This window comes from Ruegeria sp. CH8 (assembly GCF_056536985.1).
The window spans coordinates 1-54,922 of sequence record NZ_JBQFQR010000024.1 but is presented as its reverse complement, the minus strand read 5'-3'; the positions used below and the strand labels follow the sequence as shown (position 1 = coordinate 54,922).

The 54,922-nt window shown below is 52.2% G+C and carries 65 protein-coding genes and 1 tRNA gene (1 of these 66 cut by a window edge); 34 read left to right on the top strand and 32 right to left on the bottom strand.

The window, feature by feature from the left end:
• From ACR0ER_RS21090 to ACR0ER_RS21065, 6 genes are all read right to left on the bottom strand, one after another.
• Positions 1–135, bottom strand: partial view of a hypothetical protein gene (locus ACR0ER_RS21090; protein ID WP_170603678.1) — the 5' portion only. 177 nt of this gene lie to the left of the window's left edge; only the first 135 of its 312 coding nucleotides appear in the window; it begins with the start codon at positions 133–135; the stop codon falls past the left edge of the window.
• Positions 132–287 (bottom strand): hypothetical protein, encoded by a 156-nt coding sequence (locus ACR0ER_RS21085; RefSeq protein WP_170668432.1) that lies wholly within the window; start codon positions 285–287, stop codon positions 132–134. Before ACR0ER_RS21085 ends, ACR0ER_RS21090 begins: the two co-directional genes overlap by 4 nt.
• Positions 280–444 carry a hypothetical protein gene (locus ACR0ER_RS21080; protein ID WP_480770622.1) on the bottom strand — a complete coding sequence of 55 codons (165 nt, stop codon included), beginning with the start codon at positions 442–444 and terminating at the stop codon, positions 280–282. Before ACR0ER_RS21080 ends, ACR0ER_RS21085 begins: the two co-directional genes overlap by 8 nt.
• A complete protein-coding gene (locus tag ACR0ER_RS21075; RefSeq protein ID WP_480770621.1) occupies positions 437–1,495 on the bottom strand; it encodes a hypothetical protein in 1,059 nt (352 codons plus the stop codon). The genes ACR0ER_RS21080 and ACR0ER_RS21075 overlap by 8 nt, the downstream gene beginning before the upstream one ends.
• Positions 1,488–1,649 carry a hypothetical protein gene (locus ACR0ER_RS21070; RefSeq protein ID WP_170517544.1) on the bottom strand — a complete coding sequence of 54 codons (162 nt, stop codon included), beginning with the start codon at positions 1,647–1,649 and terminating at the stop codon, positions 1,488–1,490. The genes ACR0ER_RS21075 and ACR0ER_RS21070 overlap by 8 nt, the downstream gene beginning before the upstream one ends.
• Positions 1,650–1,668: 19 nt before the next feature.
• Positions 1,669–1,762 (bottom strand) — tRNA-OTHER (locus tag ACR0ER_RS21065).
• Between the two features lie 465 nt (positions 1,763–2,227).
• Between ACR0ER_RS21065 and ACR0ER_RS21060 the strand changes: the two genes are divergently transcribed.
• The 3 genes from ACR0ER_RS21060 to ACR0ER_RS21050 all read left to right on the top strand — a co-directional run bounded on the left by ACR0ER_RS21060 (position 2,228) and on the right by ACR0ER_RS21050 (position 5,589).
• Positions 2,228–3,202 carry an adenylate/guanylate cyclase domain-containing protein gene (locus ACR0ER_RS21060; RefSeq protein WP_480770620.1) on the top strand — a complete coding sequence of 325 codons (975 nt, stop codon included), beginning with the start codon at positions 2,228–2,230 and terminating at the stop codon, positions 3,200–3,202.
• Between the two features lie 264 nt (positions 3,203–3,466).
• Positions 3,467–4,702, top strand: coding sequence for an adenylate/guanylate cyclase domain-containing protein (locus ACR0ER_RS21055; RefSeq protein WP_480770619.1), 1,236 nt, complete (start codon positions 3,467–3,469; stop codon positions 4,700–4,702).
• 437 nt (positions 4,703–5,139) lie between these two features.
• Positions 5,140–5,589 (top strand): DUF411 domain-containing protein, encoded by a 450-nt coding sequence (locus ACR0ER_RS21050; RefSeq protein ID WP_170380027.1) that lies wholly within the window; start codon positions 5,140–5,142, stop codon positions 5,587–5,589.
• 72 nt (positions 5,590–5,661) lie between these two features.
• Here ACR0ER_RS21050 and ACR0ER_RS21045 read toward each other — a convergent pair whose 3' ends face one another.
• The 3 genes from ACR0ER_RS21045 to ACR0ER_RS21035 all read right to left on the bottom strand — a co-directional run bounded on the left by ACR0ER_RS21045 (position 5,662) and on the right by ACR0ER_RS21035 (position 7,339).
• A complete protein-coding gene (locus tag ACR0ER_RS21045; RefSeq protein ID WP_480770618.1) occupies positions 5,662–6,309 on the bottom strand; it encodes a Spy/CpxP family protein refolding chaperone in 648 nt (215 codons plus the stop codon).
• A gap of 74 nt (positions 6,310–6,383) precedes the next feature.
• On the bottom strand, positions 6,384–6,872 hold the full coding sequence (locus ACR0ER_RS21040; protein ID WP_170791780.1) for a RidA family protein: 489 nt from the start codon (positions 6,870–6,872) through the stop codon (positions 6,384–6,386).
• Positions 6,869–7,339: a MerR family transcriptional regulator gene (locus ACR0ER_RS21035; protein WP_480770617.1), complete on the bottom strand. Its 471-nt coding sequence runs from the start codon at positions 7,337–7,339 to the stop codon at positions 6,869–6,871. The genes ACR0ER_RS21040 and ACR0ER_RS21035 overlap by 4 nt, the downstream gene beginning before the upstream one ends.
• 74 nt (positions 7,340–7,413) lie before the next feature.
• Between ACR0ER_RS21035 and ACR0ER_RS21030 the strand changes: the two genes are divergently transcribed.
• On the top strand, positions 7,414–8,058 hold the full coding sequence (locus ACR0ER_RS21030) for a cation diffusion facilitator family transporter (RefSeq protein WP_170710104.1): 645 nt from the start codon (positions 7,414–7,416) through the stop codon (positions 8,056–8,058).
• A gap of 237 nt (positions 8,059–8,295) precedes the next feature.
• Here ACR0ER_RS21030 and ACR0ER_RS21025 read toward each other — a convergent pair whose 3' ends face one another.
• From ACR0ER_RS21025 to ACR0ER_RS21000, 6 genes are all read right to left on the bottom strand, one after another.
• Positions 8,296–9,072, bottom strand: coding sequence for a 2-keto-4-pentenoate hydratase (locus ACR0ER_RS21025; RefSeq protein ID WP_480770616.1), 777 nt, complete (start codon positions 9,070–9,072; stop codon positions 8,296–8,298).
• Positions 9,073–9,280: 208 nt separating this feature from the next.
• Positions 9,281–9,901 (bottom strand): cysteine hydrolase family protein, encoded by a 621-nt coding sequence (locus tag ACR0ER_RS21020; protein WP_480770615.1) that lies wholly within the window; start codon positions 9,899–9,901, stop codon positions 9,281–9,283.
• 276 nt (positions 9,902–10,177) lie between these two features.
• Entirely contained in the window at positions 10,178–11,035 is an 858-nt protein-coding gene (locus tag ACR0ER_RS21015) for a DUF302 domain-containing protein (RefSeq protein ID WP_480770614.1), read from the bottom strand.
• A gap of 16 nt (positions 11,036–11,051) precedes the next feature.
• Positions 11,052–11,426: a DUF4345 domain-containing protein gene (locus ACR0ER_RS21010; protein ID WP_480770613.1), complete on the bottom strand. Its 375-nt coding sequence runs from the start codon at positions 11,424–11,426 to the stop codon at positions 11,052–11,054.
• A 1,454-nt stretch (positions 11,427–12,880) separates the two neighbouring features.
• Positions 12,881–14,425 (bottom strand): ShlB/FhaC/HecB family hemolysin secretion/activation protein, encoded by a 1,545-nt coding sequence (locus tag ACR0ER_RS21005; protein ID WP_480770612.1) that lies wholly within the window; start codon positions 14,423–14,425, stop codon positions 12,881–12,883.
• Positions 14,426–14,644: 219 nt separating this feature from the next.
• Entirely contained in the window at positions 14,645–15,574 is a 930-nt protein-coding gene (locus ACR0ER_RS21000; RefSeq protein ID WP_480770611.1) for an SdiA-regulated domain-containing protein, read from the bottom strand.
• Positions 15,575–15,743: 169 nt separating this feature from the next.
• On the opposite strand from ACR0ER_RS21000, the gene ACR0ER_RS20995 reads away from it, so the two are divergent.
• The gene (locus ACR0ER_RS20995) at positions 15,744–16,502 is read left to right on the top strand and encodes a hypothetical protein (RefSeq protein ID WP_480770610.1); all 759 of its coding nucleotides are present in this window, start codon (positions 15,744–15,746) and stop codon (positions 16,500–16,502) included.
• Here the strand turns inward: ACR0ER_RS20995 and ACR0ER_RS20990 are convergent, their stop codons facing one another.
• The 8 genes from ACR0ER_RS20990 to ACR0ER_RS20955 all read right to left on the bottom strand — a co-directional run bounded on the left by ACR0ER_RS20990 (position 16,503) and on the right by ACR0ER_RS20955 (position 21,859).
• Positions 16,503–17,444, bottom strand: coding sequence for a metallophosphoesterase family protein (locus ACR0ER_RS20990; RefSeq protein WP_480770609.1), 942 nt, complete (start codon positions 17,442–17,444; stop codon positions 16,503–16,505). It lies immediately after the preceding gene.
• Positions 17,434–18,867: a hypothetical protein gene (locus ACR0ER_RS20985; RefSeq protein ID WP_480770608.1), complete on the bottom strand. Its 1,434-nt coding sequence runs from the start codon at positions 18,865–18,867 to the stop codon at positions 17,434–17,436. The genes ACR0ER_RS20990 and ACR0ER_RS20985 overlap by 11 nt, the downstream gene beginning before the upstream one ends.
• A gap of 19 nt (positions 18,868–18,886) precedes the next feature.
• Positions 18,887–19,531, bottom strand: coding sequence for a protein-tyrosine phosphatase family protein (locus ACR0ER_RS20980; RefSeq protein WP_170418739.1), 645 nt, complete (start codon positions 19,529–19,531; stop codon positions 18,887–18,889).
• Between the two features lie 120 nt (positions 19,532–19,651).
• Complete coding sequence (locus ACR0ER_RS20975; protein WP_157054209.1) at positions 19,652–19,825, bottom strand: hypothetical protein; 174 nt, start codon at positions 19,823–19,825, stop codon at positions 19,652–19,654.
• A 42-nt stretch (positions 19,826–19,867) separates the two neighbouring features.
• Positions 19,868–20,173, bottom strand: coding sequence for a hypothetical protein (locus tag ACR0ER_RS20970; protein ID WP_170515823.1), 306 nt, complete (start codon positions 20,171–20,173; stop codon positions 19,868–19,870).
• A gap of 53 nt (positions 20,174–20,226) precedes the next feature.
• On the bottom strand, positions 20,227–20,841 hold the full coding sequence (locus ACR0ER_RS20965) for a hypothetical protein (RefSeq protein ID WP_480770607.1): 615 nt from the start codon (positions 20,839–20,841) through the stop codon (positions 20,227–20,229).
• A 55-nt stretch (positions 20,842–20,896) separates the two neighbouring features.
• Positions 20,897–21,259 carry a hypothetical protein gene (locus tag ACR0ER_RS20960; protein ID WP_170470484.1) on the bottom strand — a complete coding sequence of 121 codons (363 nt, stop codon included), beginning with the start codon at positions 21,257–21,259 and terminating at the stop codon, positions 20,897–20,899.
• Between the two features lie 300 nt (positions 21,260–21,559).
• Entirely contained in the window at positions 21,560–21,859 is a 300-nt protein-coding gene (locus tag ACR0ER_RS20955) for a hypothetical protein (protein ID WP_058282225.1), read from the bottom strand.
• Between the two features lie 560 nt (positions 21,860–22,419).
• Here ACR0ER_RS20955 and ACR0ER_RS20950 point away from each other — a divergent pair.
• From ACR0ER_RS20950 to ACR0ER_RS20940, 3 genes are all read left to right on the top strand, one after another.
• Positions 22,420–22,935 carry a DUF805 domain-containing protein gene (locus tag ACR0ER_RS20950; protein WP_170547684.1) on the top strand — a complete coding sequence of 172 codons (516 nt, stop codon included), beginning with the start codon at positions 22,420–22,422 and terminating at the stop codon, positions 22,933–22,935.
• 73 nt (positions 22,936–23,008) lie between these two features.
• The gene (locus tag ACR0ER_RS20945; protein WP_480770606.1) at positions 23,009–23,779 is read left to right on the top strand and encodes a hypothetical protein; all 771 of its coding nucleotides are present in this window, start codon (positions 23,009–23,011) and stop codon (positions 23,777–23,779) included.
• A complete protein-coding gene (locus tag ACR0ER_RS20940) occupies positions 23,763–24,299 on the top strand; it encodes a hypothetical protein (RefSeq protein WP_480770605.1) in 537 nt (178 codons plus the stop codon). Before ACR0ER_RS20945 ends, ACR0ER_RS20940 begins: the two co-directional genes overlap by 17 nt.
• Positions 24,300–24,408: 109 nt before the next feature.
• On the opposite strand, the gene ACR0ER_RS20935 is transcribed toward ACR0ER_RS20940, so the two are convergent.
• Together ACR0ER_RS20935 and ACR0ER_RS20930 are read right to left on the bottom strand one after the other, a co-directional pair.
• The gene (locus tag ACR0ER_RS20935) at positions 24,409–24,801 is read right to left on the bottom strand and encodes a methylglyoxal synthase (protein ID WP_480770604.1); all 393 of its coding nucleotides are present in this window, start codon (positions 24,799–24,801) and stop codon (positions 24,409–24,411) included.
• A complete protein-coding gene (locus ACR0ER_RS20930; RefSeq protein WP_170825490.1) occupies positions 24,798–25,718 on the bottom strand; it encodes a GntR family transcriptional regulator in 921 nt (306 codons plus the stop codon). Before ACR0ER_RS20930 ends, ACR0ER_RS20935 begins: the two co-directional genes overlap by 4 nt.
• Positions 25,719–26,108: 390 nt before the next feature.
• Here ACR0ER_RS20930 and ACR0ER_RS20925 point away from each other — a divergent pair, with 390 nt between their 5' ends.
• The 11 genes from ACR0ER_RS20925 (at position 26,109) to ACR0ER_RS20875 (ending at position 37,816) form a co-directional block, all read left to right on the top strand.
• Positions 26,109–27,089, top strand: a complete 981-nt coding sequence (locus ACR0ER_RS20925) for a Bug family tripartite tricarboxylate transporter substrate binding protein (protein ID WP_480770634.1) — start codon at positions 26,109–26,111, stop codon at positions 27,087–27,089.
• Positions 27,090–27,161: 72 nt separating this feature from the next.
• Positions 27,162–27,593, top strand: coding sequence for a tripartite tricarboxylate transporter TctB family protein (locus ACR0ER_RS20920; protein ID WP_039522583.1), 432 nt, complete (start codon positions 27,162–27,164; stop codon positions 27,591–27,593).
• A 9-nt stretch (positions 27,594–27,602) separates the two neighbouring features.
• Positions 27,603–29,147 carry a tripartite tricarboxylate transporter permease gene (locus tag ACR0ER_RS20915; RefSeq protein ID WP_480770603.1) on the top strand — a complete coding sequence of 515 codons (1,545 nt, stop codon included), beginning with the start codon at positions 27,603–27,605 and terminating at the stop codon, positions 29,145–29,147.
• 50 nt (positions 29,148–29,197) lie between these two features.
• Complete coding sequence (locus tag ACR0ER_RS20910) at positions 29,198–30,283, top strand: isocitrate/isopropylmalate dehydrogenase family protein (RefSeq protein ID WP_480770602.1); 1,086 nt, start codon at positions 29,198–29,200, stop codon at positions 30,281–30,283.
• Between the two features lie 105 nt (positions 30,284–30,388).
• Positions 30,389–31,033 (top strand): aspartate/glutamate racemase family protein, encoded by a 645-nt coding sequence (locus ACR0ER_RS20905; protein ID WP_480770601.1) that lies wholly within the window; start codon positions 30,389–30,391, stop codon positions 31,031–31,033.
• 10 nt (positions 31,034–31,043) lie between these two features.
• The gene (gene otnK, locus ACR0ER_RS20900; protein WP_480770600.1) at positions 31,044–32,321 is read left to right on the top strand and encodes a 3-oxo-tetronate kinase; all 1,278 of its coding nucleotides are present in this window, start codon (positions 31,044–31,046) and stop codon (positions 32,319–32,321) included.
• On the top strand, positions 32,318–32,959 hold the full coding sequence (gene otnC, locus ACR0ER_RS20895) for a 3-oxo-tetronate 4-phosphate decarboxylase (protein WP_480770599.1): 642 nt from the start codon (positions 32,318–32,320) through the stop codon (positions 32,957–32,959). The genes otnK and otnC overlap by 4 nt, the downstream gene beginning before the upstream one ends.
• Positions 32,960–32,965: 6 nt before the next feature.
• Positions 32,966–33,439 (top strand): ribonuclease E activity regulator RraA, encoded by a 474-nt coding sequence (gene rraA / locus ACR0ER_RS20890; RefSeq protein ID WP_170594435.1) that lies wholly within the window; start codon positions 32,966–32,968, stop codon positions 33,437–33,439.
• A complete protein-coding gene (locus ACR0ER_RS20885; RefSeq protein WP_480770598.1) occupies positions 33,385–34,494 on the top strand; it encodes an AbrB family transcriptional regulator in 1,110 nt (369 codons plus the stop codon). The genes rraA and ACR0ER_RS20885 overlap by 55 nt, the downstream gene beginning before the upstream one ends.
• Positions 34,495–34,766: 272 nt before the next feature.
• A complete protein-coding gene (locus tag ACR0ER_RS20880) occupies positions 34,767–36,656 on the top strand; it encodes an SLC13 family permease (RefSeq protein WP_480770597.1) in 1,890 nt (629 codons plus the stop codon).
• Between the two features lie 254 nt (positions 36,657–36,910).
• Positions 36,911–37,816: a haloalkane dehalogenase gene (locus ACR0ER_RS20875; protein WP_480770633.1), complete on the top strand. Its 906-nt coding sequence runs from the start codon at positions 36,911–36,913 to the stop codon at positions 37,814–37,816.
• A gap of 206 nt (positions 37,817–38,022) precedes the next feature.
• Here the strand turns inward: ACR0ER_RS20875 and ACR0ER_RS20870 are convergent, their stop codons facing one another.
• Positions 38,023–38,910: a LysR family transcriptional regulator gene (locus ACR0ER_RS20870; RefSeq protein ID WP_480770596.1), complete on the bottom strand. Its 888-nt coding sequence runs from the start codon at positions 38,908–38,910 to the stop codon at positions 38,023–38,025.
• 104 nt (positions 38,911–39,014) lie between these two features.
• On the opposite strand from ACR0ER_RS20870, the gene ACR0ER_RS20865 reads away from it, so the two are divergent.
• The 9 genes from ACR0ER_RS20865 (at position 39,015) to ACR0ER_RS20825 (ending at position 45,041) form a co-directional block, all read left to right on the top strand.
• Positions 39,015–39,305, top strand: coding sequence for a putative quinol monooxygenase (locus ACR0ER_RS20865; RefSeq protein ID WP_480770595.1), 291 nt, complete (start codon positions 39,015–39,017; stop codon positions 39,303–39,305).
• A complete protein-coding gene (locus tag ACR0ER_RS20860) occupies positions 39,302–40,345 on the top strand; it encodes a zinc-binding alcohol dehydrogenase family protein (RefSeq protein WP_480770594.1) in 1,044 nt (347 codons plus the stop codon). The genes ACR0ER_RS20865 and ACR0ER_RS20860 overlap by 4 nt, the downstream gene beginning before the upstream one ends.
• Positions 40,346–40,726 carry a VOC family protein gene (locus tag ACR0ER_RS20855; RefSeq protein ID WP_480770593.1) on the top strand — a complete coding sequence of 127 codons (381 nt, stop codon included), beginning with the start codon at positions 40,346–40,348 and terminating at the stop codon, positions 40,724–40,726.
• A gap of 145 nt (positions 40,727–40,871) precedes the next feature.
• Positions 40,872–41,255: a nuclear transport factor 2 family protein gene (locus tag ACR0ER_RS20850; protein ID WP_480770632.1), complete on the top strand. Its 384-nt coding sequence runs from the start codon at positions 40,872–40,874 to the stop codon at positions 41,253–41,255.
• 136 nt (positions 41,256–41,391) lie between these two features.
• Positions 41,392–41,895: an aggregation factor core gene (locus ACR0ER_RS20845; protein WP_480770592.1), complete on the top strand. Its 504-nt coding sequence runs from the start codon at positions 41,392–41,394 to the stop codon at positions 41,893–41,895.
• A 13-nt stretch (positions 41,896–41,908) separates the two neighbouring features.
• Positions 41,909–42,361 carry a TspO/MBR family protein gene (locus ACR0ER_RS20840; RefSeq protein WP_480770591.1) on the top strand — a complete coding sequence of 151 codons (453 nt, stop codon included), beginning with the start codon at positions 41,909–41,911 and terminating at the stop codon, positions 42,359–42,361.
• Positions 42,362–42,372: 11 nt separating this feature from the next.
• Positions 42,373–42,927 carry a CIA30 family protein gene (locus tag ACR0ER_RS20835; protein ID WP_480770590.1) on the top strand — a complete coding sequence of 185 codons (555 nt, stop codon included), beginning with the start codon at positions 42,373–42,375 and terminating at the stop codon, positions 42,925–42,927.
• A gap of 126 nt (positions 42,928–43,053) precedes the next feature.
• Complete coding sequence (locus ACR0ER_RS20830; RefSeq protein ID WP_480770589.1) at positions 43,054–44,226, top strand: adenylate/guanylate cyclase domain-containing protein; 1,173 nt, start codon at positions 43,054–43,056, stop codon at positions 44,224–44,226.
• Positions 44,227–44,273: 47 nt separating this feature from the next.
• Positions 44,274–45,041: an SdiA-regulated/phytase-like domain-containing protein gene (locus ACR0ER_RS20825; RefSeq protein WP_480770588.1), complete on the top strand. Its 768-nt coding sequence runs from the start codon at positions 44,274–44,276 to the stop codon at positions 45,039–45,041.
• A gap of 37 nt (positions 45,042–45,078) precedes the next feature.
• On the opposite strand, the gene ACR0ER_RS20820 is transcribed toward ACR0ER_RS20825, so the two are convergent.
• The 4 genes from ACR0ER_RS20820 to ACR0ER_RS20805 all read right to left on the bottom strand — a co-directional run bounded on the left by ACR0ER_RS20820 (position 45,079) and on the right by ACR0ER_RS20805 (position 48,506).
• Positions 45,079–45,528 (bottom strand): MarR family winged helix-turn-helix transcriptional regulator, encoded by a 450-nt coding sequence (locus tag ACR0ER_RS20820; RefSeq protein ID WP_480770587.1) that lies wholly within the window; start codon positions 45,526–45,528, stop codon positions 45,079–45,081.
• Positions 45,518–46,618 (bottom strand): Acg family FMN-binding oxidoreductase, encoded by a 1,101-nt coding sequence (locus ACR0ER_RS20815; protein ID WP_480770586.1) that lies wholly within the window; start codon positions 46,616–46,618, stop codon positions 45,518–45,520. Before ACR0ER_RS20815 ends, ACR0ER_RS20820 begins: the two co-directional genes overlap by 11 nt.
• 215 nt (positions 46,619–46,833) lie before the next feature.
• Entirely contained in the window at positions 46,834–47,511 is a 678-nt protein-coding gene (locus ACR0ER_RS20810) for a GntR family transcriptional regulator (protein ID WP_480770585.1), read from the bottom strand.
• On the bottom strand, positions 47,508–48,506 hold the full coding sequence (locus tag ACR0ER_RS20805) for a Gfo/Idh/MocA family protein (protein ID WP_480770631.1): 999 nt from the start codon (positions 48,504–48,506) through the stop codon (positions 47,508–47,510). Before ACR0ER_RS20805 ends, ACR0ER_RS20810 begins: the two co-directional genes overlap by 4 nt.
• A gap of 50 nt (positions 48,507–48,556) precedes the next feature.
• Between ACR0ER_RS20805 and ACR0ER_RS20800 the strand changes: the two genes are divergently transcribed.
• Entirely contained in the window at positions 48,557–48,946 is a 390-nt protein-coding gene (locus ACR0ER_RS20800; protein WP_480770584.1) for a TetR-like C-terminal domain-containing protein, read from the top strand.
• Positions 48,947–49,021: 75 nt separating this feature from the next.
• Here ACR0ER_RS20800 and ACR0ER_RS20795 read toward each other — a convergent pair whose 3' ends face one another.
• Positions 49,022–50,392: an aminotransferase-like domain-containing protein gene (locus ACR0ER_RS20795; RefSeq protein WP_480770583.1), complete on the bottom strand. Its 1,371-nt coding sequence runs from the start codon at positions 50,390–50,392 to the stop codon at positions 49,022–49,024.
• A 159-nt stretch (positions 50,393–50,551) separates the two neighbouring features.
• Between ACR0ER_RS20795 and ACR0ER_RS20790 the strand changes: the two genes are divergently transcribed.
• From ACR0ER_RS20790 to ACR0ER_RS20780, 3 genes are all read left to right on the top strand, one after another.
• Positions 50,552–50,941 (top strand): DUF983 domain-containing protein, encoded by a 390-nt coding sequence (locus tag ACR0ER_RS20790; protein WP_480770582.1) that lies wholly within the window; start codon positions 50,552–50,554, stop codon positions 50,939–50,941.
• 51 nt (positions 50,942–50,992) lie between these two features.
• A complete protein-coding gene (locus ACR0ER_RS20785) occupies positions 50,993–51,835 on the top strand; it encodes a methylenetetrahydrofolate reductase (RefSeq protein ID WP_480770581.1) in 843 nt (280 codons plus the stop codon).
• Positions 51,836–51,980: 145 nt separating this feature from the next.
• Positions 51,981–52,247, top strand: a complete 267-nt coding sequence (locus tag ACR0ER_RS20780; RefSeq protein ID WP_480770580.1) for a hypothetical protein — start codon at positions 51,981–51,983, stop codon at positions 52,245–52,247.
• A 530-nt stretch (positions 52,248–52,777) separates the two neighbouring features.
• Here ACR0ER_RS20780 and ACR0ER_RS20775 read toward each other — a convergent pair.
• Positions 52,778–53,305, bottom strand: a complete 528-nt coding sequence (locus tag ACR0ER_RS20775; RefSeq protein WP_480770579.1) for a hypothetical protein — start codon at positions 53,303–53,305, stop codon at positions 52,778–52,780.
• A 200-nt stretch (positions 53,306–53,505) separates the two neighbouring features.
• Here ACR0ER_RS20775 and ACR0ER_RS20770 point away from each other — a divergent pair, with 200 nt between their 5' ends.
• Together ACR0ER_RS20770 and ACR0ER_RS20765 are read left to right on the top strand one after the other, a co-directional pair.
• Positions 53,506–53,802: a mechanosensitive ion channel domain-containing protein gene (locus tag ACR0ER_RS20770; protein WP_480770578.1), complete on the top strand. Its 297-nt coding sequence runs from the start codon at positions 53,506–53,508 to the stop codon at positions 53,800–53,802.
• An 18-nt stretch (positions 53,803–53,820) separates the two neighbouring features.
• Entirely contained in the window at positions 53,821–54,114 is a 294-nt protein-coding gene (locus ACR0ER_RS20765) for a hypothetical protein (RefSeq protein ID WP_480770630.1), read from the top strand.
• Positions 54,115–54,922 lie beyond the last annotated feature (808 nt).

Sequence of the window (54,922 nt, the reverse complement as noted above, 5' to 3'; positions counted from 1 at the left end):
AATCATTTTGCGCAATGCAAGCCAGACCTCCGGACCTTCTTTGCGACGAGCTTGCAACTCTGCGATCAAGTCATCCAGAGGAACATCCTGTAACGGGCGCCCGAAGATCTCGTCTTCTGAAAAATCATCTGTCATCGCTCAACATCCTCGACACTGATCGTCAAGACTAAGATCTTGTTTGGTTTTACAGTGATCTCTTTTCCTTCAATCTCTCGAAGTTTGCCGTTCACCAAAGTCTCGCAGACTACGAAAATTGGGATTTCCTCTTCTGTAGTCTTGTCACTCATCTGGCTTACCCTTCGGATCAGGCACCTTTCGCGACCGGATCTCATCCGAGGTAATCGGCTTGGTTAGTTTTGCTCGACCGGCCGCAATTTCAACCTCCCGAAGTCTAAGCAAACGCAAGGTTTGTTCATCCAGCTCAACGTCGTCGTCATCACCCATCAGACTTCTCCCGAGTACAGTAACAGTGAGAACAGAGTACTTGAGACCCGTCGGCTGTCCGAACGATGTCACCAACGTGGCCACACTCTTCACACGTCACACCGCATCGAAATTCCATCCAGACAGCGTACTCCTGAATGAGATCGTGGTATCGATTGAAACCGATGCAAATCTTGCCATCCTGGCCTTTCTTAATGTCCGAAATCTGAATAGTTCCAGGGTCCAGTGCCCTGAAATCCTGACTGAAGGAAAGCTTGTGGAGTGCTTGCGAAATCAAGACGAGCCAGCCCTTTCCGACAGCAGGAACAAGATATGTGCAATCCCGAGAAACGAGGTCTGGATAGTTTTCCACAATGTCCAGCCTCAGGCTGTCGGGCCAGGATTCTTCGGCGCCCTCAAATCGCCGCCGCAGAGCATCGTTGTAGCACCAGCTGCAAAGTGTCGTCACATACCCAAGGATGTTCTGGCGTTGGGCAGAATTAGAACAACCTTCACAAGTTTGCTCAATCTGATCGACACGCCATTGAATCTCTTCAATCGTAGCCTGGTTGCAGCCCGGGCCCTCATAGACGCGCAAGCCTCCCCATTTCTGTTTGATCTGAACGATGGACGGGCGTTCATCGCCAAACAGCTCGGGCTGCTCGTCGATCAACCTCTTCACTTTCTCAAGTGCAAGCGTAAGCTGCTCCGCCCACCCGGCACGATGCTCACCAAGCTGCTTAAAGACGCTTCCATGAATATCATTCCAGTCGACAACACTGCTCATCACTGACCTCCGGGCCCGCGCCTCATTGAGATCGTGTAAAACCTCCGCCATAGCAGTCATCATACGGTCGACCACTTCGAGGTCATCACACTCGACATGCAGACCCTCGGTCGACCATGTTACGTCAGAGACGTGCGGAGCTGGGTAGTTGTGCGCCATCACCAACCGCATCTCCTCGCTGTACCAGACGTCAAAAGATCGGAGATCATCTGGCGCTCCATGGTCCTCGATCACACCTCGGACCTTTTCCCGGAATTCCTTCCAGCTCTTTTCGACATCATCCATCAGTCACATTCTCCAGAACTTGGTCTTGTTGAGATGGAAGACCCCTCTCGAGATCTGGCAAGCCGGACCAGCCTTCGGGTGTGCGTCCGAGGCTCTCCTCGACCGATTGTTTGATGTCTTTGAAATCAATTGCGTTCGTGACGTCGCCCGCCATGTCGGACACCTCCTGAGGATGGTAGGAGGCGTCGGAATCGAACCGACACGTGCACTCTAATCTGGAGCAATTACAAGGATATAAGCCTCGCCCGCATACCAATGCTGCCTCCCACGGATTTCGCGTGGGTTATCTACCTCAGGCCGATATTCGATGGCAGTGGATGCGTGTGTACGTCATGACCGCAAGCTGAACCAGTTCGCATAGCCATGTCAAGACGGCGCTTGCTGCACTTCGAGTTTCACCGCGTAGTTCTGGGAACCTTCTAGCTTAGCGTGTGCCCGATACACTCATGCATCTTATTTTGCGGGTCAGTACAGCGTCGAGTAGCTCTCCGACAGCGAAACGATTCGATACCCTGTGATCCGGACTCGAACTCAGAAACTCCGTCGATAGTTCGCTCTGAACCGACGTGCGTCTTTTGATCTGCGTCTTATGCGCTCCGTTCTGGAGAAATACAAAAGTCTTGATCTGACCAAACCTCAGCGGCAGCATTGACCTGCATATTTCGAAAAATGGAGATACCGGTTGCAAAACCTTGCAAGTTTCAATCCATTTAGCGTCTCGAGTCATTTGTGATGATACGTTCCTCACCTGAATTGCTGGCAGTTTCGAGGCGTTGGTATGAAATACTCAGAACCAAGAAGAATACTGACGAGTTGCAGGATTTTCTGTCGAAAGCAGATGAACTAAGGTTCGTTGGGACAGGCGAAGGTGAGTTTTGGAGCGGGCAAGCAGTTCGCGATGGGGTTAGCGGATTTTTTGCGGAGATCCCGGCACCCGTCGTTTTTGAAGAAATTGAAGCGGAAGCCTTCGAAAACGGAGAAACGGGATGGTCGTCTTTTGTCCATAAGATTCAGTTTGTCGGCTTTGATGAAGCCGTCTTTTACCGCACCGTCCTAATTTTTGTCCTGGAGGGAGCGGGCTGGAAGATCATCAATCGCCACGCTTCAGTGCCCACTCCAAATATTGAACTCGTGGGTAAAGAGCAGCTGGCCATCCAAAAACTGGTTGATGCTGCGCGCGAAGATGGACCCGAGCTGAACCAAACCGAAGGTTTGGCTTCGGTACTTTTCACTGATGTGGAGGGCAGCACAACGTTGGCGGAGGCGTTGGGCGATCAGCGTTGGTCGGTGCTGATCGAAAACCACTTCCAAGTCTTGGCGGCGATCATTGAAAAGTATCATGGCCAGTTCGTGAAATCCCTTGGAGACGGAACGTTGTCCGTCTTTCAGTCCGCGAAGGAAGCGCTAACGGCCGCTGTCAAGATTCAGAAGGCCATTGCATCGGTATCCGAGGAGCCATCTTTCGGTGTTCGGATTGGGATTCACACTGGTGATGTCGTGCAATCTCGTGGAGATTTTTTCGGTACTGTGGTTAACAAAGCGTCACGCATTACGACCGTTGGTGCGGCAGGCGAGATACTCGTTTCAGATGCGACGCGTGCCATGGTCGGAGGGCGAACCGATTTCTCATTTTCTGAAATAGAACCCAGACTTCTGAAAGGTCTACGCGGTCACCACGTCTTGTATCGTTTGGATTGGCAAGATTGAGTATTTCGGTTGCCTCAACGCCGACAGATCACACAGATACCCCGCAGAGCTCAGTCGCAAAAGTCTTGCGGTACGCGCTACAGCTCACATCGCCAGCAATTCCTGATGAATTGCGACCATTGCCCGGGTGTCGTGCGTGCGATACGCCACAAGATCAGCATATACCTTAGGGCTGCAAGCGCAGAGGGAGAATTGAATTTGATGTGTCCTTGAAGTGAATTAGACTAAGAGCCAATTGTTCAGATAGCTCATTAAGAGGACATCATGGCAGCTCCTTTAGTCCAAAACTGGGAACTGACTGCCGCCATCCAGGACATAGCAGATTGGCTGGTTCAACAGGGCTTAGAGAATGCGCCTGTGGAGCTCTGGCTTGAAGCATTTTGCAACCGTCTTGTTTCGGCAGGAATTCCGCTTCAAAGAGCAAACATCACTGTTCGCGCTCATCATCCCGAGATTGGGACTGTCGCTTTTCGCTGGCACAGGGATGGCGGTCATGAGCGAGAGAACTTTGTCCGAAGAACGGATGCGCCTGAGGAATACGTTCTAAGCCCAATTTATTATCTTTTGGCAAACAACGTTGAAGAGATCAGACAAGATCTGACAGTCGAAGAACCCGCGCTCAACTTTCCGATCTTCGACGAACTTCGTGAGCGCGGTGCAACTGACTACTTCGCTGTTAAACGGTTTTTCCTTATTCAGGACAATACTACGCCAGTCGATCCAATGCAGGCCTATGAAGGTGCCATAATCTCATTGACAACCGACGCGAACGGGGGCTTCACAAGCGAGCAACTTGATGGTTTGCGTCAACTGATATCTCCACTTTGCCTGACGCTGAAATGTGGGGCGAACCGATTGATGGCTGAAGACATTACAGCCGCATATCTGGGCAAAGATGCCAGTAGGCGCGTTCTTTCCGGGGACATCACCCGAGGTTCATCGGAAACTATTTCAGCGGTGATTTGGTATTTTGACCTGCAAGGATTTACCAAATTGTCAGAGGCGCTTCCGGGGGGCTCAATCATAGAATTGCTAAACGACTACTTCGCGGAAGCTGTTGACGTAGTCGAACGCAATGGCGGTAACGTTCTGAAATTCATGGGAGATGGAATGCTTGCCATCTTCGACATCAATCAAGTTCCGGACGCTCGCCGCGTCGCAATTCACGCGGCCGCGGAGTTGCGAAATACCTTTGAGGAACTCAACCAACGGCGGCAAGCTGATGGTTTGCCAACGACCGGCTTCACTCTCTCGTTGCACGCAGGCGATGTTCTTTACGGCAATATTGGCGGTAGGTCTCGCTTGGATTTCACAGTGGTCGGCCCAGCGGTAAATACAACTTCGCGCATTTTAGGCATGTGCAGCGCGCTTGATCAGAACATTGTGGTTTCCGATAAGGTGGCGGGTGACTTGGTGGGCTCCATTCCAAGTCTTGTTTCCCTGGGGCAATACAGATTGCGCGGTGTTGCTGAAAGACAGGAGCTGTTCACGATAGACTAACTGCCGCTATTTGGAAGCTGCCGCAATGGGGTGTTGACCTGCGTCAAAGCAAAGGTAGCCGGATTGCTACTAGGTTGGTTTGCACATGGAACAGAACTGTTGGATCAAGCACCCGCGAAGAGCGGCATTCTTGGTCATAGTGATTGCATTGTCAGGGTGCACGGGCAGGCACCACCAAGGCAATTGGCATGGCCACGGCTTAGAAGGTTGCTATGGACCTCACCACGACGTTGATCGCGAGGTTCATTGCAGAACGCTCGAGTGAACGTGCACCATACGCGATGCAACTCACAAAACATTTGGCGACTAATGCTATTTGGATTGAGGCTCAGACCTTGTATCGAAACTGCTCGTTTGATGCTTGGTCCGGTAACATTGAAAACTTTGTCCTTGGCACAATATCTTTTTAGCCCCATGAGGAAGCGGAGAAGAGACCAATGAAACGACGCGAATTTTTACTAGCGGGTACAGCAGCAGTGCTGGCCACTCCTTCCGTCGGTCAAGAAGCCCCACTCATCAATGTCTACAAGACGCCAACCTGCGGCTGTTGTGCCGCGTGGGTAGATCACCTGATTTCCGCGGGATTTCGCGCCGATATGCTAGACGTGGAACAGGAGCAGCTGTGGTCGCTTAAAGAACAAATGAAAATCTCAGATGTGCTTTCCAGTTGCCACACTGCAATTGTTGGGGACTATTTTGTCGAAGGTCATGTCCCGGCAGAAGACATCTATCGACTTTTGTCCGAACATCCTGAAGGCCTCGGCCTGACAGTTCCCGGCATGCCAATGGGATCACCCGGCATGGATTTTTCAGACGAACGAGAGCCCTATGAAACCTTGCTCGTTGGTCTGGATGGGACGACGAGTGTGTTTGCTCGACATAGCTGAGAGATTGGATGAAGGGCAATCAGATTTCCCAGCTCCATGTCCAAAATTAGTTTGCGCTGATTTCAGAAGGATTCAGCTGCAACCGTTGTGTTTTTTCCACATGGCTGGGTCGTGGCCTTCAGGCACACTAAAACACGGGTCGTTCGCATACCCTCTTAGAATGCTGTACTGTTGGATTTGATCTGCGGTCATCAGCGGCGTTGTTTGCAGGTGCCGGGACAGATGAATCAGTCGCAATTCGGCCCTGGCCGTTTCTGCCGCTTTAACAAGTTTGTTTAGCTCGGCTAAGTCAAGCTGGTCACCGGCAAACGCTTCACTTAACGCCGCTTCGGCCTCAATAAACCGCTCGCCTGCGACGATTGCCTGTTTGCGCATTTCTGAATAGATCGCTTCAATTCTTTCCACCTGATCCTTCGAAAGTCCAAGTTCATCTTGCAATTCGAGCAAGTGTGCTGGGCCTGGTTTGCCATTCAGCTCCGCAGGTAAAGCAAAACCCCAACCTCCGCCGCGCCGCAGCTCTTCTAAATCGGTCTCTGATAAGCTTTTGATGGTCCGGGATTGCAGACCGGCGTACGGTGTGACTTCAGCGTCGTGGGTGTGACTTTGCGCGAGTGCTTCTTGAGAGTATTGGATCGTACAAAGCGCCGTTACAATCAGAAACTTAGGCATAAAATTAATCATGAAGTCTCCTTTCTGGCTCACCCAGATGCCTTCTTCCATACAGTACTTCTGCCCGGCGAAGCGACATTCCTGCTACTTTTTGACCAGTATGTCGTTCCGGATCCACGTGTATTCTAGGCCGTTGAGACAATAACCTCTGCTTCGATTTCAATTGGGAAGTTGATTGGTAGACCTGCCACCCCGACCGCCGTACGTGAATGGCGGCCAATCTCTTCTCCAAAGACGTCAATGATCAAATCCGTGAAACCGTTGAGAACCGCAGGCGTATCGCTGAAACCAGATTTGCAATTGATCATCCCATGAACTCGGCACCACCCCGTTATTCGGTTTAGACTGCCAAGTTCGCGCTTTAGACTGCCGAGAATAGAAAGCCCGACTTTGCGTGCTGAGGCGTAGCCCTCTTCCACAGACACATTTTCTCCGACTGCTCCAAATGGCCCGGCCGGAGTGCCGTCTGTTTCTTGTGGTCCATGACCAGATACGAACGCCCGGTCGCCCCGAACGTTAATCCACGGAAATGGCAACACCATACCAACAGGCAATTTTAGCGGCGCAGGTAAAATGATGTTGTAGTCTATCAATCGCTGTTCAGCGTCGATCATGGTACTCCCCCTCGCAGGACATGCAAGGACTTTACCATAAACCATGCCCAAAGTTGGCCTCGACCACAAAGGTCATGGTCTGCAAGCGAAGCCAGGACGTAACAGTCTTCTGCCACACCCCGTCCGTCACATCCCTGTGCGATACGCTTCAATTCATATTCGAGAGCTTTGAGGCGTTTGATCTTTGCGCGTACTTCGGACAACTGACCTTCTGCGATTTCGGTGGCCGCTTCGCACGACCGATCCGGATGGTTCTGTAACTCAATCAAAGAAGAAATTGCTTCGATGGAGAAGCCGAGATCACGCGCGTGCCGTATAAAGCTCAGGCGCTCCAAACCCTCATTTGTGTAGCGCCGCTGGTTGCCTGCCGTCCGTTCCGGTGCGGCCAGTAGACCCATTTCTTCGTAATAGCGGATGGTGGGCACTTTGACCTTCGTCCGCTTCGAAAGCTCGCCAATCGAGAACATGTGAAAAACCTCTTGAACCTCTAGTCACTAGAGACACTACATTGGATCTGACGCGATTCTGAAGAGGTTTTGAGATGGCAGGGTGCTGCGGCAACGAGGTGAAATTCGACGGAATGTCGAACGAATACAAACGTCGGCTTTGGATCGTCATCGCGTTGAATGCGACGATGTTCGTGGTCGAGATGACCGCGGGACACTACGCGAAGTCTCAGGCACTTCAGGCCGACGCGCTCGACTTCCTTGGTGACGCACTGACCTACGGCATTTCCCTCGCTGTGATCGGCGCGTCTATCCGCGCTCGAACGAATGCCGCCTTGGCAAAGGGGATCAGCCTCTTTTTTATGGGTGCGTGGGTGTTTGGGTCTACCGTCTACCGTGTTTTTTACGTGGGCGTTCCAGAGGCCGAAATTATGGGCATCATCGGCGCGTTGGCTCTCGCAACAAACCTTGCGAGCGTATTCTTGCTTGTTAGCTACAAGGATGGAGACGCCAACGTGCGATCAGTCTGGCTATGCTCGCGGAACGACGCCATCGGTAACGTAGCTGTGATGATTGCCGCGTTGGGCGTCTGGGGCACGGCAACAGGTTGGCCTGACCTAATAGTTGCTGCGATCATGGCAAGCCTGTTCTTGTCATCTTCGTACCAGATCATTCGTCAGGCTCTTGAGGAACGGCACGAGGAAGCAGCAAACGAGCATAGAACAGCTCGGACAAGCTGACATTCGCTGCGGAGGGCAAACTACACAGGTATGGGCTCCACGCGGTCATTCGCTCAGTCGCGATGCATGTCCGCTTTCCGGACATTCGCCGCGACTGAGCGAACGACGACACCGAGCCTAAACCGGACCTGGTTAAATTGCGTCCCAGATTTGATGAAACCAGTGGAAGACCATCATGGTCAGCTATTGAGAGTAACTTTTCTTTGGTGCAGTCGGCGTCACCACTCTACCAAGGCCTCATGTAAATCGTACTGATAGCTCGGTGTCCATCACGCCACCAAAACCAGCTGACCATTCTTCACCCGGAGACACTGGCCATGCGTCTGTCAAAGTACCGGTTGTAACCAGCTCGCCTGCCTGAAGCTGGTCGGCTTGTGAGAGTAGAGACACAAGATGAGCCAGGACTTCAATTGGGCCTCCAAGCGCGTTTTCACCTTTGCCGGACTCGATGGCCTCGGCGCCCTTGAACAATGCTAGTGGCACTTCGGCTAAGCCGGTCAAGACATCATGCGTAGCCGCGATTTTGTCGCCAAGAACAAGGCAGCCGTGCAATCCTTGTGCTGCGATTGAGTCTTCGACCGAGAATTTCCAGTTGGGATAAATCGATTGAACAATTTCAAATCCCGGGGCCACCCATTCCACGCAACCTGCCAACTGCTCATTGTTCATTTCAGCTGTTGGTGCATGTTTAAGGCCCAGTACGATTTCTGGCTCGATTCTCGGTTCTGAATAACTTGCCAAGTTTACCGGCTGATCAGTCGAAAACAGCCCATCTGCGTGGACCTCTCCCCAAATGGGTTGATCCACACCGTAAACAGGCCAAATCGTGCGGTTCGTGAAGCCGACTTTTCGGCCGACTCTTTCTTTGCCCAGAATCTCGCGGACGCGACTTGCAATCGAATAAGCGTCGTCCAGCGTTAGCTGTTCTGCCTCTGAAGACAGTTTAGATATCTGCTGGGCAGAGGTCAGGGCATCAGCGATTTTCTGAGCGTTAGCTTCAATGTCTCTTGTCATATTCGCATTATACGGACCAAGGGCTGGATTACGATGCAATCCAGATTTTGAAGGTCTATAATCGAAAACTCAAAGGTTAGCACTGAAAGTGTCGATACCTTCTGCATCAAATGGGCAAGTCCAAGGCGTTCTGGCGACAAAAAACAACACCCGTAGCTGCGCCCTAAAAATTATGCACCCCAACTGGTACTAACAGTTCAATTGCAACTTAGAGCGACGAGATGGCATTGATCACTGCTTCGCTGCTCTGAACAGCGCCGGTTTGTAGATACTCCATAGCTTTGAGAGCAGCTTCATGGGCTTGGAAAGATGACCCGCCAACGCAATCTTCTACAACGCGGCAGAAGTAGTCTGATTGGTGGCCATCGACAAATGTGTAGTGCACACAAACATCTGTCAGCCCGCCGCACAACAAAAGTGTGTCCACCTTTAAACCGCGCAGCAGGATTTCGAAATCGGTTCCAAAAAACGCAGAATCCCGTCGCTTCGAGACGATGTAGTCACCTTTGCGATATCCCATCTCATCTTTTGCAACTTCCGTACGTGGATCACCTTCGAGACAGTGTATGTCTTCGTTACCATCCAGTTCCCTGCCGAAGTCGATCTGATCGGGACGATGGACTTCTTGAACGAAGATGACGGGCACATTGTTGTCATGCGCAGCGTCAACCAAATCGCGCGCAGCGATCATGCGCTCTTTGTAACCCGGCATGTTGTCAATGGAGCGCACTTCGCTGTCATCAATAAACGTGCTCTTTTGAATGTCGATTAAGATCAGGGCAGGTCTACCCTCGATCAGTTTCTTGGCTTTTTTGGTTTTAGTTGTCATGTTCGACCTCTAATCTGCCAGGTCGTCCTGAAGATACGCCGGTAATTAGCCAGGTCGTCCCAGCGGGCAGATCAATTTTGACTAAATGTGCAACTGAGTATGGTCAAGGCCGTGCTGCGTTGTTTTGGAATGAAAACTGTATACTCGCGCCCAGGGCAACATTGCCCGCAAATTGCCGTTAGGGGTTAAGTGTAGCGATGGTCTGTACCCAGCCCAGAATGGGCAGCTAAATACGGAATATAGCAATTCAGAAAAATTGTGACTTCCAACCAGCGGCTACTCAATTGCAGTGCGAAATGTTGAGGTAAGCCGTTTGTTCAAACCGTAATGAGGTTCGGCTGAAGAACCGTAGTGCAATTCCGCCAATGCAGCGATGTCATTGAAAATCACTACGGAGCCGCCTTCTTCATTCGCGTAAACTAGTAGTTTTTGGCAAAAGGCATCCAAACCAATTGCCGGAAAGCCCGCCATAGCTACGCCACCGGGTGCTGGTCCGCCGAACAGTAAAAGTACCGCCTCCGGCAGGTCCACCCCCAGTTGGGACGCTTCGGTCGCAAAATCGATTTCCCCAAACCACACAGTATCGTCCTGCCCCATCACAGCTGTCCTGAGACGTTCTACTGCCTCTGGTACGCTGAGCAGAGTTTGCAGTTCGATGACCCCATAGTCGGCAAACAATCCGCTGGTTGGCGCTGGTGTTGCATCCAAGTCGTTTAGAACTTCGAGCATCTTGCTCTCAAATGCATTTAACGCTTGGGTGTCATTCAGACCATGCCGCACTTTGAGAAACTGAGAGTCTGTGTAGGCGATCTGTGGGCGACCATCCTGATCGAAGGAAAGAACTCGAAAAGGAAGGTCCAGACCTGCTCGCACGTTCTCTTTCAGAATGGGCGTGATTATCTCTGGATCAGAGAAAATGAGCACACGGGACGCTGGCGTTTCTACGTCTTCGGCTTTGGCCAGACGCGAATGATCTATCGATGCGATTGGAGTAGCTCCCGCTTCGTCAACGGCAGTCTCAAGCACTAAGAAGTTTTCGTCCACCGCACTCTGGGCAGATGACGATTGTGCCAGAGCGGATGTCGAAACTGATGAAGTTGCAATCATCGAGAGAACAAAGAAAAACCTCAGCACCTTATCACTTCTTGTTTCATTGTACTTTTTTTAGACAAACCGCCGCCAGAGCTGCAAAAGCTATCTCGGCCGCAAGATAAAAGAGAAGTATCCCGTTCGGAACTCCATCGATAAGAATGCTTAGTATGCGTCCGACGGCCAGTCCCGACATAAACAAAAAAAGAACCCAAAGCGCCGGTCGTTGTAGATCTGGTTTCACCACGGCCGCTAACCAAAACAAAGCGTTTGCCAGGTAAAGTCCCATAATCGCACGGAAGACATGCGTCTGGTTCGTTCCTTCCACCGAAAATCCCAGCAAAACTGGGATCGAACTGCTTGGCATCAGACCGTATGATAACGCGATTGGCATGAGGCCGACGGCAGCAAGAAGAAGGACCAATCTAGCACTCATGGAGGACTCCTTCTCGTAGAGGTTTCGCTTTTTTGCGAAATTCCTAGTCGGTTTTTGGGGCATCCGATGATCCGAGCCGGATGCCCAAACAGCACTCAGAGAGGCATATTGTATGCCTCATTAACCTTCTGAGAGATGACACCTTCGGTTGATGTCTATTCGTCAACTTAACCTTGGTTGGAAACCAGCTTCCCACTCGGAAGAATTCCTCTAAGGCTTCAAGATGTGCCTGGCGCTACTGCTGCTTTCGTTTGACCGAAATAATGCAGCCAGAGTGTTTTGGATGCCGAGCAGGTACATCCCGTGCCATTGCGTCCACGTTTCCGAGGTGCCGCAACGCTCCGTTGTTCAGCAACACGCCTCGTCCAGCATCATATCGGCGCTGTCCAAATCCGCTGGCTACGCATTCCCAGTCTTCCTTGGCTGCCGCGTCGCGGAATCTCGGTAGGTCGTGCGGGTCATGTCGTCCAGGTGTTGCTGCGACGTGATCGTGTTTCTTCGCATTACTTTGGTGGGTTACATGGTGGGTCACTTGTGTTGTGCCAGGTTGCTGGACAGTACCGGTTGTCGGCCTCGGCTTGGGGCGCATGATTGTCACGACGCCCTGAGGTTTCGGATGTCCTGGGACGGCCACGTGAGTTGCCGTCGGTTTTGGTGTCAACTGTGGAACCTGGCCAGGAACCGCCGTGGGAACCTGATTGGGGGTTGCGGTTGGGACAAGCGGTGGTGTCGCCGTAGTACCGCTGGGTTGCGGAACACGGCCGGGCACTGCGACCGGAATCTGGTTTGGTGTTGCAGTCGGGACGAGCGGTGGCACAGCAGTTTGTCCAGTGGGCTGAGGTGGGACCTGACCAGGAACTGCGACTGGTATTTGGTTTGGTGTTGCGGTGGGCACAAGTGGCGGCACCGCTGTTGGGCCGGTGGGTTGAGGCGGAACCTGGCCAGGGGTAGCGACCGGAACTTGATTGGGAGTTGCAGTCGGAACTTGCGACGGCACCGCGGTAGGACCGGTAGCCAATGGTGGAACCTGATTGGGAACGGCTGTCGGAACCCGGTTTGGTGTCGCGTTTGGTGCCAAAGGCGGAGCTAGAGTTGGCGCTACTACCGGCGTGGGAACCTGACCAGGAACCGCTATTGGTGTCGCAATAGGAACCTGATTGGGAATTGCGTTCGGGACCGCGCCCGGCGCAAGGACTGGAACAGTAACGGACGTGGGCGTTTGCTGCGTTCCCTTAGGCGGCAACTGATTTGCCACCGGCTGAGTTGGGCCAGTAACTTGATTACCTGCTCCTTGCCCACCAGCCTGCCCGCATCCTTGGCTCGACTGGTGTGGGTTCCCTACGCCTCGGCACCACCCGTAGTGATTTCCGCGGGCAAAGACCTGAGTAGCGGCCAGTTCTGCAATTAGACAAGTTGCGGTAAGTACAGCAATGCGGTTCAGTTTCATAACATCCTCACCAACTTGTTGTCAGAGCAAGATAAGCGCCAGGATCGCCAGAGTCGGTCAAAGGGCCGTCTCTCAAAGGGACACCGACGTATCCGGATAGGAATAGGTTTTGCTTAAACTCAATGTCCAATCCCAGACCTGTCGATGCCAGTGTAGCATTGTCAACTTCAAAACTCGCAGGGTCATTGTTCGAGATGTAACCCACGTCGAAAAAGGCAAAGGGCGTTAAGCGATGTATGCTCTGGGATCTGGGGAAGTAGGAATGAGACACTTCGAAAATCGCGGAAATCCCGGAATCACCATCCACTTCGTCAAAACGATATCCGCGCAAAGCATAGCGATCACCAAGGAAATACTCTTCGACAGAGGGTAGCCGGTCTGTTGTGTACTGCCCCCAGATCTCGGTGCGCCAAGCTGTGTTGGGCGCCAAACCTGTTAGCGGGCTTTCGTATCCGATGCCGCCCCGTAGATGCCAGAACGAAGAGTCCCCGTCGTCAAAATTCGCGTCTGTCGTTTCATTGTCATTATCGCCAAAAGATAGGGTTAGCCCCGCTTCCAGAGCTTGTCCCTTTGGATAGTTTTGCCCGTAAAGATAAGTAAGGCCAACGACACTCGCGTCACTGGATAGTGGAACGCCACCACTGACTGAGTCCGCTTTTGAAAGGCGATAATCCAGCAGAAAGTAACCATATCGGGCTACATCTCGGATTACGGGGTAACCCATCGCGACGGTGAAGTTCTCGCCGTCAATATCTGTTCTCGCAAAATTTCCTGAGAGGTCACGTTTTGCGTTTATGTTCCCGTAGAAGATCTCACCGTACAGACCATTACTGTTCAGCGGGGTGCGATAGGTAAGAGCGCCCCATAAAGAGTGTTCATTGTCTTTGTCCCAATTGTAATTGCCTGAACCCTCAAATCGCAGCAGATCCCCAACGGTCAGTGTCGAATAAAACTCTTGTACGACATAGAAACTGAGCGCTTCCCCAAGCTCACGCGGAGGGTTGTCTAGTGTCGCACTACCGGCTTGTTTGCGCAGAGGTTCTCCCAATACTCTCAGCCGAGCACCAGCCTGATCCGGGTAATCAAGTTCGGTCGACACGTCCAAATCGGGTATGTCCTCGGCTAGCATAACCGCCCGCTCAAATCGTTTGAGAGTTATTGGATATGCGGTGGTGAGGGGCTGAAAAATCTTCTCTAGTGTTTGGAACGTGCGAGTATCTACGCCTTCAATTTCGATGGTTTGAATGCGCCCTTCATCAACAATTATGCTCTGCCCATCGGGACCGGGCCAGGCCTCAGCCAAGAAGTAACCGTCTTCTCGGTAGATCTGAGTGATCGTTGATGCGACCTCCACCGCTGTGATGCGCCCTGACCGATTGAAGGCCAATTGACCGGCAAAAGTTAACAGCTCATCCGCATCATACACCGTTACGCCGCTGACCGAGTGCTGGGATGCGATGTCCCAGGTTTGGGCAATGCTACTTCTTGGAACTGATGCAGTGGCCACAAAAGTGCAAATGATCGCAAAAACGACTGAGCTGAATACGCGCATTTTTGACAACCTTAAAGTGACTGAGCATGTTGAAGTCCAATGTTATTATGTGGTTCGCATGTGTGAACCTGACGCTACTCGAATGTATTGATGGGTGATGTTTTTAAGAAACACAGGGAACAGAACGCAGATTTACTTAATACGCTGCACATACGACGGCGCTCAATTACACAACCCGGCTTTTCAACAAGTTAGAGTAGAGAACTAGTAGGACAGTCCTCACAATTCCGGTTGCTTAAAAACATAAAGCCGCGATTTCTTGGCATCGTCTGTCAGGATATAGAGAAGCCCTCTGGTCTCATCGAGGGCGATCCCTTCGGGATGTTTAACTTCTTTTTGTTTTCCATCTTCTGTGAACGTCAAACTGATAGACTTTATGGACTTGGACTCTGGATTGTAGACGAAGATTTGACGGCCTTTGTCACTTACAATCCAAAGAGAACGTAAAGACGGGGACCATGCCAGGCCGCTCAAATCCAGTTCATCATCATCTACACGCTCGGAGATAAAACCTGAATCGCGGGCTAAAGGAATCATCTCAACAATTTCATCTAGCTCTGGTGATACGACCATTAACAACCTTGGTTGTCCCTCAATGCCAATGAAGACCCGCCCGGATTCCGGGTCGACGGCGATGCCCTCAGGTCCCTTGTTCAAAGGGTTACCGACGAGCAATTCAGCGGCATCCGAGTAGCCTTTGAGAGATGTGAGAGGGATTGTAGTTAGTTGAATGGGGTCAGTCGGGTGAACGACTAGAATTGATCGATCAGTTTCCTGAAGTACTAAAACAGTCCCATCTTTTCGTGATGCGACGCCCTCCAAATCTGATCCTGCCAATGCTGGCAACTTGAAAGAGTTTCCTAATACCCCGTCGGTTCCAAGTAGGTGCAGTCCAGGTTCAGCGTCGCTTACGGACCACAAGAAGCCTTCAGCGTTGGACAAAGACAATCCGGAAGGCTCTGAGAAGCCTTCCGATTTATCTGCCACCTTGAATGAGGCGATGAGAGTCAAACCGGGGTTGTCGGCGTGGGCGAGCTCAATCCAAGCCAGAAATGCAATAGTAGCGCTTGCAAAAGAAGCCAGTGTCCTAAGCTTGGGGAAGCGCCGTGAAAAGCCAATTTTCGACCGAAGCAGCTTGTGTTCTGACATTGGATATTCTCGCGCTTGGACCACATCCCTGTATCAGCGTTCGTACCACAGTCCGGATGCGATGTCCGGAGAATGCACGGTAATCTCTTTACCTGATCGCGCCTGTTGCGATTGAATTGGACAAGATGGCGGAACGCAATCTGCCAGAGCAAGCAGGAAGGAAGTTAAGTTGAACAAGACTTTCCCACTCATGGCCGCGCTATTGATGGTGCTGTTGCCAGGCGCTGCGGTAACACAAATCGACCCCGCGACCATGTTGGCCGGTACTACGGAGTCGGAAATACTTATCGAACGACGTTGGTTACAGTTTCGGGGCAAACAGGAACTGTATTTCTTCACTCTCGACGTCATCGTAACTGTCATACTGACTGGACTGATCGTCTATCACCCCGTGAGGCGGAGAGCCCGCAGAAGTGTCAGTGATATCGTCATGCCGCGACTGTTCTTCCTATACGCGCTTGTTGGCATGGCGGTTGGGTTTCTGGTCGTACAGCACGGATCGATGATCGGGTTCGTGATTTTTGGAATAGGAGCTCTGTTAAGGTTCCGATCAAATATGGATGACCCGGTCGACACGGTGGAAATGATTATAGTCACCGTGCTTGGGCTGGCGGTAGGGCTGGGCTTACCCTTGATGGCCACACTGGTGGCGGTTGTATGTTGGTGTTTCATTTGGTTGGGTGGCCGAAACAAAGGTGTGGAAATCTTACTAAAGGGTTCTGACGAAGAGCACTCATTGAACGTCAGCGGCGCCATTGAAGCCATGGCCGCAGACGCTGGCTGGAAGCTGGTCAGAAAACACCACGTCCCCGGAAAGTCTCGCGTCTCTTTGCTTTTCATCACTTCGGGTGGACTTTCAGAAGCCCGAATCGAAGAGATGATAAACGATCTGGTCCCTGATAAAGTTGAGCTGAAACTCAACCTCTAATCATTTCACAAGGTCTAAGCGTTTCAACACCGCATTCGGGGATCTGATCTCTTTCGGGAGCGACTTGAAGTTTGCTGACCTTTCGAAATCAGGCCCTCGATATACTGCTATCCCAAACTCTCCGTTTGGTTGGAACGTAACATGAGTGAAGCTGTGAGGTGATTTGGCATTGTCACCAATAAGCCGTCGCGGGCCACCTCCCAAACAAGCTTGGGAAACATAAGCCACACCGTCTTTCCAGCCTGGGTAGAAGGCATGATGGTGGCCTGACAGATGCAGAACGACACCGCTTTCTAGGTAAATTTTTTCAAGTGTTGGGTCACCGATGATTTCGCGTTCGCGCTGGATCGCGAAGGGCCAAAGTGGGAGGTGACTGAAAGTGACAATCGGGTCTCCATCTGAACCCAGTTCCTTTAGCCGGTCCTGCTGGTCGCCGGATAGCGGCCCTAGGGTTGTTGCATCCAAAGACGCAAATGTTACACCCTGCATCTCAAATGCGTAGAAGAACGGGTAGTCATCCGAAATCAGGAAATCGACGTCTGGCTTTCTCGGTGTCCATTGCTCTGCATATATTTTTCTTTCACGCTCGAACCCTCGGTAAGCAGAGGCATCATGGTTCCCAGGCGTGACCGCAAATGGAATTCCGGCGGCCTCTAAAGGATCTGATACGGCTTCGTGAAAGGCATTCCACATCTCCCTGACTTGTTTGTCTGACAAGTTGGGAATGCGCTGTCCCGCAACCATATCTCCGGTCGAAATAACCAGATCTGGATCAATCTCGATTATGCGCTCAATCGCCCTGTCGACGCGGGCATCGTATCTTACCGAACCATAGCTTCCATTCAGATCCGATATGACGATGACGTCCAATGCCGCCGCTTTGCAGGCGATTAGAGCGGTCCAAATGAACGCCGCAAAAAGCGTAGAAAGCCTACGGGTCATTACAATCCACTGTCTCTACCTCGGTGTTGTTTCTCAAAAAGAATGCGACAGGATCCAAGTCGAACATCAAATCACCATTAGAACAATTGTCCTGGAGAATGGACGTTGCCAACTCGGTGTTTTTTACAACCTGTGCAATCTGCCTATCTGACAACCCAAGGCTTCGCGACAACCAGCCGTAGACGGGACCTTGAGATTGAAGATCATTATTCAAAGCGACCAAGCGCCGGTACGTGCTTGGAGAGAAGTGCCGCATTTTCTCCAGCATTTGAGTGGATTTCGCGAAGTTGGCATACTCGACCCGCCCACCAGCATCGTTGTCGTTTAGATTGCTGCGACGGATCAATAATGCGTCGGCGCGAATATCTCCATCGTTTGGCTCATGGTGTTTGGCTTTCTTGTGCTTCAGCTTTCCGTCTTCGACCCAATACCAATAGGGTGTGAAGTCTATGTTTCCTACGCGGTCCTGCTGGCTAAAGATAAAGTCGAGGAGAACAATCTCGGTCAGTTCTTGCATCCAAAATGCCATCTGTTGGTCACTGACATCGGGACCGAGATCCTTGTTGATCATCCGGTCTTTTCGGCCTTCTTTCACGCCCTCTGCAATGGCCTCTAGCAAGGGTTTTGAAGATCGCAAAGCCAGGAAAGCGGGGGTTTCCTGAAAATCGCGGTTCTGACCTTTCCCCCAACCAGATTTGCGGGTGCCGTTGATTTCCGAGCCGTATCGATGCCCGGGACTGTCAAGCAGTACACCGTAAATTTGCGTTCGATCCGAGGTGAACAGATCATCGGTGGGTTGGTATGAATTTGGGTCGGAATCCGCAGCTGCGAAGACCCGCCAGCCTTCATGGTTCATGCGCCCGCCATGAGAGCCACCAGAAATCGCAAGGCCAGGTTCGGCAACCTCGGAAAAATGCGCCTGGGCGTCCATGCTGCGCCAAACAGCGACTGGAACTTTTACAGTCGTGTCGAAATATCTGGAGAAATGATAGTAAAGCAGCGACGAGGTGGAAAAGGTTCCGCTGGTGCCCTTTTGGTTCATGGTGGATTTGAATTTGGCCACCCTGTCCTTGGCCAGATCTTTCGCCGCCTTCCCCTCTTTGCAAGCGTTTCTCTCGAACTCAGAACGGTTCCCCGCGTAGGGCCCTTCCGAAATATCGTAGACGGCCATTCCTGGGCTGGTGCTCCAGGTTTTTGGGCAAATAGCGATACCGGGTGCATAGAAATCGATCTCGCAATAGGCTGTTTCTTCCTCAAGATCGCTTTTCTTATACTCGCCCGTAGGAGTTTTTTCGATCCGAATACAGCGTTCAGTAACGCCGTTGGGACTCTCAAATGTCGTGGCTTCACCAAGAACATCGTCGTTCGCCCACAAGACGGTGGGTGCAATGAAAGCAAGTGACCTCAGAAGATTGAACTTCATTTGGATAGTCCTCCCAATATCATTTGGGGCAAATCGCTGCCTGTTGCTCGTTGGAGATCTTCAATTTTGGGTCGACACTGAAGTTGGAAAATTTTGAGTCAATCCACTGGTCGCACCCGCCTGAACAAGGGGCTCCGTTTCGGGCATCATTCCAATATTCCTTGGCCCTTTCTTCTGTCCAACCGCAAAACTGAACGAGCGCCATCGCCGACAATGCACCTGAGGAATGAACGCCCCACATGCAGTGCACCAGAACAGGGCCCTTTCCAGGGTTTTTAATCACCTCGTGTATGGACGCCATGACAGCATCGGGTCGAGAGGATCTGGCGCTCTGATAGTCAAAGGATCCGTTTCCGCAGCTGGTGCGACCGTATTCAGTGTTTTTGCCGAAGTCGGCATAAAACCCGGTTGAAAACCCTTCGCCGCACAGAGTTTCGCGTTGACCTTCACTTAGGCCAGTTCGATCCTTGTCGCCGCCCTTGAAACCGGATCGATACAGCACTCCGCTTAAGACTGGGCGAAAGAAAGCGACACCATCAATGCCTCCGTCACCACCCTTTGAAAGCATTTGACTGTTGCTTGGACCGCCATTTCGACTGGTCACGTCAGAATTCGCAGCGGTTGCGAGAACACCAATGAATATGAGGGACGCCAAAAACCGCATGCCAAATCCTTTCTATTCTTGAACCTTTAATGCTCAAACTCTTGCGACCTGATAGTCTCTCGGAAAGGCTAGTTCATGACAACCATATCAAGTCGGCAAATAGCTTTCCGCTGTGAAACTTTAAATAGGCCACACGAGATTGATGATAACGACGACTACGAAGTAGGCTAGAACAACTTTCCAGTTCCATTGGTGCTTGTTTTCTTCGTTGATCACGCCAGCCGATTTCAATGCCAGGTTAGTGATGATTAAGGCGACAACGATGACCGCGGCGTGTGCCAAGTCGAATTGCAAGTTTGGGCTCCTTCTCTTGGATTTGGGATTGATGGAAATTTGTCAGCAGTCACCTGATGGCAGCATAGCTACATCTGAGTACCTTCCCTCAGACGTCGTGATCTGAGCACATGCACCTGTATCCTTGTTAAACCAGTACGAGGTCAGCCCTTCGCTTCGGATGAGTTCAAATCCGAGACTTTGGATGCCCATTTCAGCTTGGCCCGCTCTTGCCCCTTCAAATGGCGAAAGATCGCTAGAACTGCCCACAGTTGGTGCACTTGCATCCACCGATCCGCCACTCTCATCGCATGCTGCCAGTGCAGAAATACATACCGCGCCGATCACCATTAGGACATTGGTTCTCATGTGTTTTTTCCTGGCTGTTTTGGGAACGTGTTCAAGGGCTTCTGGTCGATCACCTATTCAATTCCGAAAATTACGTTGTAGCCGACGGAAGAGTTGCTGCGATTGATAACCTCCACAACATGATCACCAGATTGCCAAAGCTGCCCTCGATAATCCTTGTCCGCCGACATTAATCCCAACAGTTCAGAACCATCGGGGTTACGAATAACGTAGTCTAAGGAGCCATTTCGCGGAGCAACGCGGACGTAAAGAAACTGTTCGTTTTTTGCCCCGAGAACATATTGCTGTGACGCTCCGGGCGCGAGTTCACCAACGAGTTCGGCGCCGGTGGAACCAGCATCGAATTTGACACGTTGGCTACCAGTAGACCCGTCGGCGCCTGCCATGGCTCCACCGCCATCATCCATCGCTTCGACAACCGACATCTCGCCGATGCTACCATCCTTGTACGCGATGCAGCGCCAAAGTGTTCCGCCTGCGTCTCGTAGCATGACGAGCGTGCCCGCTTCTGAGAACTCTGAGCTTTCAATCGTACCGGATTGACCGTCTGGTCCTCCAACCTGTCGCAAATGATCGATACACGCGTCGTCTGCTTCAGACATTGCAAAAGAAGCCGTGCCTGCGATTGCGAACATCGGTGCGAGGAATTTGAGTACAGCGAATTTCATCAGATGGTCCCTTGCTGGCTGATCCTTAGAGTTTTGTTCCGTACAAAGCGGAACCTCACTTCGCGTCTCGTAACTTTGACAGAAATTCATCGCATGCCTGCGCGCTGCCGACGATCTCGTCCGTCGTTTCAATTCCTTGCAGTGACGCCATTTCGGAATTTACGCGGTTGAGGATCTGATCCGCTTGCTCGGCGGTGATAAGGTTCTCAGCTTGTGCTCCTTTCAATGTGGTGCAGACACCGGCGGACAAGCCTGTCGCAACGCCGACACCCACCGCGGCCCCGCCACCCAAGGTCATCGCCCCAACCACGCCGAGGACGAGCCCGATCACAATTCCCAAGATTACTTTTCCCATGTTTTCCTCCCTTTTGGTGAGAAAGAGTTCAGCCACCACTACTGGCGCAATCTGCGTGCCCATCTGCAAATCAAAACCAGCGCTAACAGGTTGAGCGCCGGAGCAATCGCCGCGAACCACGGCTTGGCGGAATCCGAAAATAAGTCCGCCACAAGTACCCAAGGTAGTCCCAACGGCAGCAGGAACACTCCGGACAAAGGGTCTCGTTCCTGCCCCAACCAGCCAAATGTGCCCGTCAAGAATGCAACCAACGCCAACAGGTACATGACCGCGAATACGATGATGGTGGTTCTACAAACCAAGTCGAGCCTCAGCAGATCAAGCCAGTGCTGCGCAGCCGTTTTCAGCTACGCAGCAGATAGGTCACAATGCACCTTCGTCGCCCAGGAATTCGATACCAGCTGTCGCGCCATCACTGTAAGCAATGCAATTCCAAGGAGCACGATCCTCGCCAACGCCGACTGTAACCTGTGTTCCCGCCTCGCTAAACGCGGATGAGAGCACCACGACTTGCGAATTGTTCGTCGTGTTGGCTACATCTCGCAAACACGCCTGCTGAGCCGGCGTGAGCTCGGCGGACGCGCTTGATGTACTCGTATCGTCGCAGGCCGCAAGCAGTGCGAAACATGTCGTGCCTGCAATCATCACCATCTTGTTAGACATTTTCTTCTCCCTCTGGTTCCCTTGAAATTAGTGAAATTGGATGCGCTTGTTTGAAGCTCTCGCGTCTGTGCAGCCAATTGAACATACCTTGATCCTGTGACAACCTTTCCCAAAACTTGCTGCGGTGTGCTTGGTCGGCGGGACGATATTTCGTTAACTATCGGGGCCGACATTAACGTGTGAAGGCCGAATGAAGTCACTAGCAAATGCTAGAGCAAACTCTGGAAAGAGGGCGAGTACGTTAAGTCTGAGCATCGCGTCCTCCCAGCGCTCAATCATTGTAAAGTGCCTTCCGACCGCCAGCACTCGCTCCAGCAGTCGGAAGGGCTCGGCACAGCGAGCAGCAACGACAACAACGGAGGTAAAATAAAGTTGTGTCGAATTCGCATGTTTGAATCTATTTATTCATAAATCAATATTTTTTCCGCGCGTAAATTTCTCTACGCTCTCGTACGATAGGCCTCTGCGTTCAAACAAAAAAGTAAGTGGGAGCTACGAGTGTGTTCCCCTGAGCGGCGAAGCGATTTGAGGCCGCACAAAAACAATGAAGGGATTAAAAGATGGGATTTGGTGAAGCCGTTAAAACGTGTTTCTCGAAATACTTCCAGTTCTCCGGTCGGGCTATACGCTCAGAATACTGGTGGTTCTTCTTGTTTGTGGTTCTCGTGAGTGCTGCCTTAGCTGTGCTGGATACGATCATATTCGGGACCAACCCCGAAACAGGCCAGGGATCTCGGGTCCTGTCCTCTGTTTTCCAGTTGGCTGTTCTCATACCTATGCTGGCCGCCGGTTGGCGACGGCTGCATGATACAGGACGACCTGGCTGGTACTTGCTGCTGCCGATGGCGCTCAGCATTACAACGCTTTTTGTTATGCTGGGTGGGGTGGCGTTCTTCTCGGTATTGGAGCAAGGGACCGAAAACCCCGATGCCTTGCGAGGACCTGCGGCCGTCCTGGGCGTAACCGGTATTGTTGTTGTCTCAATTCTTCAATTGGTTCTGTCCATCCTGATGATCTGGTGGCTTACGCGACCTTCCCAAGAAGGCGCAAACGAATACGGCGAACCTGTTTCTTGACCTGGCTGCCCGGGCAATTGGCTGGAATCTCTGCTGAACGACAGCGCGAACCGTAACTCCATGGAGAGAAAAAATGAGTTTCAAAACGATTTCCACTGGGACGCTGATGGTGGTTATGGCGACTACAGCATCAGCGGAGTGGTCGTTTAGTTCCGGGCCCAATCCCAATGCATTTATTCAATCTGGAAACATGACGCTGGAACTTCAGTGTAACCAAATCCGCTTTGCACCGGCTGGATATGAGGACAGCCAGGACATTGTGGAGAAGCAGGGGCTTTCCATTCGATTTTTGAAGAACGGCACCACCGAAGTTGGGGCATTTCAAGTTGGCGCAGAAAACGCGGCTTTGCAGATCGTCGACAATTTTCCTGTCGAGGTCAGTTTCAATAGTCAGCAAGACTATGGTATTGTGCTGGACCAGCTTGCGGCCAATGCATCGGTTAATTTGTCGATGATTGATCAAGATGTCAGCTACGGAATCTTTGACTTGAAGGGTTCCAGCGCGGCAATCCGGTCCCTTCGTTCCGCCTGCGAGTCAGATATTAACCAGGGGGCCTCCTACGAAGCGCCCGAAGGCATCGTCTATTGTGGTGGCGGGGCGATAGAGCGCGTGATCGAACCCGTAACTTTGGACAATCCAGAGGAGGAGTGGGACGCGAGAGTAACGGTCAACGGCGAGTCGATCAGAGCCATGACAGCCTACAGCTACTTCGGAAACTCTGAGCCACCGGCCGGATTTGTCGTCGCCCTGCTTGGGGAAGACAGGTCCGAATTTCTGATTTTTAAAGAAGGCTCGGCAAACTGGCTGGAATACGGGGACTACAGGTATGAACAATGCAACTGAAGCCACCTTCCAACCGGCTTCCCAATTGGCAAGCTACTTGAAACGTTTGGTATCTGCGATCCTGCTTGGTTCGGGCCTGGTTTGGACCTCACCAGTTGTCGCGGCTGACGTTTCGCAACTTCCAACCGGTTTGCGAGCAAAGGTTGATCTGGCGGCGCAGGCATGCGCGGAGTTCAACAACGGTCAGTTTGACATAGCCTGGGGCGCGGTTGAAAGGGTCGATCTCGACGGAGATCTTCAACACGACTGGGTTCTGAATGAGTCTGGTTTCGCGTGTTCAAGCGCCGCATCTCTTTTTTGCGGAACTGGCGGATGCATGTCGCACTTTTGGGTTAGTGAAGAGGTGCACTCCTTGCTTAACCAAGGCTGGACGGTCGTTGATTTTGGGCGTCAACGCGTTGTCGTCGCAGGTATTCATGGATCCAATTGCGACGGAATAAACCCAACGCCTTGCGTCACGGCCAGTGTTTGGGATGCGGAAGCTAAGACGTGGCGCTCGTCTGCTGGCGATTGGGAGTGATCTGCATTTAGTCAGCATAGCGGTTGCTCCCGCCAAGTTCAGCGAATGACCGCGTTGAGTTGAACGCAGTCATTGTTCCTAAACGGACAATCGCTTCGCATTGTTCGGATTAGTTTTCGCTGATGACCCTCGACGCAGTCGCTTCGTTGATAGCCAGAACAGTGTTGTACAGCGTAGCCAGCCGAAGAAGCGATTTTACGTCGACGTCGTGTGGCAACGCCGACAGTGGATCAATGAAAAAGATCAGTGTGTTGAGCTTCCCTTCGGCAATCATAGCGCCGATTTGGGCGTCGCCTCCCAACGGACCACTTTTGAGACGCGTGATTGAAAGGCTGACTTCATCCGCAATTCGCCCGCCGGTCGTGCCAGTCCCAAAAAGCTCCATTTTGCTCAGTGCGGTTTTGTGGGATTTTGCCCACTCGACCATTGTGTCTTTCATCTGATCATGCGCCACAAGCGCGACTCGTTTGCGGCCGTTTGGACCGTCGCCCCCATTGCTCATGGTGCTTTCCTCGGTGTTGAAGTGTCCGTGGCCCAACTCCATGCCAGCGGAGACTTACGCTTAAGTGCGCCACTCAAATGCTGTCGCATTCTGTAGGAGGCATCCACGGTATTGCCGGATTCCAGGAGTGTAAGGATCTCAAGATGCTCAGTACATTGCTCTATCAATCGTTGATGGTTCACCTCGGCTCGGTACTCCATGAGGCGTCGCATTCTATTCACGCGTTGGAGTGCCATGAGAAAGAACGGGTTTCCGGACAACTTGATGAGCTCCTCATGGAACAAAGCCCCGCTTTCTAGCAGCGCTTCTCCATTAACAGCGTCCATATCCATATCAAGCATTCCCTGCTGAATGCGCCGCTGTTCATCCAGGACTTTGTGATCGAGTTCAAACGAGGGCTCCAGCATAGCGGCTGGTTCTATCGCCATTCTGAACCTGTAAATCTCATCAAATGCCTCGGGTGTTTTTGCAACCGGAAGAAACCGCCAGCCGTAGCCTTCTTTGCGTTCAGCCCAACCTTCTCGAGAAGCGCGGATCAACAGTTCTCCGACCTTAGCTTTAGTCCAGCCGTACTTCTGCTTTAAGAACTGCTCAGTAACTTCTTCTGGAATTTCATTTGTTAGCCAATCGTTTGCAAGCAGTTGGTATTCGTCCAGCTCGCGTGGGTCGACAGTATCCAGGTTTTCTTTGATGGCTGGAGGCAACTTGTCGGCCACAAAGTACCCGCGGTTTTCCAGGCGGATGAGAACATTTTTTTCCTCTAAGGATATCAGCGCCTCGCGCACTGGGGTTCTGGATACGCCATACCTGTCGGCGACTTGCTGAGCGCTAATATGCTGGCCACCTTCAAGTGTACCCGCAACGATATCATGCAAAAGACGGTTCGATATCTTCTTTGACAATTCGCTGGCTCGCATGGGTACGCCTGACTCCTTTTGCCGCTCTCACCTACGTAGATTGCATCTGGCAGCTAACATACAGCCAAATTTTAGGTTTTCTATACGTAAAAAGCCAAAGACAGGCGAGTTTTACACTGCTGAGACGATGATGTTTGCGTAAATTGGATTGGTTTTATGACTATTTGAGCGAAGTTCTTTTCTTTCAGGTGAGTGTCAATCCTTCGAAAACACATAATAAAACATATACTTGAAAGGTGTCGGAAAATAGCTCGTTCGATCATTTTGGTTTTTTCGATTAAAAAAAGCAAAATAAGATTGGCTTTTTACGCGTCAATATGCAATCAAAATAGCCAGTGCGGGATTCGCGCTGAAAAACACTTGGAAAAATGGGGAGGATTACCCGTGTTCATGAAACTTACTCGCATCGGCGCCATTGCTGCTGCGGCAGCCGTTGCCGGCGTGACTGGCGCGTCCGCCGAATTCAAAGCTGAAAGCCCGCAATGCATTGCGCCCTCAAATCCCGGTGGCGGATGGGACTTCATCTGTCGGACAACAGCAAAGTATCTTTTCGATCTCGGGATCATCGAGGATTCGATGCAGGTTACCAATATGAGCGGTGGGGGCGGTGGAGTTGCGTTCGCGCATGTCACGAAAGAGCGCAACGAAGACAACAACCTTATCGTTGCGGCTTCTATGAGTACCAGCGCTCGAATTGCGCAGGGCATTTACGAAGGCGCCCAACAGGATGACGTGCACTTTCTTGCCACTTTCGGAGCTGAATATGGAGCCATCGCTGTTCCCGCAGACTCCAAGTACACCTCTCTGTCTCAGATGATGGAGGACATTGTCGCTGATCCAAAATCAGTTGGGATCGCGGGTGGTTCGTCTGTGGGCAGTTTTGACCACATCAAGCCTATGTTGGTCGCCCGCGAAGCTGGCCTCGAAGATGTTACCCAGATGAAATATGTATCGTTCGATGGTGGCGGTGAAGCCATGACCGGCCTGCTTTCTGGTTCGGTCGAGGCGCTGTCTGGAGATTTCTCCGAGATGCTGGGCTTCCTGGAGTCGGGTGATATCCGGGTAATCTCGATCCTGGCTCCTGAGCGTCTGAAGAATTATCCGGATATTCCTACTGCAAAGGAGGAAGGCTTCGACGTCGTTGGCGCGAACTGGCGCGGCCTTTACATGCCGGCTGGTGCAACTGACGAAGCTAAAGAGTTCTGGAAGAACGCGATCATTACGCTGACCGAGGATCCTGGCTTTCAGGCAGAGCTCGAAGCAGCTGCTATTGAGCCGTTCAACAACTTTGGCGACGACATGTACACCTTTGTTGAGGGCAGTATTGCGGACGTGACCAAGCTCTCGAAAGAGATCGGTATCATCCAATAAATGTCATGCGTGCCCAACCGGTCGCATCTGGTTGGGCACCTAAAATAAATTCCGGAAATCTGGGAGGAAACTATGAGTGACCGCATCTTCGGCGGTTTCGGGCTGGCCCTTGCGATATTCTATATTTGGGCCGCATCGATCATCAAAGACAGTTTCATGGTCGATGTCGTAGGTCCGCGCGCCTTTCCTTACATCGTGGGCACCGTTTTAGGCCTAACGTCGCTCTACTTCATTATCCGCCCGGATGAAGAGCCTAAGTGGCCAGGGTTGCGCGACTTTGCCGAGATATTGTTCGCCACTGCTGTGATGTTTCTGTACGCATGGTCTCTTTCCGAGATTGGGTTTGTTATCGCGACAACCTTTGCAACTGCCTACCTAACCTGGCGACTGGGAACCACTCCGCTTTGGTCGCTCGTCGTAGGCCTGCTGACAGCCATCGGTATCTACGTCGTTTTTCACCTAATCCTAGGCCTTGCTTTGGCCGAGGGACCATTGGGGTTCTGAGGGGTAGCCATGGAAACGCTTGCACTTCTTGTTGATGGATTCTCGGTTGCGTTGTCACCGCAAAATCTGTTCCTGGCTGTCGTTGGATGCTTCCTCGGCACTCTGATGGGAGCATTGCCTGGCTTGGGCCCGGCAAATGGGGTTGCTATCCTCATTCCGATTGCCTTCTCGCTCGGGCTTGGGCCCATCCCATCTCTCATCCTTCTTACAAGTGTCTACTACGGCGCCATGTACGGAGGTCGAATTAGTTCGATCTTGCTAAACATCCCGGGCGATGAACCCGCGATGATGACGTGCCTCGATGGATATCCGATGGCAAAGAACGGTCAGGCCGGCGAAGCCTTGTCTTTAGGTGGCATCGCATCTTTCTTTGGGGCATTTGTCGCAACAATTGGCCTGGTGATTTTGGCGCCACAGTTGGTCAAAATCGCGCTGCTTTTCGGACCAGCTGAGTACTTTGTCCTCTTTACAGTCGCATTTGCGACACTGGGTGGTGTGTCCTCTACGAACCAAGCCAAATCTGCTTTCGCAGCTGCACTAGGGCTGGGTATCGCGATGATTGGCAGTGATAGCCAAACAGGGTCGCAGCGCTTCACCTTTGGTGAAATACACCTCTTCGATGGCATCGACTTCTTGATCGCTATCGTTGGCTTGTTCGCCTTGAGTGAAGTGTTGATTTTTCTCGAACATCACCGTGGCGGTGCCGTTGGATCAGCTGGCGCGACGAAAGTTGGGCGCATCTTGCCAGACTTTGGCATGATCAAGCGTTGCTTGCCTTCAATCGCTCGCGGCACTGGTCTTGGTTTCTTCTCAGGCGTCTTGCCAGGTGCCGGAGCATCGTTGGGGTCATTCCTTGCGTACTCACTGGAGAAACAAAGCGTCGACCGGGATGGGAAATCCTTTGGAAAGGGCGATCCACGCGGTGTTGCAGCTCCGGAGGCAGGCAATAATGCGGCCGCTGGAGGCGCGTTGGTGCCGATGCTTTCGTTGGGCGTACCGGGCTCGGGGACGACCGCCGTTCTGCTGGCTGTTTTGCTGCAACTTAACATTACCCCGGGACCACTGCTCTTCACAAAGAATCCGGACGTGGTTTGGGGGCTGATCGCGGCCTTGTTCATCGGCAACATCATTCTGCTTTTGATGAACGTTCCGTTGGTCGGGTTGTTCACGCGCGTGTTGCTGGTGCCGACGCGCATTCTGATGCCTGTCGTCGCCATGATCTCGTTCGTTGGGATTTACTCGATAACGGGCTCCACCTTCGATGTAATGCTCATGGTTGGTTTCGGCTTTGCAGGCTGGCTTCTACGCAAGCTCGACGTGCCGCTGGTGCCAGTCATCCTGGGCATCCTTCTTGGCAACCAGATGGAAGTGAACCTTCGCCGCGCAATGACGATTTCGGACGGGGATTGGTTGGCGCTCGTGGGAAGTCCCCTCGCAATAGTCCTCTGGCTTATCGCAATCGCCGGTTTCGTCTTGCCCATGTTTGTTGGCCGTCGGGTTAAGGACCGCATGGATGCGCAGCGCCATGACGAAGAGGCATCGGTGGGGGATTAAACCCACCGGATTTCAAGAATGACTGGCTTCGGCCAACAAGGAGACAAAAGATGCGTATCATGACATTGCCCTGCGATGGCATCGGACCTGAGATCATGGCGGCGACTTTGGAAGTCGTTGAGGCCGCCAACAAGAAGTACGATCTGGGATTAACGTTTGAAGAAGAAGAGTCCGGTTTTACCAGCCTCAGGAACCACGGTATCACTCTGCGTGACGACGTGTTGGAACGTGCACGAACTGAGTTCGATGGAGTCATTTTAGGGACGCAGTCCCATATGGACTACCCGCCAGTCGTTGAAGGTGGTCGCAACGTTTCGGCCGGGTTCCGTATCGGCCTCGATCTTTATGCGAATGTGCGGCCGGCCCGGAGCCGTGACTTTTTACCGAACAAAGCGCCTGGGATGGATCTTGTGATCATGCGTGAGGCGACAGAGGGATTCTATCCTGACCGCAACATGTACAAGGGCGTCGGAGAAATGATGCCCGATCCGGACATGGCGTTGTCGGTTCGCAAAATTACGCGACACGGATCAATGCGGATTTGCAGAGAGGCTTTCAAACTGGCCATGCAACGGAAGAAGAAAGTCGCCGCGATACACAAGGCCAACTCATTTCTCATGACCGACGGCCTGTTTCTGGAATGTTTCCGCGAGGTGGCGAAGGACTACCCTGAGGTCGAAACCGAAGAGTTGATTGTCGACGCATTTGCAGCGCTGCTGGTTCGAAAACCGCACGAATATGATGTTATCGTCGCGACTAACTTCTACGGCGATATTCTCTCGGACCTTGCCTCTGAACTGTCAGGGTCTTTGGGGCTCGCTGGGTCGATCAATGCAAACGCTGAAACGGGCTTATGCTGCGCACAAGCACAGCATGGTTCTGCCCCGGACATCCAGGGGCAAAACGTTGCGAACCCGACATCACTTATTCTCTCCGCCGCTATGATGCTCATCTGGCTCGGCGAGCAGAAGGGTAGTCCGAAGCTTATGGAGGCTGGGCAAGCCATTGCGGACGCAGTTGATGCCGTCATTGATGATCCTGCAAAGCGCACCCGTGACCTTGGTGGCACCGTAAACACCGACACCTTCGGGACGCTTGTGGCCGAAATGGTCTCCAAGGAAACGATCCCGGCGTGATTGGATCTCCCGGTGGGCAAGCGTGCCCACATCAACTGGTGGCGTCGCTCCTTGCGGCGTCACCCGTCTTGAGCTGGAGCAATTATGAGACGACCAAGATTAGCGTTGATCCATGCAACCCGCGTTGCGATTGATCCAATCGAAGTTGCGGCACGCGAGCACTGGCCGGAAGCAGAAACCATTTCGATCCTAGAAGAGGGGTTGTCTTTAGACAGGTCTAAGCAAGTCGAATTGTCCGCCGATCTTTTCCGGCGCATCGTAGACCTTTGCCGGTATGCGGAAGGTGCTGACGCAGATGGTGTACTGTTCACGTGCTCAGCATTCGGAGCCGCAATCGAAAGAGCAGATTTCGAGGCGCTCATCCCAGTCATGAAGCCGAATGAAGCGATGTTCGATGCGGCTTTCTCATACGGTGATCGCATCGCAATGATTTATACTTTTCCTCCAGCTGCGGAAGGTATGGAAGAGGAATTTCTGGATGCTGCTAGGGCGCGCGGCAGCAATGCGGAGATTACGTCATACTATTGCTCTGGTGCGTTGGCTGCAAAGAAAGCGGGTGATGATGAAAAACACAATCGCCTGATTGCGGAAACCGCATCAAGTATCGACGACGCTGACGTTATTCTTCTAGCCCAGTTTTCGATGTCTGACGCCGTTGAGGATGTCCGTAAGACAGTACAGATTCCAGTCTTGACCAGTCCACAGGCGGCGATTCACGAAATCCGACGGCGCGTCGAAGGCAATCAGTGAGGGCGGTTCAATGTTAATCGGTGTCATAGCGGACGATTTTACCGGTGCGAGTGATATTGCGAACACCTTGGCTAAGGGCGTTGAGCCGGAAGGTGGGTTACGAACGGCTCAGTTTCCGGGTATTCCAACTACCCCAGCCGACGAGGAGATCGAAGCGGGTGTGATCTCACTCAAGAGCCGCACCGCACCTGTCAAAGAAGCTGTTGCAGAAAGCCTGCGGGCCCTGCTGTGGCTTAAAGATCAAGGATGCCAGCAGTTCATCTTCAAGTACTGCTCGACCTTTGACTCCACGATGGAGGGAAATATCGGTCCCGTTGCGGAAGCACTGGCCCAAGAACTGGGCGCGCAAAAGGTGATTTTCTGCCCGGCCTTTCCAACCACGGGTCGCACCGTCTATCACGGCCATCTTTTTGTGCTCGGCAAGCCGTTGAACGAGTCCGGGATGGAAAACCACCCACTTACACCGATGATGGATGCGAACATCAGGCGGTGGTTGCAGCATCAGACCGAAGAAGCGGTTGGGTCGGTGCTAGTTGACACCGTGAAGCAAGGGCCAGAGGCGATTGCTGAAGCGTTGCAGAACGCAAACGAACGCTTTGTAATCGGTGATGCGATCTCGGACGAGGATTTACTGGCTTGGGGCGAGGCTCTGAAGGATGCCCAGCTCATTACTGGGGGGTCTGGGATAGCGCTGGGGCTACCCAGAAACTTCGTCAGAAGAGCTTCGTCCCAAAAAGGTGGCAGTGTGTTTGCAGGTATCACTGGGCCCGCTGCTATCCTTGCAGGGTCATGTTCAGGTGCAACCCGTGGGCAGATCGATGTTCATGCGGAATCCAATCCGACGTTAGCCATCGATGTTCCGGGTGTCATGTCCGGGGAAGTGACCACGCAAACGCTTCTGGATTTCTTTGAAACGCATTCAGGTGAGGCCCCTCTAGCGTACTCATCAGGAAGCCCGGAAAAGGTGCGCGCGATCCAACACAAATTCGGTCAGGAGGCTGTGGCGGAAAAGCTGGACAATCTCTTTGCAGATACAGCACGAGAACTTGTCGATGCTGGGTACAAGCGCCTTGCGGTGGCAGGAGGAGAGACGTCGGGAGCTGTTGCCAAGGTCATCTCTGAGGCACTGGGATCTCCGGCCATGTCAATTGGGCCAGAGATCGACCCGGGCGTGCCAGTCCTGAGCGTTGGAAAAACTGAACCTATTGCGCTGGCCCTAAAATCTGGAAACTTTGGCGCTCCGGACTTTTTTGCTAAAGCCCTCAGAATGATGGAGGTCGGCAAATGAGATCTGAAGAATTGGCTTTACGGCAGCAGATGTCGGGACTGTGTGCTTCGCTGTTTGCGCGTGGCTTTTCCGTCGGCACAGCGGGCAATGTCTCCGCACGCCTTGATGACGGAATCCTCATGACGCCAACCAATTCCACCTTGGGTGATATCGACCCAGAGCGTATTGCCAAGATTGATTTGGATGGAAACCACGTTTCAGGAGACAAGCCGACCAAGGAAGTTTTTCTGCATCAAGCCTTCTATGAGACGAGGCCACAAGCTGGTGCAGTGGTGCATCTACATTCGACTTGGGCCACCGCACTGTCGTGTTTGGAAGACACCGATCCCAATGACTGTATTCCACCGCTTACGCCATACGTGGTGATGCGCGTCGGCAAGGTCAAACTGGTTCAATACGTCAAGCCAGGTGATCCGAAATCCGGTGATTTGATCCGCGAACTGGGCGGTAAATATGGTGCGGTTTTGTTGGCCAATCACGGCCCCGTCGTATCAGGAAAGGATCTCTTCTCAGCGGTCTGTGCAGCAGAGGAGCTGGAAGAGACTGCCAAGCTGCTAGTGGCTTTGCGCGGCCTGCCAACCCGCCTACTGGATGCTGAAAGAGTCGCAGAACTCAAAGAGACTTTCGGAAGGATTTAAGCCATCATGAAAACCGCTGACCTTATCGATCACCATGCGTCAGAGCTTACACTCGTCCACCTGCCGTTTCGGCAGTTCGGGATAAAACCGTTCTTTGCGGCGCAAATACAGACAGTGAAGTGCTTCGAAGATAACACGGAACTTAGGGCGCAACTGGAATCACCCGGTGAGGGGCGCGTTTTGGTTGTCGACGGCGGAGCATCAACGCGAATTGCAATTCTTGGCGATATGTTGGCTGATCTTGCAATCCAAAATGGATGGGCTGGTCTTGTCCTGAATGCCGCAATTCGAGACAGTGCCGAAATCAATCAAATGGACACTCTGGTATTCGCCTTAGCGACCAGCCCCGTCAAAAGCGCGAAACGTGGATGGGGCGCAATCGGGGAGCCGGTGACCTTCGGTGGGGTTAAATTCCATCCTGGTGATTGGGTTTACGGCGATGCGGACGGCGTGTTGCACAGCAAGAAGCGATTGGTCTGATTTCGAGTTTTGCCAAATTCTCACAGCATGGCGCTATCATAGTCACGGCAGCTATTGCTGGCTGGCTTGTATCGCTCACAGGCATTCCACTGGGGTGGATGATCGGGTCAATGTTGGTGACCATCGCCGGGTCGTTGAAGCAGTTTCCTGTCAAACTACCGGGCCCTATGTTGGACCTGGTAAGAGCAACTGTAGGTGTGATGTTAGGAGCATCCTTTACGTACGAGTTACTTTCCTCTTTCGGTGCTTGGTGGGTGTCACTGGCCTTTTTACTGTTAGCCCTTGGAATAATGTACGTCCTTAGTTTCTACCTTTTACGACGTATTTCGCGCTTTGATGCATTGACAGCTTCTCTATGCGCAATGCCGGGTGGCATTGCCGAAATGGTGTTGCTGTCCGAGCAAAAGGGTGCGGATCAGGCTCGTGTCGCTATCGTTCATGCGTTGCGCATTGCTTTAGCAATTTTGCTGATTCCACTACTAATCAACCTGATTGCAGATTTCGAAGTCATTCCCCCCGAAGCTCAAACACAGCTGGCTTCGATCACGTTCACCGATTGGGTTTGGATCATCGGATGTATTGTTGTGGGAATGCTAGCACGGGGCAGGGTGAAGCTGCCGGCACCAATTGTGGTAGTGCCGATGATATTCAGCGCGGCCGTTCACTTGCTGGGATGGACAGAATTCAAGATCCCGGTTTCTGTGACTGCGTTTGTGCAGGTCTTCATAGGCATTAATGTTGGTGCACGCTTTTCAGGAGTGCCCATCAAAGCTCTGATCGCAGCTCTAGGTGCAGCGGCCATGGTTGTCGCTCTCCAGATTTCTGTGGCCTTCTCAGGCGCATTGGCTGTTGCGAACGTGTTGGAGACAGACCCGGTCGCACTTGTCTTAGCCTATTCACCTGGAGGCTTGGCGGAGATGTCAATCATAGCGGTGAGCGTTGGTCGCGATGTTGCGTTCGTCGGCGTGCATCATATTTTTAGGGTCTTGGCGGCGCTTGTTTTGGCACCTGTCCTGGTAGCGGCTTTCACAAAGCCTTCCCGACTTAGCAATTAGAATTGGCTGAATATGAATGATGAGGACACGAAAATTAATGTGTTTGTACTCTAGCCATGGTGAAAGTTCATTTCGCATTGCGATGTTCAAGAGAGGCATATGAGTTTGTGATCAGCGTCTCTTGGGGTTGGAGAAATCCAGGTTTCAGCAGATACCACGCCCGAGAAAACGAGCCGCGTGAGTCGGCCTGATGGATTTTGGCCTTATCTGACGCGAAGAGTTGGTTCTTCGTATTTGCTGGTAGTCAGGTAACGTTAGGTTGGGAGTACAATATGGAATTACCAGCACTGACGTACGAAATGATAGCCGTATTGAGTCTATTGTCTTTTACGGTCTTACTTTTTGTTACCGAGATTATACGGATCGATGTCGCAGCAATTCTTGTAATGGTGCTGCTTGGCGCACTGAGCTATCTACCGGGGCTAGGTAATCTTGCCGATGTCTCCAGGCTCTTTGAGGGTTTTTCCTCGAACGCTGTGATGTCAATCATCGCAGTTATGGTAATTGGGGCTGGGCTTGATAAGACCGGACTTATGTCAAAGGTTGCGGCCTTGATCCTCAAGAATGGTGGCACGACAGAGGCCCGGATCATCCCAATCATATCAACAACGGTTGGTGTCATCAGCTCTTTCATGCAGAACGTTGGAGCTGCTGCGCTCTTTCTACCCGTTGTTAGCCGTATCTCAGCACGTACGGAAATCCCGATGAGTAGGTTGCTGATGCCCATGGGGTTTTGCGCGATTCTGGGTGGTACGATTACATTAGTCGGGTCGTCGCCCCTCATCCTGTTGAATGACCTGATTGTTTCAGCAAACTCATCCCTTCCGGCTGACCAACAAATGAAGACATTTGGGTTGTTTTCAGTTACGCCTATCGGTGTGATGCTGGTGCTGACAGGGGTGCTTTACTTTGTGCTCTTTGGTCGTTGGGTCCTCCCAGCGCAGCGAGAGCGCGGAGAAGACGCAAGCTCAGCTCGGTCCATGCAAACATACGTCGAAAATACCTATGGGCTTAGGGCCGATATGTTCGAGATACGTGTTCCTGAAGGCTCAATAATCATCGGGCAAACGCTCGCGGATCTAATGGTCGCCCATAACATGTACATTCTTGGTACATCCTATCGCGGCCACAAGGTCATCGCGCCGATGGCGGATACCAAGATCGAAGCCCCTGCGCGGCTCGCAGTGCTTGGCCTGCGTCGGGTGGTTGAGCATCAGTTTGCTGAGCCTTACGGATTAGAGATCCTACCCCAACTAGATGTCTTTGCGGATGATTTCGCCGCGACCCAATCGGGGGTGGCCGAGGTTGTTATTCCTCCCGGTTCTTCAGTGATCGGCCAGACTCCGATTGATTTGCGTCTCCGTCAGACACATGGTTTGTCTCTTTTGGCCATTCAGCGCGGAGAAGAAACACTGAGCCACGTTGAAACCGAGGATCATTCAGCCACGCATATCGGGCAAGTCCCTTTGCAGGCCGGTGATACGTGTGTGGTTCACGTGCAGTGGGACCGTCTAACACGACTTAAGTCGGACAGGGATTTTGTCGTCGTAACTTCGGATTTTCCCCAGGAAGAGTTACGGCCACACAAGGTCGGATGGGCGCTCGCCTTCTTCCTAATAGCGTTGAGCTTAATTCTATTCTCTGATCTGCGCTTGTCATTGTGCCTGTTGATCGGCGCTATTGGGATGGTGTTGAGCCGTGTGCTCTCGATTGACGAAGCCTACGAGTCGATAAGTTGGAGTACTGTTTTTCTACTCGCTTCACTGATCCCGCTAGGTCAGGCGGTTCAGAACACCGGCACTGCGGATTGGATTGCAGCGCATGTGTTGGCCCTTCTGAAGGGGTGGCCGATCTGGTCTTTGCAAGCAGGGATCGCCGTTTTGGCAACGGCGTTCACGCTGGTCATGTCCAATGTAGGCGCAACTGTCCTGCTGGTGCCACTAGCAGTTTCTATTGCCGTATCCGCGGGTGGCAATCCGGCTGTGTTTGCTCTCACGGTGGCAATATCAACGTCCAACTCATTTTTGATCCCAACACACCAAGTGAACGCGTTGATCATGGGCCCGGCAGGCTACCGGGTGGTCGATTTCGTTCGCTCAGGTGGAATCATGACTCTACTTTTCTTGGTTGTCTCAATGACCGGACTTGCGCTCTTCTTCTGATGCGCTTCTTGGCGATCCGTATTGATGAACTCTGCTTCAGCTCAGAAGAACTGGCAAGATGAGGTCTTTGAGACCAATCCTTTTGTTGGAGCAGAAAATCCGAGATCTATACAAATGGACCTTCGCTGCGAGCAAGTGAAGAAGGGCGGCGAACAAATGCAAACCTGACGTCGACATACGCTGGTACTGGACCGTCTTTGTTTTATCGATCACTGTTGCTTGGCCAATACCGTCGGCATATTGGAGAGTTCACAATGAAGTTCCTTAGAACACCTGACCATCGGTTTGACGGGTTGCCAGATTTCGACTTTGGCCCGAACTATCTTGATGTGGATGATACCGAGGGCGGTCTTCTCCGACTGCACTATTTGGACGAGGGACCGGCGCAGGCACCGCCAGTATTGTTGATGCATGGAGAGCCAACCTGGTGCTTCCTGTATCGGCACATGATTCCGTTATTCAAAGATGCGGGTCATCGAGTTCTGGCTCCTGATTTGATTGGGTTTGGCCGGTCGGACAAGCCCACTGAGCGATCCGACTACACCTACCAACGCCATGTAGACTGGATGTCCGAGTGGTTGCGGAAAGTTGACTTGACCGGCATCACATTGGTTTGTCAGGACTGGGGCGGACTCATTGGCTTGCGGCTGGTTGCGAGTATGCCCGAGCGGTTCTCTCGTGTGGTTGTGGCGAACACGGCCCTACCTACTGGTGACGTGCCCTTGGGCAACGCATTTCTTTCATGGCGGGAATATTCACAGTCTGTGCCTGAATTTAATTCGGGACGCATCGTATTCGGCGGCACAACATCTAAGATTTCCGATGAAGAGGTCGCAGCCTACAACGCACCGTTCCCGGATGCGCGCTATCTGGCAGGCGCTCGACAGTTTCCAATGTTGGTGCCCGACAAACCCGACAACCCAGCTTCAGAAGCCAACCGAGCCGCATGGAAAACCCTAAAGACTCTCAACACTCCGTTTCTGACCGTTTTTGGAGAAGATGACAGGGTCATGGCGGGAGTAGAAAAAGTGTTCCAAAAGTCGATCCCAGGAGCCGCCGGTCGAAACCATACCGTGCTACCAAAAGCCGGGCATTTCATCCAAGAAGATGCTGGCACAGAGCTAGCACACGCGACTTTGAAATTCATTGAGCAAACTTAGCGGCTCTTTGTTTGTGCTACCTCTTGAAAAGTTCGCCTTAAAAAGTGTTCGACTATTCAAAAGCCCGGTCGGAAAAGGCGTTACTGAAGGTTCTGCTGCACTAAAGCTTAGGTGATCGTGTTTGACCAATTGCTTCACAATTAGCCAGGCCAGTCTTGTACGGCACAGCCAATAGCAGGGGCGATTTAGTGTCTTCCTGCAAGACCTCAACTCACACCAAATTTGCGACGCAAATGCTCAGCTAAGGCCGTTATGCGACGTGGTTGGGCTCGGCTAGGCGGAAACATCATTTGCAAAGGTTTCGGTGGTGGGAGGAAGTCGCGCAAGACAGAAATAAGTCTGCCAGATCGAACATCGTCGCCGACATCCAGCTCGGACTTCAGTACGACCCCATGGCCTGCAATCGCCCAATCGCGGATGAGTGAACCATCATTGACTATTCGGTTTCCTTTTACCGATACCCGCTGGGCATTTGGTCCTGATCCAAACTCCCAAACGTTGTCGATCATGTCGCCAAACCTCATGACCAAGCAGTTGTGGTTTAACAGATCTTCTGGTTTTTCGGGCGTTCCGAATGAGGCCAGGTAACTTGGGGATGCACATACCAAGCGCAAGTAGCTTCCTAGATTTCGCAACCTGAGCGAGCTGTCCGTGATGTTGCCGAAGCGAACGGCGAGGTCAAAACCCTGGCCTACGAGGTCGACATAACCGTCCGAGAGGGACAGTTCGATTGAGACGGCTGGGTTCTCTTCGGTGAATTCGGCAATAACCTCGGAAACAAAACTCCGTCCCAAGTCAATGGGCGCACTTATGCGAATTGGACCAGATAGAGTTTCGGCACCATGCCGAACAAGTGTGTCCAAGTCCGCAACCTCACCGAGTACGCTTTTTGCACCGTCGGCTAGTACCCGACCTTCTTCAGTCAGGCTGATGGAACGGGTGGTTCGGTTAAATAAAACTACTCCGTAGTGTGCTTCTAGGGCCGCGAGGCGCTCGGATACTGTCGTGCTCGACATCCCTGTCTCCCGCGCCGCGGCCACAAGACTGCCTTTCTCGGCTATAGTCAGAAACAAGCGAAGATTGTCTAATAACATTAAACGGAATTTCCGGATTATATGTTCGATCTTGTCCTGTTTATCCCGAAAGAACTGCGGCGTAAATCTAGCGCATCTCTCAAGAACACAAGGGACCTATTCCAATGGCCAAGCTGACAATCGTCGCCAACATCAAAGCCAACCCCGACAAGATTGACCTCGTGAAGGCCGAGCTCATCAAACTCATCGACATAACTCGTGCCGAAAAGGGTTGCATCAACTACGACCTGCATCAGGACAACGATAACCCGGCTCATTTCGTGTTCTACGAAAACTGGGAAAGCCGAGAGCTTTGGCAAACCCACATGGGTGCTCAGCATCTTGCGGCTTACCTTGAAGCAACAGAGGGCGCCGTTGCAGAATTCACGTTGAATGAGATGACAGTCATCGGTTGATAGAGAACCGGACAAAGGAGCACGTTATGAAAGCCGTGGGATACCGTGAGACAGGGTCGATTGATCGGGCGGACGCCTTAATCGACTTCGAGGCCGACAAACCGACGCCGAAAGGGCACGACTTGTTGGTGAAGGTGCAGGCCGTGTCAGTGAACCCAGTCGATACGAAAATTCGTCAAAAACGTGCTCCTGTAGGTCCAGCACCTGATATTCTGGGATGGGACGCAGTAGGGATCGTCGAAGCAGTTGGCGAAACGGTTGAGACTTTCAGTCCGGGAGATACAGTTTGGTACGCCGGGGCAATAAACAGATCGGGGACCAATGCTGAGTTTCATCTGGTAGATGAACGTATCGTCGGGTCAGCGCCAAAATCCATACCTGCAAAAGCAGCTGCGGCGATGCCGCTAACGACACTTACTGCCTTTGAGATGCTGTTCGACCGCTTGCGAGTTCAAGATGCCGTTTCCGGCGGGACCAACACGTTGCTGGTTATTGGTGGCGCAGGCGGTGTCGGGTCAATCACCATTCAATTGGCACGGGCTCTCACTGAATTGACAGTGATAGCGACGGCGTCCCGACCCGAGACACAAGACTGGGTTCGAGAGCTAGGCGCACACCATGTCATCAACCATGCGGAACCTTTTGGCACACAACTCGGCGCTCTCGGTATCGACAGCGTGGATTTCATTTATTCGACAAACCATTCCCAGCTTTATGCTTCCCAAGCTGGAGAGGTGATGACACCCCAAGGTCGCTTTGGGTTGATCGATGATCCTGAAACCTTCGACATCGCGCCGTTCAAACCCAAATCGATCTCATTGCATTGGGAGTTCATGTACACTCGGTCGCTTTTTGGGACTGGAGATATGAACCGTCAAAGCGAAATCCTGAATCAGGTCGCCGGGTTGATAGATGACGGAAAGATCAGATCCACAGCGACCGATACACTTGGTAGGATCAATGCTACAAACTTAAAGAAAGCGCATGCTATCCTTGAAAGCGGCAAGGCCAAAGGCAAGCTGGTACTTGAGGGTTTTTAGATGAGAATTGAGCGGCTGGATCATGTGAATATCGTGACGACTAGGTTGCCTGAGATGGTTACTTGGTATGAAGAGGTCTTGGGTTTAAAACTTGGGACCCGCCCTGATTTTCCGTTTCCCGGAGCTTGGTTGTATGCGGGTGATTACGCCGTGGTTCACCTTGTGGGTCACGAAGGAACGCCTAATGTCGGCTCCGAAGTGAAGCTCAAGCTCGAGCATTTTGCGCTCTCAGCCACAGGGTTGAGAGCATTCGAAGAAAAACTGATCTCGTGTCAGATCCAGTATCGCAAAACTGATGTCCCGGGGGCTGGAATGGTGCAAATCCATGTGGCCGATCCTGATGGAAATCATATTCATATTGACTTCGAAGAAACCGAATAAGTAGCTAACCCGCGAAATAGTCGCAACGCAAAATCAAGCTCGTTACTTCTTGCCGATTAGTGGTCGAGATCTTTGCCAGGTTGCTTCCAAGAATTACGCGGACCAACATTTTTTGGGCGGCGCAAACGTCAATTTGGAGATCAGTATGCCGGACCTCAAAACAAACAAGAAAAACGTCATCGCTTTCTATGAAATGATGTTCAACGAGTGTCGACCTGCCGAGGCCATCGCAACCTTTGTTGGGGAAACCTATACGCAGCACAACCCGCATGTTGGCGACGGCAAGCAAGCCTTTGTCGAGTACTTCGAGCGCATGGCCGCCGAATACCCGGGTAAGCGTGTGGATATCAAACGTGCCTTTGCTGAAGACGACCACGTTATTCTGCATTGCCATCAAATCTGGCCCGATGGTCTCGCGTACGCAGGGATAGATATTTTTCGCCTGGATGCTGATGGCAAAGTTGTCGAACACTGGGACGTCCTTCAGGAAGTTCCAGCAAACAGCGAGAATGACAATGGCATGTTTTGACTTAACCGTTTTGACAGCGGTGCATGGAACTTCGAAAGGCCCTGTCGGCTAAACCACGATGGCCAAAGGGTATAAGTCTGATCCATGAAACCCGTCGAAGCGTATCTATCAAGAACCCTTTAGTTAGGAGATAAATATGCTCCCTAAGAGTATTCTTGCGGCGACCCTTGGACTTTTCACAGCCACCTCGCTTCAAGCTGGTGTACAAATTCGCTTTATAGAAGGCGCACCCAAAGACCGTTTTGTTCTGACAAATGTCGGAGCTTGCGAAGTAGAAGCCTCGACCGTCAAAATTGACTTGTCGCAATCTGCCGGACGTTTGATTTTCGACGTTACCGAAAAGGGTGCGGGGGTAGAGGTCTTCCAACCGCTTGAATTCGTTGAGGGTGCGGATGCTCTGCGGCAAATTCCAGCGGTCGTGGACGGACAAGATACCATAGAGCTTGAGATCGCCTCCCTCGCAGCCGGGGGCAAACTCGCCTTTACCATCGATGTAGATGACACTATCGGGCAACGCGAAATCACCGTAACGGGGGCGGAGATCGAAGGCGCCACGGTGTCGTATACTGATGCGGATAAGACCAGCACGGCGACCTTCTCTTCCGAAGCACTTGTCAACGTGACGACCAAGGACTGCTGAGAGCTTTCCCACAATGTCGAATTGGTTGGTCCGCATAACATTCCTTGCGCTCATGTTGGGAGGCGGCATTCTGATCGGTACACTGACCGCACCCGGCGAATGGTATGCGCAGCTCTCCAAACCGGCTTTCAATCCACCAAATTGGATTTTTGGGCCGGTTTGGACGGTGCTTTATGTCTTGATCGCCATGGCGGGTTGGCGCCAGTTCGAAACAGACCGAAGCTCGACCGCCATGAAGCTGTGGTGGGCGCAGATGGGTCTGAACTTTTTATGGTCCCCAACCTTTTTCGTACTGCAACTGCCGTGGTTTGCCCTTGTGGTCATTGTCGCGTTGTTGGCTGTCATCGTCATGTTCATCACTCAGGTTAGGAATTCAGATCGGGTCTCCGCACTGTCTTTCCTGCTGTACTTTGCATGGGTTGCATTTGCCACGGCGCTGAACCTTTCCATTGCGATACTGAACTGAGAAGGAACAATATGCGTGCCAACTTCATTGGACTTGTTTCAGGTCTTGTTATCATCGGATGCACAATGGCTCAGGCTGATGGAAAACTGACTGAAGACTTCTCCAAGTCTCCGGAGACGCGTTGGGACTACGTTGCCGACACCGTCATGGGAGGGGTTTCTTCAGGGCAGGTGCAGTTTCGTTCGGAAGGTGATGTCGCATTCGCGCGGCTGACCGGAACCGTGAGTACAGAAAACAACGGGGGCTTCATCCAGTTCCGACGCAAGTTGTCTGATCGACCAGATGAGGGTGTATCAGGCGTCAGGTTATTGGTACGGGGGAACGGCGAGCAATACTTCGTTCACCTCAGAACACGTGGTACGGTGCTTCCGTGGCAATACTATCAGGCCGAGTTTGCAACTTCTAACGAATGGACAGAAGTTTATTTGCCTCTGTCAGGCTTCAAGGCTTCAGGTGCCATGTTGCGCGCTGCTCCTGTTGCGGACGCAATCACCTCACTTGGAGTTGTAGCCTACGGGCGCGATCACGAGGCCCGCGTAGACGTCAGCGAGATTGGATTCTACTGAAGTTCGCCCAAGCGAGGGGCTGCAATCTTCTGTTGAACCAATCAGATCAGGCGGCTCAAAAAATGTAAGCGACAATGCAATTCCAATAGTCTTTGCTCATCCTTTGCAAGCGACTAACTTGGGTACATGGAAGAAGTCACTCGACTAACCGAATGGATGATTACAGAAGGTCGTCGCTCCGGCGATCCCGTAAAGGTGGTGTCACAGTTTTGTTCTTCCTTGCTCGAAGCCGGAGTTCCGCTGTGGCGAGCAAACATTGGCCAGCGCTTTGCCAATCCACTGCTTATTGCTTGGGGCGTGGTTTGGACGCCCAACGGCACCGACAGCTACGATGTCACACATGAGACGACGTTGACGGATGGTTATGTTGGGAGCTCATTCGAGTATATTCTGGCGAATAGAAAGCCGCTTCACAAAAGTCTCCTGCAACTGGACTCAGAAACAGAGCATTCATCCTATTTGGAATTTGCAGAGCAAGGCGGCACCGACTACTACGCTACTTTGCTTTATTACGGTGATGGATCGCTGCATGGTTGTACGTTCGTTACACAGGCGCTGGATGGATTCTCGCCGGAACATCTAAGGCTGATTGAAGCGGTCTTACCTGCCCTTTCTTCCGCTCTGGAACCTGTGACGATGCGAAAATCGTCTAAAGGTCTACTTCGAACCTATTTAGGAGATGGGCCTTCCGAGGCAGTCTGGAGCGGCAACATCAAGCGCGGTGAGCGAACAACTCTGGATGCCGTGGTTATGTTCTCTGATCTGCGAGGCTTTACGGCACTTTCCGAAACCTCTTCGGAAGAAGAAGTCTTCGACACGCTCAGCGACTATTTTGATCTGGTGGTCAAAGCCGTAGAAGACAACGGTGGAGACGTCCTCAAGTTCATGGGTGATGGCATCCTGTCGATCTTCACTATTGAAGCTCAAAAAAACCATGCCGACCGTTGCAGAATGGCGGCTCTTGCAGCGCAGAGTGTGCTGAGTGGTTTGAAAGCTCTCAACACTAGACGAGACGAGTTCCAAAAACCGCCCTTGGACATTGGAATTGGGATCAACGTTGGGCAGGTCAGCTACGGTAACATCGGCAGCCCCGGCAGGCTTGATTTTACAGTTTTGGGCGGTGCGGTGAACGTCGCAAGCCGAATTGAAAACTTAACAAAATCAATTGGTCGGAGAGTGTTGGCGACGTCAGCCGTTGCAAGTGCTGCACCGAACATGTTCGTTAGCTGTGGGGATCACGAAATACGTGGCCTTGCTCAGCCCATTGAACTGTTCTTTCTCACCGAAGGGGCGCAATAGTCAGGTATATGTATTCAAAACAACATACCTTTCCGGGAGCATCCTGAGTGTTTGCAAGAACCATAGCCTTACTGATCTGCGCTGGGGCTTCTCCGGCCACGGCATTGGAGCTTCGCGAAACTGGGCGCTACGAGCTCAACCAACCCGCAAGCCTTGACTACGATCCAACGTTTTGTGGCTTGTGGATTGCCAACGAGGGGTCCGAAGCAATTCTCGTTACATTGCAAGGGGATGAGTTGCGCCGAATATCCAGCGATCTTTTTCGGATCAAAGCAATTGCTGTTGAAGGGGATCACTTGTTGCTGGGTGATGGTCTCGGCAGTCTTCAACGTGTCACCAAGGATGGATCACCCCTGGGAGCGCCTTTCGAATTGGAAGGTGGGTTTGCGGATACGGAAGGAATTGCAGTCAACGCCGCGGGACAGATCGTGACTGTCGAGGATGACCCTGAACGGTTGTCCTGGTTCACCACCGAGGGCACTCTGGCGGCGAGATTGGATACCATGAAGCTCTCTCCGCCCTTGAGCGAGGCGCAGGGTATCGCGATTGATCCGCGTACCGGCCACATGCTGATAGTTGACGACTGGGAAGGGTCAAATAGCCTGTATGAGTTCACGGCAGATGGCCAGCTTCTCGCCCAGCAAAGCTTGTTGGAGTTCGGAACCGACCCAGAAGGCATCGCCATTAGGCCGGGATCCAACCAACTGTTCGTGGCATTCGATGGCGGCGCGAAGATTGTGACATTTGACTACACGCCCACCTTGCCAGAAGGATCACCGCCGCTGCCGCCGGGCGCGGATTGCATGATGTTCTGAGAGCTTTTCTGTTTGCTTGGGTCGACGCAGGTTTCCGCTAGTCGCGCTCACTGTCCAAAGTTTCGCGAATGAGTGCCAGATTAGGCAAAGACTCATGAAACGGTTCGGGCCCGAGTTCGGACAACATCGGACCAAGAGCTGTCGACATCCGATCCATACAAGTTTTCAGAAACTCTGCGCCATGCGGCGTCGACCGGGCAATTTTCGAACGCTTGTCCTTTGGGTTGGTCTCAAGAGTGATCAAGTTATGATTTTCAAGGCTGGCGAGCATATGCGTCATCGAAGTCTTGGGCACCTGAAACGCGTTTGAGAGTTGCAGTGGAGTTTCTCCCTCGGGACGCCGCACCAGATGGCCCAAAATTCCAAATTGAGTCGCTGTCATTCGACCAGGTAAGAACGCTTCAAGCTTGGTCGAGATCAACTGATTGATGATCCCGACCTCGGTGAAGAACCGGTAGACTTCGTTGGTCTCATCTTCAGGCTTCATTCAGAATTCGTGTCTCCAGCGGCCAGCGGGGTGTGGCGATTGGCTCGGGTCCATACCCCAAACGCAGCAACATTTGCACCGTGTGGCCCGGTGACGCAAGAAGCTCATGCGCGAGAGCGTATTCATCGGCCATCTCAGGATATTCCTGAAGTGCCTGACTGACCGGATGAACGCCCAGGCCCATTTCGGTTGTCTTCAGGTAAAAACGCATCAATTGACGCCCGGCATCGAGTTGATCGCTTCGCGTATTTGTGGCTGTCGTGAGGACTGCGTATTGCGGCGTCGCGTCTAGCATGGCGAAGTAGCCTCGCATGTGTGACTGAGTACCGGGGTGGTCAACGTTCATCAGAGTCTCATTGTCCAATAGGCCAGTAAGTCGCAGCGTTTCCAGAAACGGATCGCGTAACTCAATCCCGTCCGGGTTGGAGTTGATTTCTGTTTTCCCGATCCGCATCAGGTCGACGGATTCTTTCAAGGTCTGCGGTGTTCGCATTTCGATTTCGAAAGCGCGTTTCGTAAGTTCTCGAATACGGGCCACCAAATCTTCGTCGGTTATCAAAGTGGCATAGTTGCCAAGCGTAGACACTTGATCGGCAGAGAGGCGCTGTTCAGTGTACGGTTCCTTGTTTGAATGTCGGTTAAGGATTTGATCTGAGAGTGGATCGTGCGCTCCGCCAGGAACAAACACTGCTTCTGCGATAGGTCCGTCATCTCCATTTGGTAGTAACTTGACCTCGGTTTCAAATCCCTGTGCACCTGCCGCCAGAACCATCGTCTCAACAAATGCACCGAGGCCAATATAGAGTTGGCGGTGGTATGGATCGGTTTCCGGAAGCTCGCGATCTGTATCACGGTGGATGCGCACCTTGTCTTGCCCAACCAATTCGACCAGCCAAGGTTGCAAGTTGTGTGGATTGGGGGCGAGAATCGCGTAGGACAAGGCGGCTTTGCGTGGGTCGTCATAAGATTTCGGCGTCCACGGAGCCAGCGCGTCATGCGGCGTGCGTGTAGCGAGGAACGCAACCGCGCCCGTTGCCGCCAGTATCGTGCCTCCGCCTAGAATCTTGAGAAAACGTCTTCGGTTTGGCATCTTGACTCTCAAATAGTACGATATCGAACTAAATTAATACGAAATCGCACTATCGCAACCCCAATCGATGCATTGATTGTTTGAGCGACTAGAAAAAAGAAAATCAGAGCAGCCGGAGGCAACTGCGGGTTGCCGTGGTAGACAAGCACTCGGAGCGCCTTCAATGCCGAAAACAGGCAGTTACTTTAGTTGACTAACGACCGGATACGAGAAGATCAGAGGCTGTTGAGCCGATGCTTTTCGAGTATCCCGCAAAGCATAGCCTGTGCTTGCAGCCTGTGTTCTCGATGGCGTTCACGGGCAACATCCGGTCGACCTTCACTAATCGCTTGGAAAACGACTCGGTGATCTTCATTGGATTTGACGGGTAGGGGCCTGATGAACAACGTCGTTGCGCGCGCGCGGCGCACCTGGTCGCTCATCATGGCAACAATCGCTTCGACCCGTTTGTTGCCGCCCAACCGAACGAGCTGCTGACGAAACAACTCGTCGGCCTCGGCCCAGGCTTCAAGGTCTTCGGCTTCGATGGCTTGGTCCATCTTTGCAATTGATCCAGCAAGTACCGCCAGTTCATCTTCGGAATAGCCCGCTTCGGCAGCGCGCTGCGCTGCGAGACTCTCGAGTTCCGTCAGTATGTTGTAAATTTCACGCATATCATCTGATGAAACAGGCAGTATCCGCACACCCTTGCGGGGCCGCATTTCTAACAACCGCTTACTTTCCAACATCAGTGCAGCTTCCCGTATCGGGGTGCGCGACATGCCAAGGGTCTCGGCGAGCTCCGATTCCAAATGGTCAGTTCCGGCTGCAAGTTCGCCGGACAGGATCATCTGTCGCAAATCCCTAACAGCGCGTTGCGTATTGGAAAGAGTTTTTGCGTCCTGATCCTTCACGGCGTCTCCAGGTTGATCTTTCGTCCCTCCGCGGCCGAGAGATAGAAGCTCTCTTCGATGCGGATCACGTCCAAATAGTCTCGAGCCGTGTTTTCCAGCGGCGTGCCCTTTACAAGCCCTGAAACGACGTGACTTTGCAAGGCGTGTACGCAGTCTCCTCCAAACCCATCATGATTGCTCGGAGGTAAAACCTGCTGTCGCTCCTGTTTTCCAAAAGCGCGGAAGTTAACTGAAACGTCGCCGTTAAAAACCAGTGATCCTTCGGTTCCTTCGATGAGAGCCTCGCCCATGGTCTGACGCAGGTTTTCTGCACTGTGGTCAAGGCACCTGTTGCCATCGAACAGAGCTTTCAAACCGTTGGGGTGGTCAAACAGGATGAAACCTGCATCCTCCCCCGCGATAACGGGGTTAACTTGGCGCAAGTCCGCATAAACTGCGTTGGGCGCACCAAACAAAAATCGGAATGTGTCTACCCAGTGGACCGCTGTTTCATGAACCAGGAACCGCGGCATTTCCTGAAAGTACGGCTGCCGGTCAAGGTAGGCGCGTGGACCCTGTCCGTCACCGGGCCGAAGCCGGAAAGTCGCTTGTAGAGGGGTTCCAATTCGACCCTCGGTCATCGCCTCTTTGATTGCGCGATACCAAGGCTGGAAGCGAAAGTTCTCGTGTACAACTATAGTTGCCCCAACTGCTTCAGCCTCGGAGACGATCTTCTCAGCTTCATTCAGAGACAAGCAAAATGGCTTTTGGCAGATCAACCACTTTATTCCAGAGCGCAGTGCCGTTCGGATGGCGTCGGCCTGCGCCACAGGTGGAAGGATAATGTCCACGAGATCTGGTTTTTGCGCCTTCAGCATTTTTGACAGATCATCGTAAGCGGCCAGTCCCGTTTCTTTCGCCTTGTTGATATCACGGTTGCAGGATGCAATCGGGACCGCTCCGGGCATTCGGGACCAGCTTTCGTAGTGGAACCTGCTGAAATACCCCGCGCCCAGGCGTCGGAAAGGCGGCGCTCTATCGACGGAGCAAATCCAAGTTTGAACTGGTGACCGAAGCGGTGAAATCAGCGGCCACGAATATCACTCCAATTCCGGACACAGGATCTTTTGAGAAGGACGTTGCCAGGTTTATGCGCAGAATGGCTGCAACTCTGCGTCATCCGCTTGTGAGGCGGATTCTGCCGGATCTGCATGCTGAGCACGCTCGCTCTAATGAGTTGGCAGAATTGCTGGAGAGTGTGACGAGGGACCGCCGGGCCCAGGCAATGGTTATGCTGGACAGAGCTATTGAGCGTGGCGAACTGAAAAAAGACACAGATCGGCAAATGATCCTGGATATGTTTATCGCACCGCTCTACTGGCACGTCATTGTTCAGCATCGACCTGTCAGATCAGCAGACATTCAACGATTTACCAATCTGGTACTAAGTGTATAAAAATAAGCAGTAATCATAAAGCAAGTTGAATAACTGAGACGAAAGTCGCTTCGGTTTTCGGCACGGCCTAACAGCCTAGGGAACCCAATTCTGATGGGTAATCGCATAGTTTAACGCCTCGAGATCTTCAGTCAGCTGGCTGTATGAGATTGGCCCTCCCAGGCACACCCTGACCGCTTCGTCGGGTGCACCTGTTACGGTAAAGGCATTGCTGGGCATAACCCCGACTTGACGATTGGCCATGTGGCTCATCACGTCAGCTCGGCTCGATCCTTCGGGCAGCTTGAGCCAGATATTGAATGCTTCGTTGCTGCCGACGAAGTCTTGGTCCTGCATAATCTTGGCCGCCAAGCCCTGTCTGCGGTTCGCCTCCTTGCGGACGAACTTCTGCACCGCCGCGGCTGTGCCATCCTCAATCCATCGCGCCATCAAAGCTGTTGTGATTGGTGACGCCATGACATTCGATGCCTGCAAGGCCCGCGTGAAGTGGGTTTTCGACAGCCCGGACGGAACCACCGTAAGCGCAAGCCTCAAACCAGCGCCCAGACATTTCGAAAGACCCGCGATGTACCACCCCAATTCGGGGATCTGCTGTGAGATAGGCGGTGGCGCATCCGACGACACGAAACGACAAGCTTCATCTTCAATCAAAGGCAAACCGTACTTGTCCAAAACGGACGCGATCTGCTGGCGTCTCTCCATCGGAATTGTAAGCGTCAGTGGATTTTGCAGCGTCGGGTTCAGATAAAGAGCAGAAGGTGCGTGCTCTTGGATAGCGGCATCCAATTCATCAGGGAGAATACCGCTGTCGTCTGATCTCACGCCAATTAGCCGAATACCGAGTTGGGCCGCGATGGCACGAATACCGGGATAGGTCACGCGCTCACAGATCACGGTGTCTCCGGGCTTGGTGAGCAATGTCAGGATCGACAGCAAACTGGCATGTGCGCCAGGCGTGATTGCCAATTGGTCTGCGGTAACGTCGATACCGTTGATGTTCATCCAGCGTGCTGCGGTCTCCCGATCCTGCCGGCTGCCGATAATAGATTGGTAGCGAAGCAGAGGAACGAGGTTCGCAGCAACATGTGTGAGGCCTTGTTCCATACGGGCCACCAGAACCGGATCATCTGGCTCTGGGGGCATGTTCATGTTCGGGTCTTCTTCCAGCGCGCGGCGTGGGTCTGCTTTTTCTGAAGTTTCTTCTGGTTTCCGGACAAACGAGCCGCGGCCGACAAAAGTGTCGATATACCCTCGCTTCGCAGCCTCAGAATATCCGCGAGAGACAGTTGTGAAATCCAAGCCAACAAGCTTGGCGACGCTGCGTTGAGGCGGAAGCCTGTCACCTGCATCAAGCACTCCTGTCTCTATATCATGTCTGAGCGCTTCCGCGATCTGGACATAGAGTGGTTTCCCGTTGTCGCGCAGATTCGGCGTCCATGACTTCAAGGCATCATCCCATTCAATATATAAGATTGTGCCTGTCACCTTTATCATTATTACAGGCGAATTTCAACATATTGTCGCATGTGCCATCATATTGATTGGCTATTGATTGCATTGCGTCTGAAGATGAACTATCTGAGGCGCAACCGAAGGAGATCAAAGATGTCCGAACTTGCAATTGACGCCCACGACGACAGCGAAGAGCGCCCCATCAAACCCGCGATCATGAATGGGATGCGCCTCAAGTGCCCCAAGTGCGGGGAAGGAAAACTGCTGCATAGCTACATCAAAGTGAACGATGAGTGCTCGAGTTGCGGTTTGGATCTGAGCCACCAGCGGGCTGATGATGGTCCGGCTTATCTTACGATCCTGATCGTAGGCCACCTTATGGGGTTCGCATTGCACATCGCATGGGTGACATGGAGGCCAGAACCTTGGGTCTTGGCATTGAGCATGTCGGTCATCGCAGTAGTCGGTGCCTTGGCACTGCTGCCGGTCATGAAGGGCCTGATTGTTGGATACCAATGGGCCAAACGAATGCACGGGTTCTAGCCAACCGCCCTCCCAATGAATTCTCAGCCCTTTCAAAGGATGGTTTCCTTGATGGATTTGAATTTCTATTCACTTGAGGCGACAGGAAAGACGATTGCGGATCTCACAACAACCGCACCCCTTATTCCTGCGAGAACCCCTGTGAATGTGGCCTGGCTGAACGATGAGGATGATTACGACAGGCTGCGAACGGTGCGCCGGATCGACGATGCCGGACTGTTGCCGGTGCCGATATTTGCAGCTCGCCGCCTTAAGTCAAAGAAACACTTGTTTGACCTGACCGAAAAACTCCAGTTTGCGGGCGCACAAGGACAAGTCATGGTCGTTGGTGGTGACCCATCAAGTGCGTCGGGGCCATTCAACAACACGATGGATCTCCTTCGAACCGAGTGGATTGAAAAGTACGCGATCAAGAGGGTCACCTTGCCAGGGTTTCCAGAGGGAAACGCAGCCATAGGTTATCGTTCGGATGTGGCCTTACTACGAGAAAAGGTAAAGCTTCTGGAGTCCTGCGGGTGCAGCGTGAGCATAACCACTCAACTTGCCTTTGATCCCAACAGAATTCTCAACTGGATAAGCCAGCTTCGAAACGTGGGTATTGGCCAACCGATCCAAATTGGAATACCTGGGCCGACCAAAAGGGATCTCCTGCTCAGGTTTGCACGCTCATTTGGGGTTTCGGGTGGCGGACTTAACAACGTGAGTGACACCGTGGACGGGATCGTTGATTTCTCCCGTTTGGTCTGCTTGATCGAACTAGAGCTGCAACGACGCAATCTAGCTGATGTTGCGGTTCACCTTTATCCCTTTGGTGGCACGAAGGTTGCCATTGAGTGGCTTACTGCGGTTAAGGCGCGGCAAACGCAGGACCCTTCGAGTAAAATGCTGACGTGAGGCAACACTGGATGCAAAAGGTCGACCCATTGAGGTCGGCCATGCTAGTTTTTCGAGAGGGTTTCATCTGATTGTTGAGGGTATCACGCCGCCAGAGCGACCGAGACCTTTCCAGCAGGGAGCCTTTGCCAATGCTGCGGTTGCTGTGGCAACAGAAGCAGTCGAGGCACCGCCGGAGGCGGTCTGGGTGGTGTTGATGGACACTGAAAGTTACCCCATCTGGAACCCGGTTTTTGTCGCAGTGGATAGGCAATATCGCGAAGGCTCTACTGGCGCTAATTCCGTACAATTCCCAGACGGGTCAGTCGTAGACATGAAAGCCAAAATCCTAACCCTGACCGACAACCGCAAGCTTCACCAAAGCGGCGGCGTACCGGGCTTCATGACCTTCGATCACCAGTGGCTTCTTTAGCCTGTCGAAGGCGGAACGCGTGTCACTCAGCACGAAGTCGACCGGGACATTTGGCTCTGGTTCTGGGACTCGAACTGGATCCAACCGGCATATCATAGAGTTTTGGACGCACTTCTTGAGCGTGCAGTTGATCAGTAGGAATCACTTGTATCAAGTTCGTATTGCGGACACTGGAGCATTCGCAGCGAAATAACACTTTGTCCGCTTCTCGGGATTTGCAAAGTCTAGTTTTGTATGTCTGCTTCGGGCTGTGAGCGGTCCTCCGGTGAAAGCGGTCCAATGGTGGCAAATTCCGCAGAGCCGACCTTCTGTCGATTTAGTTGAGCGTCCGTTTCGAGCCCGAAGCGGATGTAATTTTGTGCCCCTAAAAAGGTTATTTCGGAGCGAAAGGACTAACTGTCTAAGTTGCAATACGGTATGGATCGAAATTGAAGCCTGAGCTCGGTTATAAGCTTAATCGCTACTCAGGATTCGCACAGCTACAAACAAAGCCGCCCACAAAGTGAACGGCCTTGAAGTATTGAGACAAATCAGTTGGCCAGAGAAGCATTGCACTCACGCGCCGCTTCAATCGCCTTCTTAGTACCAGCAAGGCTTATTTCGAAGGCAAAATTAGACTCCGGCATTACAATCATCGTTTCGCGTTCCATCACGTCTGTGACGAAGTCAGGATTGTTGGCAAGAAGGTAGCCGCCCTTATACCCGTCAGCCAAATTTGGCGGTGCTGCTGTTGTATCGCCATAGTATAATTTGTTGTCCATGAGCAGCTCAACTTTATCATCCTTAAATTCGATGTCCGCCTTGGTGAAAACACCCATGTAGCCGAAATCTTTGTCTGGGGTCAGACCCATTTGAACAACGTTGGTATTCTCATCTACCCGTTCGATCAGGCAAGTATTTCGGCTCTTATCCACAAAGATGTTCCAGCCGGATTCTTCACCATAGTTTACGAACTCTGCGTTGTCCTTTGGCAGAATGTTTTTGTCTTTGGCATGTCCGACGGTCGCTCCGCATGCAAGAACAGCAGCAGCAATAAGGGTCTTAGTTGTCGTTTTCATAGAAACACTCCCATAATAATATTGCAGAATGAAGATATGATGATAGACGGTAAACGCGAGTCTTCAAACCAAAATGAATGGCTGCGTCTTTTCGAATGGCTTGAAAAGCAGGTGGAAGAGCGACCAGCTAATGCAACACGACCGAACCAGATCGAGAAGGTCCGGTTATCCCTGGTTCCGATTCCCAGGCTTTTCAGGGCTTGACGATTTTGGCGGGTATTATGGTTTCGCTCGGTTCAAACACCGTTGTTTCAAACATGATGGCCGGCCTTTTTGTCATATACAGGCGCAGTACCAACGTCGGTGATCGCATTCAGGTTGGCGACAAAATTGGCGATGTAACCGAGATCAACTTAATGGAAACACTAATCAAGTCGATAAAGAACGAGATGATAAGCATTCCAAATGCACAGCTGCTCAACTCCGAGGTCGTAAACTATTCGCGCAAAGTGGATGGCCGAGGGCTGTTGGTCCACACGACAGTAGGGATCGGATAAGAGGAACCACCAAAGAAGATTAAAGCGATGCTGATAGAAGCTGCTCAGCGAACCCAAGGGTTAAGAAAGAGCCCCGAACCTTTTGTCCTTTGGACGCAGCTTGCTGATTACGCAATCAATTATGAGATTAACGCATATACTTCGCGCGGATCGAGCTTACCTAAGATTTTGTCCGATTTGCGCGAAAACATTGTCGATGTGTTTAATGAAAACGGAACACAGATAATGACACCGTCTTACATTGCAGACCCGCCGGAACCCAAAGTTTCAACAGAAGAATGGGACGGAAAGCTTGCTCATCACGTTGAATAAACCGCACTCAGAAATTGGCTATCATTGTCGGTGCTTGAGCTTCGCATTGTTTAAACACGTCATTGAGTAAAACAAGGCGAAAGATGTCTGCCTCGTCATGTCTGAAGCCTGCCAACGCAAAGATCTCATCTTCTTCCCAGGTTGTTCCACTCATCGGGCTACCAACCTTTCGCCACACAGGCGGGGCATCGGTGGCCCGAAGCGCCCCAGGCAATTTGGCCGATATAGCCGCAGCTTCGGCACTGAAGCGCATCTCGCTTGGCGCGAGTATTCAAACGCACCTTGGGAAAGTTCTCCATCCGCTCAGTGGCCGCCTCATGCGCATGCCAACAGCACAAATTGACATGCCAGGCAGCGATGACCTGAGCTGTGGAGGCGTTATCCGATGCCGTGGGCTATGGACGCCTCGATCAGTTATCTCGCTACCCCGAAAGAAATGGCCAGCTTTCTGTAAGATGCGGGTTTTAAGGTATTGGATGAAGAAGACTTGACGACTGAAAGCTTTGAATGGCTTAACGCGAGAATTTCGAAGCCCAAAACTAAGAGCCTCATGCCGGTTACGACACAGATTCTATTTGGGGAAATCGCCAGCGATATGATTCAGAACCAACTTCTGGCTCTGGATGAACGTCGTTTATTGACTTACCGTTTCATTTGCACGGCCTGACAAGAAGACTGTACAGGTGCCTGACTAGGCGCTACTCAGCCGCCAGCGCTTTCTGCCTGCAATAACACGATGCCTTGATCGGCACCTCGGCGCGGGCAGTGGCCTTGTCCAGTTGTAGCTTGATGTGGGCGGCTTCGACCG

Bases quoted from the DNA above. Each gene is read 5' to 3' on its own strand.
- ACR0ER_RS21085 (WP_170668432.1), bottom strand. From the start codon at position 287: ATGAGTGACAAGACTACAGAAGAGGAAATCCCAATTTTCGTAGTCTGC.
- ACR0ER_RS21080 (WP_480770622.1), bottom strand. From the start codon at position 444: ATGGGTGATGACGACGACGTTGAGCTGGATGAACAAACCTTGCGTTTG.
- ACR0ER_RS21075 (WP_480770621.1), bottom strand. From the start codon at position 1,495: ATGGATGATGTCGAAAAGAGCTGGAAGGAATTCCGGGAAAAGGTCCGA.
- ACR0ER_RS21070 (WP_170517544.1), bottom strand. From the start codon at position 1,649: ATGGCGGGCGACGTCACGAACGCAATTGATTTCAAAGACATCAAACAA.
- ACR0ER_RS21060 (WP_480770620.1), top strand. From the start codon at position 2,228: ATGATACGTTCCTCACCTGAATTGCTGGCAGTTTCGAGGCGTTGGTAT.
- ACR0ER_RS21055 (WP_480770619.1), top strand. From the start codon at position 3,467: ATGGCAGCTCCTTTAGTCCAAAACTGGGAACTGACTGCCGCCATCCAG.
- ACR0ER_RS21050 (WP_170380027.1), top strand. From the start codon at position 5,140: ATGAAACGACGCGAATTTTTACTAGCGGGTACAGCAGCAGTGCTGGCC.
- ACR0ER_RS21045 (WP_480770618.1), bottom strand. From the start codon at position 6,309: ATGGAAGAAGGCATCTGGGTGAGCCAGAAAGGAGACTTCATGATTAAT.
- ACR0ER_RS21040 (WP_170791780.1), bottom strand. From the start codon at position 6,872: ATGATCGACGCTGAACAGCGATTGATAGACTACAACATCATTTTACCT.
- ACR0ER_RS21035 (WP_480770617.1), bottom strand. From the start codon at position 7,339: ATGTTCTCGATTGGCGAGCTTTCGAAGCGGACGAAGGTCAAAGTGCCC.
- ACR0ER_RS21030 (WP_170710104.1), top strand. From the start codon at position 7,414: ATGGCAGGGTGCTGCGGCAACGAGGTGAAATTCGACGGAATGTCGAAC.
- ACR0ER_RS21025 (WP_480770616.1), bottom strand. From the start codon at position 9,072: ATGACAAGAGACATTGAAGCTAACGCTCAGAAAATCGCTGATGCCCTG.
- ACR0ER_RS21020 (WP_480770615.1), bottom strand. From the start codon at position 9,901: ATGACAACTAAAACCAAAAAAGCCAAGAAACTGATCGAGGGTAGACCT.
- ACR0ER_RS21010 (WP_480770613.1), bottom strand. From the start codon at position 11,426: ATGAGTGCTAGATTGGTCCTTCTTCTTGCTGCCGTCGGCCTCATGCCA.
- ACR0ER_RS21005 (WP_480770612.1), bottom strand. From the start codon at position 14,425: ATGCGCGTATTCAGCTCAGTCGTTTTTGCGATCATTTGCACTTTTGTG.
- ACR0ER_RS21000 (WP_480770611.1), bottom strand. From the start codon at position 15,574: ATGTCAGAACACAAGCTGCTTCGGTCGAAAATTGGCTTTTCACGGCGC.
- ACR0ER_RS20990 (WP_480770609.1), bottom strand. From the start codon at position 17,444: ATGACCCGTAGGCTTTCTACGCTTTTTGCGGCGTTCATTTGGACCGCT.
- ACR0ER_RS20985 (WP_480770608.1), bottom strand. From the start codon at position 18,867: ATGAAGTTCAATCTTCTGAGGTCACTTGCTTTCATTGCACCCACCGTC.
- ACR0ER_RS20980 (WP_170418739.1), bottom strand. From the start codon at position 19,531: ATGCGGTTTTTGGCGTCCCTCATATTCATTGGTGTTCTCGCAACCGCT.
- ACR0ER_RS20970 (WP_170515823.1), bottom strand. From the start codon at position 20,173: ATGAGAACCAATGTCCTAATGGTGATCGGCGCGGTATGTATTTCTGCA.
- ACR0ER_RS20965 (WP_480770607.1), bottom strand. From the start codon at position 20,841: ATGAAATTCGCTGTACTCAAATTCCTCGCACCGATGTTCGCAATCGCA.
- ACR0ER_RS20960 (WP_170470484.1), bottom strand. From the start codon at position 21,259: ATGGGCACGCAGATTGCGCCAGTAGTGGTGGCTGAACTCTTTCTCACC.
- ACR0ER_RS20955 (WP_058282225.1), bottom strand. From the start codon at position 21,859: ATGTCTAACAAGATGGTGATGATTGCAGGCACGACATGTTTCGCACTG.
- ACR0ER_RS20950 (WP_170547684.1), top strand. From the start codon at position 22,420: ATGGGATTTGGTGAAGCCGTTAAAACGTGTTTCTCGAAATACTTCCAG.
- ACR0ER_RS20945 (WP_480770606.1), top strand. From the start codon at position 23,009: ATGAGTTTCAAAACGATTTCCACTGGGACGCTGATGGTGGTTATGGCG.
- ACR0ER_RS20940 (WP_480770605.1), top strand. From the start codon at position 23,763: ATGAACAATGCAACTGAAGCCACCTTCCAACCGGCTTCCCAATTGGCA.
- ACR0ER_RS20935 (WP_480770604.1), bottom strand. From the start codon at position 24,801: ATGAGCAATGGGGGCGACGGTCCAAACGGCCGCAAACGAGTCGCGCTT.
- ACR0ER_RS20930 (WP_170825490.1), bottom strand. From the start codon at position 25,718: ATGCGAGCCAGCGAATTGTCAAAGAAGATATCGAACCGTCTTTTGCAT.
- ACR0ER_RS20925 (WP_480770634.1), top strand. From the start codon at position 26,109: ATGAAACTTACTCGCATCGGCGCCATTGCTGCTGCGGCAGCCGTTGCC.
- ACR0ER_RS20920 (WP_039522583.1), top strand. From the start codon at position 27,162: ATGAGTGACCGCATCTTCGGCGGTTTCGGGCTGGCCCTTGCGATATTC.
- ACR0ER_RS20915 (WP_480770603.1), top strand. From the start codon at position 27,603: ATGGAAACGCTTGCACTTCTTGTTGATGGATTCTCGGTTGCGTTGTCA.
- ACR0ER_RS20910 (WP_480770602.1), top strand. From the start codon at position 29,198: ATGCGTATCATGACATTGCCCTGCGATGGCATCGGACCTGAGATCATG.
- otnK (WP_480770600.1), top strand. From the start codon at position 31,044: ATGTTAATCGGTGTCATAGCGGACGATTTTACCGGTGCGAGTGATATT.
- otnC (WP_480770599.1), top strand. From the start codon at position 32,318: ATGAGATCTGAAGAATTGGCTTTACGGCAGCAGATGTCGGGACTGTGT.
- rraA (WP_170594435.1), top strand. From the start codon at position 32,966: ATGAAAACCGCTGACCTTATCGATCACCATGCGTCAGAGCTTACACTC.
- ACR0ER_RS20880 (WP_480770597.1), top strand. From the start codon at position 34,767: ATGGAATTACCAGCACTGACGTACGAAATGATAGCCGTATTGAGTCTA.
- ACR0ER_RS20875 (WP_480770633.1), top strand. From the start codon at position 36,911: ATGAAGTTCCTTAGAACACCTGACCATCGGTTTGACGGGTTGCCAGAT.
- ACR0ER_RS20870 (WP_480770596.1), bottom strand. From the start codon at position 38,910: ATGTTATTAGACAATCTTCGCTTGTTTCTGACTATAGCCGAGAAAGGC.
- ACR0ER_RS20865 (WP_480770595.1), top strand. From the start codon at position 39,015: ATGGCCAAGCTGACAATCGTCGCCAACATCAAAGCCAACCCCGACAAG.
- ACR0ER_RS20855 (WP_480770593.1), top strand. From the start codon at position 40,346: ATGAGAATTGAGCGGCTGGATCATGTGAATATCGTGACGACTAGGTTG.
- ACR0ER_RS20850 (WP_480770632.1), top strand. From the start codon at position 40,872: ATGCCGGACCTCAAAACAAACAAGAAAAACGTCATCGCTTTCTATGAA.
- ACR0ER_RS20845 (WP_480770592.1), top strand. From the start codon at position 41,392: ATGCTCCCTAAGAGTATTCTTGCGGCGACCCTTGGACTTTTCACAGCC.
- ACR0ER_RS20840 (WP_480770591.1), top strand. From the start codon at position 41,909: ATGTCGAATTGGTTGGTCCGCATAACATTCCTTGCGCTCATGTTGGGA.
- ACR0ER_RS20835 (WP_480770590.1), top strand. From the start codon at position 42,373: ATGCGTGCCAACTTCATTGGACTTGTTTCAGGTCTTGTTATCATCGGA.
- ACR0ER_RS20830 (WP_480770589.1), top strand. From the start codon at position 43,054: ATGGAAGAAGTCACTCGACTAACCGAATGGATGATTACAGAAGGTCGT.
- ACR0ER_RS20820 (WP_480770587.1), bottom strand. From the start codon at position 45,528: ATGAAGCCTGAAGATGAGACCAACGAAGTCTACCGGTTCTTCACCGAG.
- ACR0ER_RS20815 (WP_480770586.1), bottom strand. From the start codon at position 46,618: ATGCCAAACCGAAGACGTTTTCTCAAGATTCTAGGCGGAGGCACGATA.
- ACR0ER_RS20790 (WP_480770582.1), top strand. From the start codon at position 50,552: ATGTCCGAACTTGCAATTGACGCCCACGACGACAGCGAAGAGCGCCCC.
- ACR0ER_RS20785 (WP_480770581.1), top strand. From the start codon at position 50,993: ATGGATTTGAATTTCTATTCACTTGAGGCGACAGGAAAGACGATTGCG.
- ACR0ER_RS20775 (WP_480770579.1), bottom strand. From the start codon at position 53,305: ATGAAAACGACAACTAAGACCCTTATTGCTGCTGCTGTTCTTGCATGC.